Genomic DNA, 55,105 nt, shown 5'->3' with positions numbered 1-55,105 from the left:
GGGCGAGGAAGACGACCACGCCACCGAGAAGAATAAATACAAGCCCGTTGAGGCGATCGTCGAAGTACAAGGCAAAGCTCCATTGGCAGAGAAGCCATTCTGAACAAGGAGCGTGCGCTCCTTGTATTTAGGAATCGCCGTTGGCTAATCCCAGGGTTTTAATAACGTCGCGAACAGAGCTTTGCTGATCCAACATGAACTCGTTGAAGGCCTCTGAATCTCGCCACTGAACGCCAAAACCACGATCCTGCATTTGCTGACGCCAATCATCGTCGTGGACTATCTCGTCCATGGCATTTTCAAGCTCTGCGACAATATCGTCTGGAAGGCCCGCAGGTGCGATCAACCCGCGCCAAGCTCCCAGTTCAAGCTCCATATCAGTGGTTTCCTGCAGGGTAGGTACATCAGGAAAGGCTTCCAGTCGCTCTTTGCCCATCACAGCAAGCGCTTTGATGCGTCCGGAATCGATCAGCGGCCCTGCTTCAGGAAGAGAGGATGGCACAACGTCAACACCGCCTGCTGCCAGATCCTGCAGTGCAGCGGCTGCGCCTTGACCGGAGATGAAACGGACCTGAGAGACATCAATTCCGTACTCATTCATCATCGTAGCAGCAGCCATCGGCCACGATCCTCCACAGCCGCCGCCGCAAGCAATCACATAGTCGCCAGGAGCATCTTTGATAGCATCCAGCGCCTGGTCGATGTTTTCCCACTCGCTGTCACTGCGCACCTGGAATCCGGCTGGATCAAAGTTGTACTGGGCGATCGGAGTGAAATCTTCAACATTAACGTCGGACTGCCCCATAGCAGCGTAATGAGCAAAGTTGAATATGACGCCCAACGTATAACCATCGGGGTTAGCATTTTTGATGGATGAAATGCCAACCACTCCGCCGCCCTGGCCTTGATTAACCACGTTGAACGGCTGGCCAAAACGAGCCTGTAGCCGTTCAGCGAGCATGCGACCAGTTTGGTCGGTTCCCCCACCAGCACCGGATGGCACTACGATGTTGACGGGCCTTTCCGGCCATTCGGCCATAGCACTGAGGGGCGTAATACCTATTACAGCGGTAACCAGGAAGGCCTTAGCAATTTGGTGTCGCATTGTTTTCTCCTGTGATATATCACAATGTATAAGAGATCTTTATACGATTACTGTCAAAATTTTGAGCATCAACTTTAGTTTTTTAGACTTTAGGATAAAACTTATAAGCAACTGTTTTATATATAATTTAAAAAAATAAAAGCTTTATTGCCACCCACATATCTAATAAAAATTAGAATTAAATAAAGCCAAGAACCAGTCCTTTTAAATGAGAAGTGGATTAGCAAACACATAAACAGACGCTTCGTAGCTCAAGTCACGATCAATGCTGCTTGGGCGGCTACCCTTTGTGGCCCTTATTCCTCACCCATCCTTTCAAGCGAGCATGCTACGCTTAACGTCATTCCCCTTTGATTACAGGATTTTCACCATGCGTTTAAACCACTTGCTGTGCGCGCTGCTATGCGCGGTTGTGCTGCCTGCTCAGGCGCAGACATCGGATGAATGGGCGGGTTATGACGATGTGTTTGAGCGCGGAGCTAGCCAGGCCAACGTTTGGCAGTGGGGTTGGACGGGCATTTATGGCGCAAGTCTTGCGGTTAACGCTTACCAGTCCAGTGAAGCGAGCGATAGCGATGACCGGTTTGATGCGCGGGTGGGCGTGGTGAAGTCGGCGCTGGCATTGGGCGGAATGCTGATGGATAGCCAGCCGCATCAGGCGGCGTTAGTAGAGTATGAGCGCCTAAAAGCGCGCGGTGAGCTCAGCGGCGTGCAGGCGTTGGGACTGGAGCTTGCTCAAGCCGAGCGGGAGCGCCGCGGCTTTGGTGCACGGGTTGGGTCGCTGATCGTCAACGGGATCGCGGGCGGCGTGATTGCGGCGGATGGCCGTGAGCGCGATGGCGCGGTGAACTTTGCAACCGGCATGCTGGTCAATGAGCTGCAAATTTGGACCCAGCCGAACCAGGCATCTTCGGCGATTAACCGCTTTCAACCGGCACGCGTTTCGTTGGGGCCCGTTAGTCTTGAGGGCGAGTACGCGCTAATGGTGTCTCCGCAGCAAATTGGCGCCACCTGGCGCTATTAACACCTTATTGCATGTATCAATTGCTAAATTAGTAAGCGCGCTTATCATTGTCACATTCATGGAAGCGCGTAAAATATTCGGCAATTTTTTGGTTCTGCCTAATGTTATGTTATAACTTATTCTATTGTTAAGAGGATATTCAGTGAGTCATCGCACGCACCGTCATAACCGAGAAGGGCCTTGCCACTTCTCTTTAATGTCATTGTCAGCCACTAAACGGTTGGTGTTTGTGGCTGTGCCGTTAGTGCTGCTGTGGGCGCTGGTGGTGTGGGCAGGCGGGTGGCCGCCATGAGCCAACATGCTTTATCGCACCTGACGCTTAGGAACTTACACCTGGCTCAGGGGCGTCGCACGGTATTGGAGCACCTTGATGGGGAGTTCAAGCCGGGGGCGATTACCGCCTTGATTGGTGCCAATGGGGCGGGTAAGAGCACGCTTATTCAGGCCATTATGGGCGAGCTAAGACCTATTAGCGGAACAGTATCGTGCACTATCGCATCCGAACGGCGTGCCTGGTTGCCGCAGCAGCTGGCGCTCGATTTGACGTTTCCGATGAGTGTGGAAGAACTGGTAATGACCGGCACCTGGCCAAGCCACGGGGCGCTTAAGGGTTACTGTGCGGCGCATTATCGTCGCGGCCGCGACATCATGGCGCGCTTGGGTATTTCGCATTTGGCCCACCGCCCGCTGGGTGAGCTTTCTGGCGGTCAGCGCCAGCGGGCGTTAATCGGGCGTACGTTAATGCAGGAAGCCGAGCTGCTGCTACTTGATGAACCCTTCGCCAACGTTGACAGCGATACGGTGGATATCCTGATTCGCATATTGCGCCAAATGGCAGATAACGGCGTCACGATCATTATTGTGCTGCACGATATGGACCATTTACGGCGGCTGGCTGATGAGGTGTTGATGCTAAACGGTGGCCACGGCCGCTGGGTGGCGCCCAGCGCGCTGGCGCACTCACAGGCGCCAGCTCAGGTCGTGCCGTTTACCTTAGGGGGCCAGCATGTTGGAACTGCTTAACGCGTGGTTTATCGCCCCTTTTGACTACGGCTTTATGCGCCGTGCGGTGGTGGGTGGTTTAGCGCTTTCGCTTGCCGCCCCGCCGCTGGGCGTATTTCTGGTATTACGCGGGATGAGCCTGATTGGCGATGCCATGGCCCATGCCATTTTACCGGGCGTGGCGATTGGCTTTTTACTCGCCGGGTTTTCGCTGCCCATTATGAGCATCGGCGGTGTGATGTTCGGGCTTTTGGTGGCGTTACTGGCGGGCGCTGTCTCCAAGATGGGCGGTCAGCGTGAAGATGCCGCGATGGCGAGTTTTTTTATTATCTCGCTGGCTGCAGGCGTCATGTTGATTTCCCTTGGCGGGAGCAGCGTTGATTTAACCCATGTGCTGTTTGGGTCGATTTTAGCGGTTAACTCCACCGCTCTGGTGCTTATCGCCGGTATTAGCACACTGATTGTGGTCATCCTGGCGGTCGTTTTTCGCGCGCTGGTGGTGGAGTGTCTGGACCCGCTGTTCCTGCGTGGGCAAAGCCGGCGTAACGGCTGGGTGCATAGCGTGTTTCTAGGCCTGTTAGTGCTCAATCTGACCGCGGGCTTTCAAACACTGGGCACACTGATGGCAGTGGGCCTGATGATGCTGCCAGCCACAGCGGCTCGCTTTTGGAGCAAGCGGCTGGAAGGGTTGATAGGCATTGCCGTTGTATTGGCCATGGTGGCGAGCACGGGTGGCTTATTGCTCTCGTTTCATCTGGATATTCCCTCGGGGCCAAGCATTATTTTGCTGGCTGGCGCGGGTTATTTTTTCTCGGCGCTGTTTGGTCGCTATCACAGTTTGGCAGCCAAGCTCAGACGCAAGACTGCACCGCTGAGTGCCGAGGCATCTACGTAAATCATTAAACAGGAGTAGGTATGTCTTTACGGTTATCTTCACGCTTGCTGGTCGGTGTATCCGCGATGCTAGCGCTGCCCGCCGCCATCGCAGCGGACCGCGTTCAGGTAGTCACGAGCTTCTCGATTCTTGGCGATATCGTCGAGAATGTGGGCGGCGAGCATGTGGACGTTACATCACTGGTTGGCGCCGATGGTGATTCGCATGTCTACTCTCCCCGTCCGGGTGATGCACGTGCGCTGGCGGAAGCTGATTTGGTAGTGTTCAACGGCCTGCTGTTTGAAGGCTGGATGGAACGGCTAATTGAATCAAGCGATTACAAAGGCCCCCGGGTCACGGCGACGGACGGTATTGAAAAGCTATCCTACGCAGGACACAGCCAAGATCATGGGCATGATCACGATCACGGACACGACCACGACCACGACCACGGGCATGATCACGAACATGGCGACGATCATGGACACGATCATGATCATGACCACGGCGAATTTGATCCTCACGCCTGGCAGGATATGGAGCAAGCGCGGGTATACATCACCAACATCCGCGATGGCCTGATTAAAGCCGATGAAGCGAATGCCGATGAGTACCGGGCTAACGCCGATAGCTACTTAGCCGAAATGGCAGAAGTTGACGCTGAAATCCGCGAACTGATCAGTGAGATTCCGTCGTCCACCAGCGTCATCACCGGCCACGATTCGTTTGGCTACTTCTCCAACGCTTACGGCATTCACTTTTTATCGCCGGTTGGCCTGTCTACCGAAGTAGAGCCCAGCGGCGCCAGCATGGCGGAACTGGTGGATGTGATTAACGACCAGAACGTCCAAGCGCTGTTTCATGAAAACATGACCAATCCTGCGGTCATTCAACAGCTCTCGGAAGAGACGGGTCTGCCTATTGCCGGAACGCTTTACGCGGATGCCCTGGCTTCTGAGGGTGACGCCAGCACGTACCTGGGCATGATGCGCCACAATGCCCAGACGCTGCACGACTCGCTGGCAGAACCGGGTCATGATGACCATGAGGCTGACGAAGGACACGATCACGATCACGATCACGATCACGATCACGATCACGATCACAGCGAGCATAGCCACTAAACAGGCGCTGCAAGCATCGCGTAAACTTTTTGGCTGGTAACGCTCGCCCGATAACCAGCGCCGTTCAGGCGCTGGTTACGACACTTAACATACTACGCTCAACCACTCCCTAAAAGATGCCATGGCATGGGTTTCTTCGCGTGACTGCAGACGAGTAAGCCAGTACCCACCCAGGCTAACGGCCGTCGAAAATGGCTGTACCAACGCACCACTATTCAACTGCCTTGAAAACATCAACGGGGGCGCCAAAGCCACTCCGATACCCTGCTGTGCGGCATCCACCATGGCGATAGATGAATCAAATACGATGCTTTTAGGTAGCGGGAGATTAACCGGCCCTTCGGCCGCGAGCAGCCACTCTGTCCATTCGTCAGCGCGATAGGAGCGTAGCAGCGTCTCATTTAATACATCAGCTGGCGTTTTAAGCCGTGCGGCGATTATCGGTGTGCACATCGCGGATAAGGATGCCGGCAATAAGGGTTGCGCGGCAATACCGTGCCAGGCGCCGGTGCCAAAGCGAATGGCAAAATCAAGCCCTTCGGCGGCCATGTCCGTACGGTTGTTGTGCGTGGAAAGGCGTAGATCAATAAAGGGGTGCTTTTCCTGAAAATCGGCCAGCCGGGGCAACAGCCAACCCACCGCAAACGTACCCACTGCGCCTACGTTTAACACTTCACGGTAATTACTCTCGCCTAGTTGCTCTAGCGTGTGCGTGATCTGATCAAACGCCTCTCTCAATACCGGCAACAGCCCCTCGCCCTCCTGGGTCAGCATTAACCCTCGGGGCAAGCGGGTAAATAGCGGAACCTTGAGCTGGCTTTCCAGCAGCTTAACCTGATGGCTAACGGCGGCCTGGGTTACGCAGAGCTCCTCCGCGGCGCGGGTAAAGCTCAAATGGCGAGCCGATACCTCAAAGGCACGCAGCGCTTTTAGTGGCAAATAAGGACGCACTCTTTTACCCCCTAATTTTTCTAATGGCGCGTACAAAATATCGCTGTTTGTCAGGCAGCGCCATTAACCGTAACTTACTCGCCATCCAGACCATTAAAACGCCATTCATCACTAACCTCTGACTACTAGGTTTTTTATATGAACAGGATATTTGCAGCGAAAACAGGTCTTATTATTGCAGGTTCGCTCTTTATCGGCTCATTTTCCTGGGCATCTGATGAGCAGAATAATCCTCAGATAGATGCGCTGGTCAACGACACCATAACGGCGCTAATGGCGGAACATCGTATTCCGGGTATGGCCGTGGCGCTGAGTGTTGATGGCAAGCGGTATTACTTTAACTATGGTGTCGCCGATCAAGCGGCGAATACCCCGGTTACAGCCGACACCCTGTTTGAGTTGGGTTCGGTCAGTAAGACCTTTACCACAGCGCTGGGCGCTTACGCGCAGGCGAGCGGTGCACTGTCGTTAAACGATTCTGCCAGCCAATACCTGCTGGCACTTGAAGGCAGCGTTTTTGATGACGTAAGCCTTGTGGAACTTGCCACCTACACGGCGGGCGGGCTGCCTTTGCAGTTTCCCGATGACGTGCAAGATGAAGACGAAATGCTCGACTACTATCGCCACTGGCAACCGGACTATCCCCCCGGTACTCACCGACAGTATTCCAACCCAAGCATTGGTTTGTTTGGCTATTTGACGGCGCAGCGGCTTGGCGAACCCTATGCGGCGTTAATGGAAGAGCATGTGTTCTCACCGCTTGGGCTTGAGCACAGCTACTTGGAAGTACCGGAAGAACAGCAGCCACACTATGCCTATGGCTACTCGAAAGACGATGAGGCAGTTCGGGTAAACCCAGGCGTGCTGGATGCCCAGGCCTACGGCGTGAAGACCAATACGGCAGACATGCTGACGTTCATTGAAGCCCACATGGATAGTTCAACACTGGACGAGACACTGCGTGAAGCGTTAGAGACAACGCAAATGGGCTATTTCAGTATGGGTGATATGACCCAGGCCCTGGGCTGGGAGCGATATGCCTATCCGGTAACGCTTGATCAGCTACGCGCCGGAAATTCGCTTGAGATGGCTTTAGAAGCCAACGAAGCGAGGCGCTTGCAGCCGCCACTACCGGCTACTCAGGACGTGTGGTTCAACAAGACCGGCTCAACCGGCGGTTTTGGTGCCTATGTGGCTTTTGTACCCAGCCAGCAGATGGGAATCGTTATGCTGGCGAATCGCAATTACCCTAACCAGGCCCGCATTGAGGCCGCCTATCATATCCTGACCGCGCTGATGGACACTCCTTAAAGAGTGATATGCCCTGGCTATGCAAATAGTCAGGGCTTTGTTTAGTAATAGCTGGTTGCAATTGCCGGGTGATCTATCGAGACTGTGCAGATTCATCCGCTACCGAGCTAACATCATGCACTTGAATGCCGATTTTTCTCAGTTTGTCAGCGTGACCCCGGAGCAGTACCGGTGGGTAGACGCCCCCAGTGCGGGCGTTGAACGCATGATGCTGGACCGGGTCGGCGACGAAGTAGCCCGTGCCACCAGCTTGGTGCGCTATGCGCCCAATAGTCAATTTGCCCCTCACGCCCATGGCGGTGGTGAAGAAATATTGGTGCTGGAAGGCGTTTTCGCCGATGAACACGGCCGTTACCCGGCGGGAAGCTACCTGCGCAATCCGATCGGTACCGCCCATACGCCGCAGATTGGCGATGAAGGCGCGCTGATTTTCGTCAAACTGCATCAGTTTGACCCCAACGATACGCTGCAGCTGGCCGTACCGGCCCACCGGCTACCCTGGCAGCCCGACCGTCGACCGCGCATTGCTTACAAGATGCTCCACACGTTCAAGCAGGAACGTATTAGCCTGGAACATTGGGCGGCGGGTACTTCAATTGCCTACCCCACGCTTAAAGGCGGGCTTGAACTGTTTATTCTGGAAGGCACGCTAAGCGATAGCACACACCACTACACGGCTGGCACCTGGTGCCGCTACCCGACGGGTGCAACGCCTGCGTTAACTGCCGGCAGCGAGGGCGTCAGGATGTACCTTAAACGCGGCCACCTGACAGCGGCTTAACGGCAAAGGCGCTAACCGCGCAGTAAGCCTAAAAAAGGGCCTACCGTAAGGGCCACAATCAGCCCCACCGCGATGAGCACTAACGCGACTTGCACGGGGTGCTCGAGGAGCCGTCGCCAAAGCGTTGGCGCGTTTCCTTGCGCTTGGGCCTCGTGTAATTCGCGCTGAGCATGCTGAAAGCGCGCTACCTGATAGGCGGCCAGGGCTGTTTCGGCCGCTTCACGCTGGCGTTCATCGCGTAGCCAAATAGCATCGACCCCCAAGCGGAAAAACCCCGCCTGGGTTTCGTATACATCAAAGCGATGCTCGGCGAGTAAGGCGCGAATTTCCATGGCTTCTTCATCGGTGACGTGCCGCAGCCGAAACAGCAAATGTGCCATATTAGTCGCCCGACGCCGCCATTAGGTCGGCCTGGACGACTTCAATCCAGTAGCCGTCTGGGTCTTTGACGAACACGACGTCTTTCATTTTGCCTTGATCGGCCCGCTTTACGAACGTTACATCGTGCTCGTCAAACCACGCCTGGGCGGCTGATAAATCCGGTACGCTAAAGCAGATATGCCCAAACCCCTGAGGCTCGGCATTGCCATCGTGGTAGGCAAAGTCTTCCTGGCTCTCAGTGCCCCAGTTATGGGTAAGCTCTAAAAGGCCCTTCTGGCCGAAGGTCCAGGCGGTACGCGCCTGAGTATCTTCCGGCACCTGATCGCTGGCTTCCAGATTGGCTAAGAAGTAGAGCGAAAACTGCATCTCTTCGAAATCCAGCCGACGCAGTACCTGCATACCAAATACCTGCGAGTAAAAAGCCAGCGACCGTTCAGGGTCTTTCGCCCGCAGCATTGTATGGTTTAAACGGAAACCTTGGGTCTGCGGAGCAACGGGTGCAACGCCTGGATACTGCTCGCCTTCAAAACTCATCTTAGGATCCTTACGAATTTTGCTGCTAAATGATTCGATTTAGCAGTTATCTTTGACAAAACTGACACCGTGTACAAGCCTATAGTTAAACGCAACCATCGCTTGATGAAACTGTGGTTACACACCATGTGGGCAGGATACCGATTATTCTAGCCCTGACACTCTGGAGGCGACATGTCGCGTGATCTAAATGTGCTGGGCGAACCCCTGACGCCTTGCTGCCATTCACCCAAAACGGGCTTTTACCGCGATGGTTTTTGCCGTGTGGGTCCTGAAGATGTAGGGATCCATGCCATCTGCGCGATTATGACAGAGGAGTTCCTTGCCTACTCTCTGGCGCAGGGCAATGATTTAAGCACGCCTAAACCCCAGTTTGGTTTTCCCGGCCTATCACCCGGTGATCGCTGGTGTTTATGCGCCAGCCGTTGGCAGCAGGCGGCTAACGTGGGGGTGGCGCCGCCGGTCATTTTATCCGGAACGCATGAGAAAGCGCTTGAAGTAACCACCCTGAACATTCTGCGCCAACACGCCCTGGATTTGGTTTATTAGTGCCTTGCGGCTGTCGAGAATAACCGTAGTAAATGACTGTCGTGAAGAACTGTTGTGAAGAACTGTTTTGAAGAACTGCATGAACGACGGCAACTGCTTTAGACGTCACTGATGCTTTACACCTCCTCCCCAGGCTAGGATAGTAGCCCTACCGACAGGGGCGCTTGAGATCATCGAGCTGAGACGCACCCTTTGAACCTGAACCGGATAATACCGGCGTAGGAAGTCGCGGTGTCGTTTCGCACCCGATCTACGCTGTGAGGTGGCTATGACATCACTCCCGCTTGGCGAGGCTCTCTTCGCCGTGCAACGCACGACACCGCTGGTGCACTGTATTACCAATTTTGTGGCAATGAACAGCACCGCTAACTGCCTGTTAGCGGTGGGCGCCTCCCCCGCCATGCTGCATGCCGTCGAGGAAGTTGCCGAATTTACCCGCTTGGCCGGGGCGCTCTCGATCAATATTGGCACGCCTTCGCCAACCTGGGCCGAGGGCATGCAGCAGGCGACGAAGGCAGCGCAGGAAAATAACACCCCGTGGGTATTTGATCCGGTTGCCGTGGGCGCTACACGCTACCGGCAAACTCTTTCCCAGCAGTTGCTGGCGTTTTCACCCAGCGTGATTCGGGGCAACGCTTCAGAAATTATCGCGCTGACGGGCCTGACCCACCAGGGTCGAGGCGTCGATGCCACGGCTTCAATCGACGAGGCGCGTGACGCCGCTATTATCCTGGCTAACCGGCAAGGCTGTATTGTCGCCATGACCGGCGAGCATGACTTCGTGACCGATGGCACCCAGCACTGGCGGCTAACCGGCGGGCATTCGTTAATGCCACGTGTAACTACTCTTGGCTGTGCATTGAGCGCCACCGTAGCGGCATTTATCGCCACCCGGCCTGAAACACCGTTAGTGGCGACCGTGGCGGCACTGGCAAGCTTTGGCGTGGCAGGCGAGCGCGCAGGAGCGCTGGCAACCGGCCCCGGCAGCTTCCAAGTGGCGCTTCTGGATGCGCTTTATCAACTGACGCCAAGCGATCTTGATACGTTCACCGGCCTGGAGAAAGGTTAAATGCACTTTGATCTTTCGCTCTATCTGGTGACGGATGCCCGCTTATGCCAACCCTATGGCCTTGAGCGCACGGTCGTTGAAGCCGTCGAGGGTGGCGTAAGCTTTGTTCAGCTGCGTGATAAGCAGGCAAGCGATGCCGATATGATTAAGCAGGCTAAACGCCTCAAGGCCGCCCTGGCCGGTAGCAGTGTGCCGCTGGTGATTAATGACCGCTTGGTGGTCGCGCTGGAAAGCGGTGCGGATGGGCTACACGTCGGGCAAAGCGATACCGCCGCTCAACAGGCGCGCACCGCAATGGGGCCAGACGCTATTATCGGGCTTTCCATTAACACGCTTGCGCAGCTTCAAGCGGCCCCGGTAGAGCTTTTAGACTATGTGGGACTGGGCCCGGTGTTTGCCACGCAGAGCAAACGTGACCATGCGCTCCCTATCGGGTTTGAGGGCCTTGCGCAGCTGGCAGCTGCCTCACCGCTGCCCAGCGTTGCCATCGGTGGGTTAAAGGCCGACCATAGCGAGCAGGTCTTCCGTGCCGGTACAAATGGGCTGGCGGTTATTTCAGCTATTTGCGGCCAGCCCGCCCCTTATCAGGCCGCTCGCCTTTTTACCCGGCCCAGCCTTTAAGTGACGTGATTTTATGCATCAGCTTGAGCCGATAGTCGCCTTTATGCGAGTTGCCGAACTGGGCAGCTACACGCGCGCCGCCGAGGCATTAAATCTTTCCCGTACGCGGGTTTCGCGCTTGGTCATGGCGCTTGAGGAAACGCTGGGAGTGCGGCTCATTCAGCGCACCACGCGGCGCCTGCATTTAACGGCGGAGGGCGAGCGCTATCTGGCTCATGCACAGACAATTGTGCAAGCGCTTGATGAAGCCGCCGCCGATGTCGGCAGCGGCGTTTCTGAGATGCGCGGCCGATTACGCATCAATGGGCCCATGAGCTTTGGCGTAGGCCACCTTTCTCCTCTGGTCGCAAGCTTTATGGCCCAGCATCCTGGCTTGGATGTACGCCTGGACTTGAACGACCGCCGGGTGGATCTTCTCGAAGAGGGCTACGACGTTGCAATCCGCATCGGCAGCCTGCCGGACTCAAGCCTGGTGGCGCGCCGCCTGACACGCTGCCGAATGCTGTTTTGCGCCTCGCCTGACTATCTTGCCAAACACGGCGTCCCTGCCAATATAGAAGCTTTAAAGCAGCACCAGTGCCTGCACTATCGTAGCGGCCCGACCCCTGGCGACTGGCGTTTTGGCAATATCACGCTGTCCACCCACGGCCCGCTTGAAAGCAACAACGGTGATGTATTAACCCACGTTGCCGAAGCGGGGCTGGGTATCGCTCATCAGCCGAGCTTTTTGGTGACTGAAAGCATTATTGAAGGGCGTTTAATCCCGGTTTTAACCGAACTAGCGCCAAAAATATTGGATATTCATGCGCTTTACCCAGCCCGGCGCTTTCTACCTGCCAAAGTAGAGCGCTTCATCGACCATTTGGCGGCTGCCTGGGGCGACCCACCCTACTGGGAGCGTGACATGGGATTGTCGCCTATTACCCAACAGTGATGTTCGTTAAACGTCGATTATCTCTCAGTCATAGCCACGTAAAGTGTCTTCATTGAAACATCGTTCCCCAATGGAGATATCCTCATGAATGCACCCTCTTCCGCGATGACTGCGCCTGCGAATATTCAACCCCACGCCATCGCACTACTTCGCGTTTCGCTTGGCGTAATGGCACTGGCCCACGGCCTGCTTAAGGTCTTCGTATTTACACTGCCGGGGACGGTGGGTTACTTCGAATCGTTAGGCTTACCCGGCTTTCTGGCTTACCTGACCATTCTGGGAGAGCTGGGCGGCGGCTTAGCGCTAATACTGGGCATTTACACCCGCTGGGTTAGTCTTGCCATGATACCGCTCCTGCTGGGCGCCACGTCGATCCACCTGGGCAACGGCTGGATGTTCTCTAATGAAGGCGGCGGCTGGGAATTCCCGCTGTTCTGGACCGTTGCGCTACTGGTTCAAGCAGGATTAGGTAGCGGCAGCTTCAACCTGGGTCGTTTTTTCCGCTAGTTTGAAAGCTCCATTTTTGAAAGCCCTATTCTTTGCCTTGGCGCTCAGCCCGAGCGTCGGGGCTACCGTTAGGAGATGTCATCATGTTACCTAGCCTGTTTATATCCCACGGCTCCCCGATGCTGGCGCTCACCCCGACCCCAGCACATCAGTTTCTGCGCGAGCTGGGCAAAACGCTGGCACCCAAGGCAGTCGTTGTCGTTTCTGCTCATTGGGAGAGCCTTGCGCTCAAGGTAAGCAACACGGCCTGGCCGGAAACCATTCACGACTTTGGTGGTTTTCCGCAGGCGCTGTTCGAGTGCCAGTACCCTGCGCCGGGTGAGCCTGAACTGGCTGAGCGTCTGGCGGCACTGCTCGGTGCCCAGAGTGTCGAGCGTGGGCTTGATCACGGTGCCTGGGTACCGCTTTCGCTTATGTTTCCCAAAGCAGATATCCCGGTGGTGTCTGTCTCACTGCCCATACGCTGGTCCAATCAGGAGCTTGCCGAGCTAGGTAGTAAGCTTGCCACGCTGCGCGACGAGGGTATTTTAGTTATTGGTTCGGGCAGCTTGACCCACAATCTGTACGAGACAATGCCCATGGGCAGCGCTATGCCAGACTGGGTGGGCGAGTTCGCAGATTGGGTCGATAGCAAACTGGCTAGTAATGACCGCGACGCATTACTTGACTGGCAGGATGCTCCCGAAGCTCGCAGAAACCATCCAACCCCCGAGCATTTTCAACCGTTGCTGGTGGCGATGGGCGCAGGAGGCGATGCCAAGCAGCTGCACCATAGTGTCGAGCATGGAGTGCTGGCGATGGATGTATATGCGTTTGCCTGAAGCAGTCCGCTTTATCACCTTCATGCAGAGGGGCGGCGTTTCAAGGTTGTTCGGCGATCATGGTAGGCAATCGCCAGGCCGCTGCTGATAATCAGCACGCTTCCTACCCATACCCAGCTATCCGGCGTTTCGTCCCAAAACCACCAGCCAAGCGCCACGGCCCATAGCATGGCGGTGTAATCAAACGGCGCGGCAATGGCCGCCGCCGTATAGCGAAACGCTAATGTTAAAAACGCCGTCGCGCTCACGCCTAATACGCCCGAAGCCAAAAACCCCAGCCAGTGGTGCGGTTCAGGCGTTTGCCATACCCAGGGCAAACACAGTCCGGTGATCACACACGGCACGAGCATCATATAAAATACCATGGCCCATAGATGCTCCTGGCTTCCATAGCGCCGTGCGGTGATCATCATCAACGCATAGAACAGCGCCGCGGCCAGCATGATCAGCGCGCCTAGATGAAACGCATCGCCGCCCGGTCTGACGACTACCAGTACGCCCACAAACCCAATAAGTGAAAAGATGACGACAGGCCGGTCAATCCGCTCACCGAGCATGGGGACTGATAGCAGAGTGACAAATAACGGGGCAACAAAGGCAATCGCGGTAGCTTCTGCCAGAGGTAATAGCGTTAGGCCCATCACAAAACTCACCATCAACGCCGTGTAGATCAATCCACGTACTAAATGCACGACAGGACGCTTGGTGCGCAGTTTTTTCAGCCCGCCCGACGTGTAGGCCAATAATACAATCAGCGGCAGCGATACGAGGGCACGAAAGAAGATGATCTGCAGCGGGGAGTGCACTTCCCCCAACCACTTGGCAATGGCATCACCGAGGCACAAAAAAAGCACCCCTGCGCACATGAAAAGAATGCCTTTTAATGACGCTGTCACGCGCGCCCCCAGGTTGTTGGTACGGCTTAAAAACAAAAGCCCCCGCTAATCAACCAAGCGTTAGCGGGGGCTTTGCTCTGCTTTGTACATCACAGCTTTAAAGTGCATCACAGTTTTAAAGGCTGGCGTTAACCACCATGCACTCCATGCCCTGCAGCAGAAGCTCTCGGCAGGCTTCACGGGCATGGTGCTCATCCAAGGCGACCAAACGGGCACGGTAAACCGGCGTTTGGCCTTCAAGGGTATCCACCGCAATACGCCCGGATAAATTCTGGGTTAAGCGCTGAGCTGCCTGCTGGGCCAGCTGCTGCGCCTGAGCTTCTTGACTAAACGCACCTACCTGAATACCCCAGTGCCCGCTTGGCGGTGCTTCAATGATACGTTCGCGCTGAATAAAGTCCTGTAAAGGGTCGGAATTCGATGCCGCTGAGACTTCGCTCGGCCCTTCAACGGTCATCTTGGCCAGACGCTCATCCACCATCGCGCTTGGGCTAGGTGAAATGGTGGTGGTGTCCACACGGGCGAGCATTTGGCTAGGTTGGGAAACCGGTGCGGGACGCGAAGGGGCGATCGGCGGAGTAGCTGACGGGAAACTCATGTAATCCTGTGAAAAACTGGTATCCGCAAGCCAGCTGCGATGATCACGCAACTCCGCGCGCATAAAGCTTCTATCCAACAGATTGGCCATATGCGTATCGCGAGAGGAGGCGCTAAAACCGCCCATCACTACCGCGACCATACGCCGACCGTCATGTACGGCGGTGGTTGCCACGTTAAATCCAGAGGCGCGAATAAAGCCCGTTTTTAGCCCATCGGCACCGGGGTAGCTGCCCACCAAGCGGTTATGGCTGGTGTGGCGCGTGCCACGATAGGTGAATTCTTGTAGACCAAAATAATGATAATACTGAGGGAAATCTTGAATGACGCGCACCGAGAGAGTGAGCATGTCGCGGGCCGTGGTCATCTGCTGATCATCAGGCAAGCCGGAGGCGTTACGAAAGGTGGTCGCCGTCATGCCGAGATCGCGCGCCTTCTCGGTCATCATGCGGGCGAACTGTTGTTCACTACCGCCTAGCGATTCACTGAGCACAACGGCGACGTCATTGGCAGAACGTACCGCCAGGGCACGAATAGCGGTATCCACAGGGATGGTACTGCCCGCCGAAAGCCACAGTTTTGTGGCGGGCATGGCGGCGGCCTGAGCGGACACGGGTAGTGCCTGATTAAGGCCTAGATCGCCGTTTTCCAATGCTTCAAAGGTTAGATATAGCGTCATCATCTTGGTTAGCGACGCGGGGTAGCGTGGTGCATCGGCGTTTTCCGAGTACAGCACTTCGCCATTTTCAAGATCGACTACGATACCGGCATAACGCGGATTCGCCTGGGCGGCAGATGCCGTGATAGCCGTTAGAAATAGCAGGAATATCGCAAACCATGCCATTGCCCCTTTATTATATTTAACTCCCCTCGCCGCCATGTCCGCCCCTTGCTGATGTCATCTGCGCTGGAAATAAAACCCACACTCTCAAACCCACATTCTCTCAGCGTGTTCGCACGCAGCTTGCCCTGCGCATTGTTTACGCGCTGATCAAACACGTTGGAGATATCAATTCGATTATGTCTGCTGGTTCAAAACACTCTCTAGACTAGCACGCTCGACGGGTAATTTAACGCTTTGTGCAGAGTATATACGCAACAGATAAATACACGAGCTAGCGCAAGACGCCAGACACAAAAAAACCGACCCAGCTGGGTCGGTTTTCATTCTGCTTTAAAGAGGCTGCAGCTAAAGATTTACTCTTCAGCAGCGGCTTCTTCAGCAACCGGACGGTCTACTAGCTCAACATAAGCCATAGGCGCGTTGTCGCCGGTGCGGAAACCGCACTTGAGAATACGGATGTAACCACCCGGACGCTCGGCGTAACGCGGACCCAGCTCGTTAAACAGCTTGCCAACGGCTTCTTTGGAACGTGTGCGAGAGAACGCCAAACGACGGTTCGCAACGCTATCCTGCTTGGCTAAGGTGATCAGCGGCTCGATAACGCGACGCAGTTCCTTGGCCTTAGGCAGGGTTGTCTTGATGACTTCATGTTCGACCAGCGAGACAGACATGTTCTTGAACATGGCCTGACGATGCGAGCTGGTGCGATTCAGATGACGACCACTCTTACGATGACGCATGGTTGTAATTCCTTACCAAACTGGGACTCGAGTCGACACTCACGCGGAGGCCTTGTCGTCCTTCAGGCTAGCGGGCGGCCAATTTTCCAACCGCATGCCGAGGGACAAGCCGCGCGCCGCCAAAACGTCCTTGATTTCATTCAAGGATTTTTTACCGAGGTTCGGTGTCTTCAACAGCTCAACTTCAGTGCGCTGGATAAGATCACCGATATAGTAAATATTCTCGGCTTTTAGGCAGTTCGCGCTGCGAACGGTCAACTCAAGATCGTCTACGGGGCGCAATAGGATTGGATCAACATGATCCTCTTCCTCTTCGACTTCCTGCTCTTTATCAGCTTCCAGGTCGACGAAGGCGGCCAGCTGCTCTTGCAGAATGGTCGCACTGCGACGGATAGCCTCTTCCGGATCCAAAGTACCGTCGGTTTCCAGATCGATAATCAGCTTATCGAGATCGGTGCGCTGCTCAACACGAGCGGCTTCAACCGAATAGGAAACGCGGCGGACAGGGCTGAAGGTGGCATCCAGCTGCAGGCGGCCAATAGCACGGGTCTCTTCATCAGAGCCACGGGCGTCAGCCGGTTCGTAGCCACGACCCAGCGCTACCTTAAGCTGAATTTTCAGCTCGGCACCTTCATTGACGTGTGCAATGACGTGGTCCGGGTTGACGATTTCGACGCTATGATCAAGCGCAATGTCGCCAGCAGTGACGACGGCTGGGCCCTGCTTGTTCAGCGAGAGCACCGCCTCATCGCGGCTGTGCATCTTGATCGCAACATCTTTCAAGTTCAGGAGGATTTCGATGACATCTTCCTGCACCCCTTCGAGCGCACTGTACTCGTGCTCTACACCCGCAATTTCAGCCTCTACCACGGCAGCGCCGGGCATAGACGAAAGCAGAATGCGACGCAGTGCATTCCCCAGGGTGTGACCAAAACCACGCTCGAACGGTTCGAGAACGATCTTGGCATGATGTGCGCTGATTTCTTCTACCTTGATGTCGCGAGGACGAAGAAACTCTGTCACTGAACGCTGCATATGAACACCTTTCAGGCTGCCAAACGGATACTGTGTTCTTAAGAACAAGTACTCAAGAGCATCTGGGCGGTTAGCTTTGCTACCCCGCCCAGGCTTCAAGAAGCAGAGATTAATTAACGCCGCTTACTTGGAGTACAGCTCGACGATCAGGTTTTCGTTGATGTCGGCAGTCAGGTCACCGCGTTCAGGCAGAGCCTTGAAAGTGCCTTCCATCTTCTTGGCGTCGATTTCGATCCAAACGATATCGCCACGGTTTGCCGCAATGGACAACGCGCTTTGAATACGGGCTTGGTTCTTCGCCTTTTCGCGAATGGCTACAACGTCACCCGGCTTCACTTGGTAGGAAGCTACGTTAACGGTACGGCCGTTCACGGAAACTGCCTTATGGCTAACGAGCTGACGCGCTTCAGAGCGAGTCGAGCCGAAACCCATACGGTAGACGACGTTATCCAGTCGGGATTCGAGCAACTGCAACAATACTTCACCGGTCGCGCCTTTCAGGCGAGCAGCTTCTTTGTAGTAGTTACGGAACTGTTTTTCGAGTACGCCATACATGCGACGTACTTTTTGCTTCTCGCGAAGCTGCAAGCCGTAGTCTGAAAGACGCTGACGACGCTGGCCGTGTACACCCGGGATTTGCTCGGATTTACACTTTTTCTCGAAGGGAGTCACACCACTCTTCAAAAAGAGATCGGTGCCTTCACGACGAGACAGTTTGCACTTCGGTCCAATATAACGAGCCATGAATCTGTCTCCTTAAACGCGGCGTTTCTTAGGCGGACGGCAGCCATTATGGGGAATGGGCGTCGCGTCTACGATGCTTTGCACGCGGAAGCCTGCGGCATTCAATGCGCGCACGGCGGATTCACGACCGGGACCTGGGCCTTTAACCAGTACGTCTACGTTTTTCACACCATACTCGGCTGCAGCAGTTGCTGCACGTTCACTTGCTACTTGAGCAGCGAACGGGGTGCTCTTGCGAGAACCACGAAAACCCGAACCACCGGCAGTTGCCCAAGAAAGCGCATTGCCCTGGCGGTCTGTGATCGTCACGATCGTGTTGTTAAAAGAGGCATGGATATGCGCAACGGCGTCCACTACCTGCTTTTTAACCTTTTTACGGTTACTACGCGGGTTAGCCATGTTGATGTCTATTCCTGTCTTTACATAGGCTCTCTATGAAAGAGCCTGCGTGTTATTTGCGGATCGGCTTACGCGGGCCCTTACGGGTGCGCGCGTTAGTCTTAGTCCGCTGACCACGCAGCGGAAGACTACGACGATGACGCAGACCACGGTAGCAACCTAAGTCCATGAGACGCTTAATGTTCAGCGTAACATCACGACGAAGGTCGCCTTCTACGGTGTACTTACCAACTTCAGAACGCAGGGTATCCAGCTCTTCGCCAGATAGGTCCTGGATCTTGGTAGTCAGCGCGATACCGGCAGCAGCACAGATATGCTGTGCGCGAGTACGGCCAATCCCGAAGATATAGGTCAGCGAGATCGCCGCATGCTTGTTGTCCGGGATATTGACGCCTGCAATACGGGCCATCAGCTTACTCCGAAATTTGAGCGGCTTGCTCGTTTATTCATCTACAAAAGGCGCAACAGCATACCCCTTTAATTGCCCTAAGGCAAGGGGTATGCCGAACACCCACTTAAAGCAACGTAGGAATTAACCCTGACGCTGCTTGTGCCGCGGTTCGATGCAAATGACGCGGACAGCGCCATTGCGACGAATGATCTTGCAGTTACGGCACATTTTCTTTACGGAAGCTCGAACTTTCATCGTTCTTTCTCCAAAAACGGCTCGCGGCGCGCCAATCGTAAGGCGGCGCCTCAGCGCATGATGCCGCCGCTACCGTAGCCTTTCAGGTTGGACTTCTTCATCACCGAGTCATACTGATGCGACATGAGGTGTGACTGCACCTGGGCCATGAAGTCCATGATGACCACTACCACGATCAGAAGCGAGGTACCGCCAAAAAAGAATGGCACATTCCACGCAACAATCAGGAACTGGGGCATCAGGGAAACCGCAGTGATATACAGGGCACCGAATAAAGTTAGACGAGTCATAACCTTATCGATATAGCGAGCGGTCTGCTCGCCGGGACGAATGCCCGGCAGGAACGCACCTGACTTTTTCAGATTGTCAGCTACATCCTTGGGATTGAAGACCAGCGCTGTGTAAAAGAAGCAGAAGAATACCACTGCCGCCGCGAAAAGCAAGATGTAAAGCGGTTGCCCGGGGGCTAAAGCTTGTGATGCACGCTGCAACCACTCCATACCTTCACCAGCACCGACCCACTGACCAATAGAGGCCGGGAAGAGCAGAATACTGGATGCGAAGATCGCAGGAATAACACCTGCCATGTTCACTTTCAAAGGCAGGTAGCTGCTTTGACCTGCATACATCTTGTTGCCCACCTGGCGGCGCGGGTAGTTCACTTTCAAACGGCGTTGGCCGCGCTCAATGAACACCACAAACGCAACCGTGGCAATACCTAGCACTGACAGCGCTAACAGCGGGAGAACATTCCAGGCCCCTTCGTTACGAGCGAGCTCGAACGCTTGCCCCACGGCACTGGGCAGCCCAGCGACGATACCGGCGAAGATCAGCAGCGAAATACCGTTGCCGATCCCCTTTTCGGTAATCTGCTCACCTAGCCACATCATAAACACCGCGCCTGACACAAACGTAATCACGGCGGTGAAATAGAAGCTAAAGTCAGCGCTGTAAGCGATGCCTTGGCTAGCCAGGCCGACCGACATACCGGTAGCCTGGACAAGAGCCAGTATCACCGTGCCGTAGCGGGTGTACTGACTAATCTTGCGGCGGCCGGACTCACCTTCCTTCTTGAGCTGCTCAAGATGGGGTGAGACCGCAGTCATCAGCTGCATGATAATCGACGCTGAAATATAGGGCATGATACCCAAAGCGAGGACGCTCATGCGCTCCAGGGCGCCACCCGAGAACATGTTAAACATGCCCAGGATGGTGCCCTGTTGCTCCCTAAACAAGGCAGCAAGCTGGTCAGGATTGATACCGGGAACGGGAATATGGGCACCGATTCGGTACACCACGATGGCGAGGAGCACGAAGCGCAAGCGCGCCCACAGTTCACTCAGACCGTTGCCCATCGCCGGCATATTTCCTGACTTGGCCATTTAGTCCTCTACCTTGCCGCCAGCAGCTTCGATCGCTTCACGGGCACCTTTGGTGACCTTGATACCACGAACGGTAACTGCTTTTTTCAGTTCGCCAGAAAGGATGATCTTCGCGTGTAGCGTCGCATCCTTCAGCACGTTGGCTTGCTTCAGTGTTTCCATGGTGACTTCTTCACCGGAAACTTTGGCAAGCTCGGCCAGGCGTACTTCTTCAGACACCAGCGATTTAGCTGATGTGAAGCCGAACTTCGGTAGACGACGCTGTAACGGCATCTGACCGCCTTCGAAACCAGGCTTGACGCTACCGCCACTGCGTGATTTCTGACCTTTGTGGCCACGGCCGCCGGTCTTACCAAGACCGGAACCGATACCACGACCAACGCGCTTTTCAGCGTGTTTGGAGCCCGGTGCCGGACTCAGGGTATTGAGTTTCATGGATTACTCTCCCTCAACGCGCACAAGGTAGTTAACCTTGTGGATCATGCCGCGTACGGCAGGGGTGTCTTCCAGTTCAACCGTATGACCGATGCGACGCAGACCCAAGCCCTTCATAGTAGACTTGTGCTTGGGCAAAACGCCGATGGTGCTGCGGATCTGGGTAACCTTGATCGTTGCTGCCATGGTGCCTTACCCCGTGATCGCTTCGACAGACAGACCGCGCTTGGCGGCGATGTCTTCCGGTGCTTGCATGGAAGAGAGACCTTTAACAGTCGCTCGAACCACGTTAACCGGGTTGGTGGAACCGTAGCACTTGGCCAGTACATCGTGGACACCAGCAAGCTCTAGTACAGAGCGCATAGCACCACCGGCGATGATACCGGTACCTTCGGAAGCCGGCTGCATGTAAACCTTGGAAGCGCCGTGACGGGCTTTCACAGGATACTGCAGCGTGCTGCCTGCAAGGTTAACCTTGACCATGTTGCGACGAGCCTGATCCATTGCTTTCTGGATCGCAACCGGCACTTCACGCGCCTTGCCACGACCGAAACCAACACGACCTTTACCATCACCTACGACGGTCAGTGCGGTGAAGCCGAAAATACGACCACCCTTGACCACCTTGGCGACGCGGTTGACCTGCACTAACTTCTCTTGCAGATCACCGTTTTGCTGTTCGTTCTTCGCCATCGTAAAACCCTTTAGAATTCCAGGCCGCCTTCACGAGCGGCGTCGGCCAGAGCCTTGACGCGACCGTGATACTTAAAGCCAGCACGGTCGAAGGCCACCTGGGTGATGCCTGCTTCTTTAGCGCGTTCGGCAATCAGAGCACCGACCTTAGAGGCCGCTTCTGAGTTGCCGGTCGCACCCTCGCGCAGTGCTTTGTCCAGCGTTGAAGCGCTGGCCAACACTTTGCCACCATCCGGCGAGATAATCTGCGCATAGATGTGACGCGGGGTACGGTTGACGCACAGGCGATACACGCCCAGCTCGCGGATCTTGGCGCGAGCGCGGCGGGCACGACGGAGACGAGATTCTTTCTTCGCGTTCATAACCCTGCCTTACTTCTTCTTGGCTTCTTTGCGACGCACCTGCTCGTCGGCGTACCGAACACCCTTGCCTTTATACGGCTCAGGCGGACGGAAAGCGCGGATTTCCGCGGCGCACTGACCGAGCTTCTGCTTGTCCGCGCTTTTCAGCACGATAACGGTGTTTTTCGGCGTTTCCGCGACAACACCTTCAGGCAGAATGTAATCGACCGGGTGCGAGAAGCCCAGTGAAAGATTGAGCGTCTGGCCCTTAGCTTGGGCACGATAACCGACGCCAACAATTTCGAGAGTCTTTGTGAAACCCTCGGATACGCCCTGTACCAGGTTCTGAACCAAGGCGCGGGTAGTACCGGCCATTGCCCAGCTCTTGGCTGATTCGCTCGGGACGAAGGTCAGCTGGCCGTCTTCTTGACCAATCACCACGTCCTGGTGAATGGGCATAGACAGCGTGCCCTGGCCGCCTTTAGCAGTCAGCTGGCCAGCATCGATTTTAACATCGACGCCAGCAGGCACTTTAACCGGATATTTCGCTATGCGGGACATTCCAGCCTCCTAGAATACGGTGCAGATGACTTCGCCACCGACGCCAGCTTGGCGTGCGGCACGGTCGGTCATGACACCATTGGAAGTGGTGACAATCGCGATACCCAGACCATCGGCAACCTTAGGCAGGTTGTCCTTGCCTTTGTATTGACGCAAAGACGGCTTGGAAACCCGCTGAATGTGCTCAATAACCGCCTTGCCCTCAAAGTACTTGAGAGTCACGGTAAGCGTAGGTTTAACGCTTTCAGCCACCGTAAAGTCGGTAATGTAGCCTTCTTCCTTTAGCACGCGGGCCACTTCCACTTTCAACTTGGAAGACGGCATGGTAGCCGTCTCCTTGGTGGCCATCTGCGCATTGCGGATACGAGTAAACATATCCGCCAGAGTGTCTTGCATGCTCATTTAATGTGCGCTCCTGATGAATCTACGTGGCGTTACCAACTGGACTTTTTCAGACCAGGAACGTCGCCACGCATGGCGGCTTCACGCAGCTTGTTACGGCCAAGGCCGAACTTGTTGTAAAAACCGTGCGGACGACCCGTGATGCGGCAGCGGTTACGCTGACGCACCGGGCTTGAGTCGCGCGGCAGTTGCTGCAGCTTCAGCGTCGCCTCGAAGCGCTCTTCCTCAGACGTATTCACGTTTGAGATGATTGCCTTGAGCTCAGCACGCTTGGCCGCATACTTCTCGACCAGCTGCGTACGCTTGAGCTCACGCTCTATCATACTTTTCTTAGCCATGATCCAACCCTTATTTCTTGAACGGGAAGTTCAGTGCTGCAAGCAGCGCACGACCTTCCTCGTCGGTGTTGGCAGTAGTAGTGATAGTGACGTCCAACCCACGGATACGATCGATTTTATCATACTCGATCTCCGGGAAGATGATCTGCTCACGCACACCCATGGAGTAATTGCCGCGACCATCAAAAGACTTCGGGTTTAGACCACGGAAGTCACGCACACGAGGAATCGCGATGTTTACCAGACGGTCCAGGAAGTCCCACATACGCTCAGCGCGCAGTGTAACTTTGACACCGATAGGCCAACCTTCACGCACCTTGAAGCCCGCGATGGACTTACGTGCTTTGGTCACCAGCGGCTTTTGACCGGAGAGTTTCTCCAGGTCGCCGACGGCATTGTCGATCAGCTTTTTATCACTAACCGCTTCGCCGATACCCATGTTCAGAGTCACTTTAGTGACCCGGGGTACCTGCATAACGTTGGCGTAGCTGAACTGCTCTTTGAGTTGAGCTACCACCTCGTTTTGATAACGTTCTTTCAAGTTCGCCATTTTGCTACCCGACTCGCGTTAGGCGTCGATCTGCGTCTGCGTCGACTTGTAGATACGTACCTTGGTACCGTCTTCCTTAACTTGGAAGCCGACGCGATCCGCCTTACCGGTCTCCGAATTGAAGATGGCTACGTTGGACGCGTGAATCGGAGCCTCACGCTCGACGATACCGCCCTGATTTCCCGCCATGGGATTCGGCTTGGTGTGACGTTTAATCATGTTCACACCGGACACCACGAAGCGGCTTTCTAGTACCCGCTTAACAGTGCCACGTTTGCCTTTATCCTTCCCGGCGATGACGATGACTTCATCGTCACGTTTGATCTTTTGCATATCCGCCTCGCTCCTTACAGCACTTCAGGCGCTAGGGAAATGATCTTCATGAACTTCTCATTACGAAGCTCACGAGTAACCGGCCCGAAGATGCGCGTGCCGATCGGCTGTTCGTTGGTGTTATTCAACAAAACTGCCGCATTTCCATCGAAACGGATCAGCGAACCGTCACTACGACGGACGCCACTACGGGTGCGAACTACTACCGCTTTTAGCACTTGGCCTTTTTTGACCTTGCCACGCGGAATAGCTTCCTTCACCGTTACCTTAATGACGTCACCAACACGAGCGTAGCGACGGTGTGAACCGCCTAGCACCTTGATGCATTGCACCCGGCGCGCTCCGCTGTTGTCGGCGACATCCAGCATTGTCTGAGTCTGAATCATCGGTTTTCTCCAAACCTAATCTGACTGCACTGGTTGGACAAGCTAAGGGAATTAACCCTTGGCTTGCTCGACCACCTCGACCAGCGTCCAAGCTTTCTTCTTGGAAAGCGGACGGCACTCCTGAATGGAAACCGTATCGCCTGCCTTAGCTTGGTTCGCCTCATCATGGGCGTGCAGCTTGGTGGAGCGCTTAACGTATTTTCCGTAGATCGGGTGACGCTCACGACGCTCGATCATAACGACGATGGATTTATCCATCTTGTCGCTCACCACCTTGCCGGTGAGCGTACGGGTTTTTTTCTCTTCGGCCATCTCAATCACCTGCCTTCTCGTTGAGCATAGTCTTAACGCGGGCGATATCCCGACGGACCTGCTTGAGCAGATGAGTCTGGCTCAGTTGGCCAGTGGCCTTCTGCATGCGCAGGTTAAACTGCTCGCGGAGTAGCTCGAGGAGCTGCTCTTTGAGCTCTCCTGCGGACTTTTCACGAATTTCCTGTGCTTTCATCACATCACCGTCCGTTTCGCAAAGGTGGTGGACAAGGGCATCTTCTGTGCGGCCAGCTCAAAAGCTTCACGGGCCAGCTCTTCGGATACACCTTCAATTTCGTACAGGACCCGACCCGGTTGGATCTGGGCTACCCAGTACTCAACAGAACCTTTACCTTTACCCATACGAACTTCGAGCGGCTTCTTGGAAATCGGCTTGTCAGGGAAAACGCGGATCCAGATTTTACCGCCACGCTTAACGTGACGTGTGATCGCACGACGGCCGGCTTCGATCTGACGCGCAGTGATGCGGCCGCGACCAGTAGCTTTCAGACCGTATTCCCCGAAGCTGATCTTGCTTCCGCGATGCGCCAGGCCACGGTTGCGGCCTTTCATCATCTTGCGGAATTTCATACGCTTGGGCTGTAACATCGACTCGCTCTCCCCTTACCTGGAACCTTTCTTCTTGGGCGCGTTGCCGGCAGGCTGTTGTTGCTTAGCCTTGGCACGTACTTCCTCGATACCGCCGAGGATTTCGCCCTTGAAGATCCACACTTTAACGCCGATGACGCCATAGGTGGTGTGAGCTTCGTAAGTGGCGTAGTCAATGTCCGCACGCAGAGTGTGCAACGGAACACGACCTTCGCGGTACCATTCGGTACGTGCGATTTCAGCACCACCAAGACGACCTGACAGCTGAATCTTGATACCGCCAGCGCCAAGACGCATTGCGTTCTGTACCGCGCGCTTCATGGCACGACGGAACATTACGCGACGCTCAAGCTGACCCGCTACGTTAGCAGCGACTAGCTTGGCATCCAGCTCCGGCTTGCGAACTTCTTCAATGTTCACATGAACCGGGACACCCATCATCTCGGTGAGATCGCGACGCAGACGGTCGACATCTTCACCCTTTTTACCAATCACGATACCCGGACGGGCAGTGTGAATGGTGATGCGAGCATTATTAGCCGGACGCTCGATGTGAATGCGGCTTACGGAGGCGTTTTTAAGACGCTCTTCCAGGAAGCTGCGCACTTCGAGATCGTTATTGAGCTTATCGGCATAGGCGCCGCGCTCGGCATACCAGACAGAAGCATGGTCTTTGACGATGCCCAGTCGAATGCCTGTTGGATTGACTTTCTGACCCATCTGGTCGACTCCTACTTCTCGGCTACCTTGACGGTGATGTGGCAGGTGCGCTTCAAGATACGATCCGCACGGCCTTTGGCGCGCGGCTTGATACGCTTGAGCGTCATGCCCTCATCGACGCAGATGGTCGAGACACGCAGCTCGTCGATGTCCATGCCGTTGTTTTCTTCCGCATTCGCGATGGCGGACTGAAGCACTTTCTTAACCAGCTTGGCAGCCTTCTTCGGTGAGAAGGTCAGCAGGTCAATAGCTTCGGCGACCGGTTTACCGCGCACCTGGTCAGCCACCAAACGGGCCTTCTGTGCGGATAAAGCAGCGCCACTCAGCTTAGCTGTGACTTCCATCTCTTAATCCTCTCTGGCTTACCGTTTGGCTTTCTTGTCCGCCGCGTGCCCACGATATGTGCGGGTAGCAGCGAATTCGCCAAGTTTATGACCCACCATTTCCTCGGAGACGTGCACCGGGACATGCTGGCGTCCGTTATGGACCGCAATAGTCAGACCTACCATGTTGGGTAGGATCATCGAACGACGCGACCAAGTCTTGATTGGTTTGCGATCGTTCTTCTCCACTGCAGCCTCTACCTTCTTCAAAAGATGAAGGTCAATGAAGGGACCTTTCTTTAGTGAACGTGGCACAGCCGTTACCTCTTAAGTTCTTGGCAATTTCGATTAACGCGTCTTGTTACGACGACGGATAATCAGCTTGTCGGTGCGCTTGTTCTTACGCGTCTTGTGACCCTTAGTCGGTACGCCCCACGGGGATACCGGGTGACGACCACCGCTGGTGCGGCCTTCACCACCACCGTGCGGGTGATCCACCGGGTTCATCGCGACACCACGAACAGTCGGGCGCACGCCTCTCCAGCGCTTCGCACCGGCCTTGCCAAGTTGACGCAGGCTGTGCTCGGAGTTGCTCACTTCACCCAAGGTTGCGCGGCACTCAGCCAGAATCTTACGCATTTCGCCAGAGCGAAGACGTAAAGTGGCGTAGTTACCTTCACGCGCAACCAACTGGGCGCTAGTACCGGCACTGCGAGCAATCTGCGCGCCTTTACCCGGCTTCAGTTCGATACCGTGAACGGTAGAACCGAGCGGGATGTTGCGCAGCGGCAAAGCATTGCCTTTCTTGATGGGCGCGTTTACACCAGATTCCAGCACGTCACCCGCGCTGACACCTTTCGGTGCAATGATGTAACGACGCTCACCATCTGCATATTTCAGTAAAGCAATATGCGCACTACGGTTCGGATCGTGTTCCAGACGCTCAACGGTGGCTGGAATGCCATCTTTGGTGCGCTTGAAGTCGATCAAACGGTAGTGTTGACGATGACCACCGCCCACGTGACGGGTGGTGATGCGACCGTAGTTATTACGTCCACCGGACTTGGACTGTTTTTCCAAAAGCGGTGCATAAGCACGGCCTTTGTACAGTTCCTCACCAACGATCTTAACGACGTGGCGACGACCGGCGGATGTGGGTTTGGTCTTGACGATTGCCATTATCCGTACTCCTGCCCTTATTCGGCGCCAGAGAAGTCTTCGAGCGTTTCGCCCGCAGCCAGGGTCACATACGCTTTGCGGTAACCCTTACGCAGACCAACGCCGTGTGCAGTACGTTTGGTTTTACCCTTCACGTTCAGCACTTGAACGCTGCCGACCTTCTTGCCGAACAGTGCTTCAACGGCTTTCTTGATCTCGGGCTTGGTAGCATCAGACGCCACCTTGAAAACGTACTGGTTGCGCTCTGCAGCCATCGCGGCCTTTTCGGTCACGTGCGGTCCAAGCAGAACCTTGAATACGCGTTCCTGGTTCATGCCAGCTTCTCCTCGAATTTACGCAGGGCGGAGACGGTAACCAGGACCTTATCAAAGGCAACCAGGCTAACCGGGTCAGCTGCCGCGACATCCACCACGTCAACGTGGGGAAGGTTGCGTGCGGCTAGATAGAGCGTTTCATCAAGTTCTTCGGTGATGATCAACACTTTCTCAAGGTTGAGCTCTTTCAGCTTGGCAGCTACCTGCTTGGTCTTGGGCGCTTCGACGCTGAACTCTTCAATCGCGACTAAACGCTCTTGACGTACCAGCTCAGACAAGATGGAGCGCATCGCCGCGCGGTACATTTTGCGGTTAACCTTCTGGGTGTAGTCTTGCGGACGTGCCGCGAAGGTTACGCCGCCACTGCGCCACAGCGGAGAACGGATGGTTCCGGCACGTGCACGACCGGTACCTTTCTGACGCCACGGTTTTTTACCACCACCGCGAACATCGGAACGGCTCTTTTGAGCGCGAGTACCTTGACGGCCACCAGCCAAATAGGCGGTAACAACCTGGTGAACTAGCGCTTCGTTGAATTCTTTGCCAAAAGTGGCGTCGGCTACTTCAACGGTACCCGTGCCTGCAGCAAGATTCAGATTCATTGGTAATTATCCCCTTCAGCCAGCTTTCACGGCGCTGCGAACGATAACGTCGCTGCCGGGTGCTCCCGGTACGGCGCCCTTGATCAGCAGCAGGTTACGCTCGGCGTCAACACGGACGATCTCAAGGCTCTGTACGGTGCAGCGGGCGTTACCCATCTGACCGGCCATTTTTTTGCCTTTAAATACGCGACCTGGTGTTTGACACATGCCGATAGAACCCGGTGCGCGATGCGACAGGGAGTTACCGTGGCTGTTGTCTTGGGTACGGAAGTTCCAGCGCTTAACAGCACCCTGGAAGCCTTTACCCTTAGAGGTGCCGGTCACATCGATCATTTGACCAGCTTCAAAGAGGGATACGGTGATTTCGCCACCCACTTCAGGAGCTTCCTCACCTTCTGCAAGGCGGAATTCCATCAGCGAACGACCAGCCTCAACGCCCGCCTTGGCAAATTGACCTGCCTGGGCTTTGGTGAGGTGTTTGGCTTTACGAGAACCTGTAGTGACCTGAACCGCTGCGTAACCGTCAGACTCGACAGTCTTAACGCGTGTAACACGGTTAGGATCAACTTCAATAACGGTTACGGGCACGGATGCGCCATCTTCGGTAAAGACACGGGTCATCCCGGCCTTTTTACCGACTAAACCGATAGTCATACTCAGTCTCCTATAGTGTACGGGGCTATCACCCGCTATGGCTGCCCTTTCCAGAGCATTCCACTAGCACATTGTATGGCGCCTCACGGCGCGGCGGCTGCTGTTCATGCGGTAAAAGTGATGAACGCTGGGCCGCAAGTGTCTAGTGTAATTAGTTGAGCTTGATTTGCACGTCTACGCCAGCAGCGAGATCGAGCTTCATCAGCGCGTCAACAGTTTTTTCAGTCGGCTCAACGATGTCGAGCACACGCTTGTGCGTGCGAATCTCATACTGGTCACGCGCATCTTTGTTGACGTGCGGTGAAATCAGAATGGTATAGCGCTCGCGGTTGGTCGGCAGCGGAATCGGTCCACGAACCTGAGCACCAGTACGCTTAGCGGTTTCAACAATCTCCGCTGTGGACTGATCGATCAGGCGATGGTCGAACGCTTTCAACCGAATGCGAATCTTTTGGTTCTGCATTTGCCCTAAACTCCAATGGATGTCGACGGCGCGAGCCGTCTACCCACGCATTCAAAGGATGCGCATTATAGGCACGCCAAAAGCCCATGTCAAACATTTGCTATTGGTGCGCAGAAAAGGGGGCTCGCGAGAGCCCCCTTCATCGATCAAGTAAAATGATTACTGAACGATTTTTGCCACAACGCCAGCACCAACGGTACGACCACCTTCGCGAATTGCGAAGCGCAGACCGTCGTCCATAGCGATCGGAGCAATCAGAGTAACAACCATCTGAACGTTGTCACCCGGCATTACCATTTCAACACCTTCCGGCAGTTCACAAGTACCCGTTACATCGGTGGTACGGAAGTAGAACTGGGGACGGTAGCCCTTGAAGAAAGGCGTGTGACGACCACCTTCTTCTTTGGACAGTACGTAAACTTCTGCTTCGAAGGTAGTGTGCGGCTTGATGGTGCCCGGCTTGGCCAGAACCTGACCACGCTCAACGTCATCACGCTTAGTACCACGCAGCAGGGCGCCAACGTTCTCACCTGCACGACCTTCGTCGAGCAGCTTACGGAACATTTCAACACCGGTAACGATGGTCTTGGTGGTCTCGCGGATACCCACGATCTCAACTTCGTTACCCGGATTGACAATACCGCGCTCTACACGACCGGTAACAACAGTACCACGGCCAGAGATAGAGAATACGTCTTCGATCGGCATCAGGAACGGCTGGTCGATAGCACGCTCCGGCTCAGGAATGTAGTCATCCAGAGCTTTGATCAGATTAGCAACGGCAGTAGTACCCATACCGTTCTCATCTTCACCGTTCAGAGCCATCAGCGCAGAACCAGTGATGATCGGCGTGTCGTCGCCCGGGAAGTCGTACTGGTCGAGGAGTTCGCGAACTTCCATCTCTACCAGTTCGAGCAGCTCTTCGTCATCGACCATGTCTGCCTTGTTCAGGAACACAACGATGAACGGTACGCCAACCTGGCGAGACAGCAGGATGTGTTCGCGAGTCTGCGGCATCGGGCCGTCAGCGGCAGAACATACCAGGATCGCGCCGTCCATCTGCGCTGCACCGGTGATCATGTTCTTGACGTAGTCAGCGTGTCCTGGGCAGTCAACGTGCGCGTAGTGACGCACTTCAGACTGATATTCCACGTGCGAAGTCGCGATAGTGATACCACGCTCACGCTCTTCAGGAGCGTTATCGATAGTATCGAATTCACGCCAGTCGCCGCCGAAAACCTCAGCAGAAACGCGGGTCAGGGCCGCAGTCAGGGTCGTTTTACCGTGGTCGACGTGACCGATGGTGCCGACGTTGACGTGCGGTTTGGAACGTTCGAATTTTTCCTTAGCCACTGCTATAACCTCTTTACGTTAGCTAACGGTTAACCGTTTTGATTGATGACGGCTTCAACGACGCTGGAGGGCGCCTCGTCGTACTTCGAGAACTCCATAGAGTAGCTCGCACGGCCCTGGGTTTGTGAGCGCAGGTCGGTTGCGTAACCGAACATCTCACCCAGCGGCACCGTTGCACGAATGACTTTACCAGCAGAAGAGTCATCCATGCCCTGCACCAGACCGCGACGACGGCTCAGGTCGCCCATGACGTCACCCATAAATTCTTCGGGAGTCACGATTTCGACCTTCATCACCGGCTCCAGCAGCACGGCCTTGGCCTTCCTGGCACCTTCCTTCACTGCCATAGAAGAAGCAATCTTGAACGCAGTCTCGTTAGAGTCTACGTCATGGAAAGAGCCATCGAACAGCGACACTTTAACGTCGATCATCGGGTAACCCGCGATGACACCGTTTTTAAGCTGCTCGTAAGCACCTTTCTCAACCGCGGGGACGTATTCCTTGGGAACCGTGCCACCTACGATTTCAGAGTTGAATTTGAAGAAAATCTCAGCTTCGCCTTCACCCTTCTCTTCAGCAGTCAGCGGCTCGATACGTAGCCAAACGTGACCGTACTGACCACGACCACCAGACTGACGTACAAACTTACCTTCCTGCTCAACGCTGCCACGAATAGTTTCGCGGTACGCTACCTGCGGCTTACCGATATTAGCTTCAACCTTGAACTCGCGACGCATACGGTCAACGATAATGTCCAGGTGGAGCTCGCCCATACCAGAGATGATGGTCTGGCCGGTTTCTTCGTCGGTTTTAACCTGGAAAGAGGGATCTTCCTGGGCCAACTTGCCCAGTGCAATACCCATTTTTTCCTGGTCGGACTTGGTCTTCGGCTCAACGGCTACCGAGATAACCGGATCCGGGAACTCCATGCGCTCGAGAACAATTTTGTTATCGATATCGCACAGTGTGTCACCCGTGGTGACGTCTTTCAGGCCGATACACGCTGCAATATCGCCCGCCAGGATCTCTTTGATCTCTTCACGCGAGTTGGCGTGCATCTGAACGATACGACCCACACGCTCTTTCTTCTGCTTAACGGAGTTATATACACCGTCACCAGACTTCAGAACGCCCGAGTAGACGCGGATAAAGGTCAGCGTACCAACGAAGGGGTCGGTCGCGATCTTGAATGCCAACGCCGCAAACGGAGCATCATCATCGGCCACACGAGTAGCGATGGTGCCGTCTTTATCGTCCAGCTCACCTTCGATCGCCTTAACTTCAGTCGGCGAAGGCATGTATTCGATAATGCCGTCCAGCACTGCCTGAACGCCTTTGTTCTTAAAGGCAGAACCACAGGTAACCAGAACAATGTCGTTAGCCAGAGTACGTGCACGAAGGCCAGCCTTGATCTCTTCGATCGAAAGCTCACCACCTTCCAGGTACTTCTCCATCAGCTCGTCAGAGCCTTCGGCAGCCGCTTCAACCATTTGCTCGCGATATTTCTCGGCAGTTTCTTGCAGCTCAGCCGGAATATCCACGAGGTCAAAATTCATACCCAGGCTAGCCTCATCCCACAGAATAGCCTTCATCTGAATTAGGTCGACAACACCTTTAAAGTCTTCTTCCGTACCCCAGTTAATCTGGATCGGCACGGCATTCGCACCCAGACGCTCTTTCAACTGGTCTACAACCATGAAGAAATCAGCGCCGGTACGGTCCATCTTGTTGACGAAGACCATACGCGGTACTTCGTACTTATTGGCCTGACGCCATACGGTTTCGGTCTGCGGCTGAACGCCGGAAGAACCGCACAGTACAACGACCGCGCCATCAAGAACACGCAGCGAACGCTCAACTTCGATAGTGAAGTCAACGTGCCCAGGTGTATCGATGATGTTGATACGGTGCTCGTCGAACTGCTTGGCCATACCCTGCCAGAAGGTAGTTACAGCAGCTGAGGTGATAGTAATACCACGCTCCTGCTCCTGCTCCATCCAGTCAGTCGTCGCCGCACCGTCGTGCACTTCGCCCACTTTGTGAGAAAGGCCGGTGTAGAACAGTACACGCTCGGTCGTCGTGGTTTTACCCGCGTCGACGTGCGCTACGATACCAATATTGCGATAACGCTTAAGTGGTGTCTTGCGTGCCACGGTGAAACTCCCGTTAGTTGGCGATGCTCGTTAATTTAGCAGCGGCAAAAGTGAGCCTTACGCTACCGCCGCTATCACAAAATGATAACGGCGGGGTGTTGCAACAAAGCGACTCGACTTAACACTTTCAATGACGCCCTGCTGAAACAACGTGCATATATAAACGCGAACTCTACAAACACTGCGCTTACAAACGCCGTACGTCGAATCGTCTTTCTTAGAAACGACGCTCTTAGAAACGACGCTCTTAGAAACGATAGTGCGAGAAAGCTTTGTTGGCTTCGGCCATACGATGCACGTCTTCGCGCTTCTTAACGGCTGAACCTTTCCCTTCTGCCGCATCCAGCATTTCGCCTGCCAGACGCTGTACCATCGTTTTCTCACCGCGACGACGCGCCGCGTCCACCAGCCAGCGCATAGCGAGCGCTTGACGGCGAGACGGACGAACTTCAACCGGCACCTGATAGGTCGCACCACCTACGCGGCGCGACTTCACTTCGACCATCGGCTGGATGGTTTCCAGCGCTTTGTCGAAGATTTCCAGCGGCTCTTCACTACTACGCTCGGCAACCTTGTCCAACGCACCATAAACGATGCGCTCAGCTATGGACTTCTTGCCGCTGACCATCAGGTGGTTCATGAACTTCGCCAGACGCTCACTTCCGAACTTAGGATCCGGCAGGATTTCGCGTTTAGCTACAACTCTTCTTCTAGGCATGATAAGCCCTCAATTAAGGATCCTTCAGGTAAACCCGGAACTCGCGCTAGGCTTTCGGCGCTTAGCGCCGCCCGACCTTACTCTTATCAGACCGTCATATATTCGTGTTAAAGATAACAGACGGAAATACAGCACCGTCTCAAGCAGCCTTGACGCCCAGAACTTAGGACTTCGGCTTCTTGGTACCGTACTTGGAACGACCCTGCTTACGGTTCTGTACGCCAGAGGTGTCCAGGGCGCCACGAACGGTGTGATAACGCACACCTGGCAAATCCTTGACACGACCGCCGCGAATCAGAACAACAGAGTGCTCTTGCAGGTTGTGACCTTCACCACCGATGTAAGAAGAAACTTCGAAACCGTTGGTCAGGCGCACACGGCAAACCTTACGCAGGGCCGAGTTCGGCTTCTTAGGGGTAGTAGTGTATACACGCGTACATACGCCGCGTTTTTGCGGACAAGCTTGCAGCGCGGGCACGTCACTTTTAGTAACGGGGCGCTTGCGCGGCTTGCGCACTAGCTGATTAATCGTTGCCATGGTGTTTAGCTGACTCCAATGGTTGCCTAGCCTTCAACAAATACGGGCAGCGGATGCGGGCGCACCCACCCCACTGTTAAAGGCTGCGCATTCTAAAGGCTGATCCTAGGCGCCGTCAAGTCTTGCCGGCGGTTTAACCGGCAAGTTAACGGCTCTAGGATCAGATACTCATTTTTTACTACTCGGTTTTAGAGCTCGTCGTCAGAATCAAGCGCTGTCAACTGTGCTCCAAGCTCCTGCTCTACCTCAGTCGCTGAGGGATTGAACAGGCGCTCAACGTCTTCGCGTTTGCGGCGACGTTCAGCGTGGTGAGTCAGACCGGTACCTGCCGGAATCAGACGCCCAACTACCACGTTTTCTTTCAGGCCGCGCAGATAATCGCGCTTGCCGGTGACTGCCGCTTCGGTCAGTACACGGGTTGTCTCCTGGAAGGAGGCCGCAGAGATGAACGACTCGGTCGCCAGACTGGCCTTGGTAATACCCAGCAGCAGACGCTGATACTTAGCCGGGAACTTACCTTCTTTCTCGAGACGGGCATTTTGCTCCAACACACGCACAAGCTCAGCCTGGTCGCCAGTGATGAAGTCAGAATCGCCCGAATCGGCAATTTCTACTTTGCGCAGCATCTGACGCACAATAACTTCAATGTGCTTATCGTTGATGCCAACACCCTGCAGACGGTAAACGTCCTGCACTTCGGCCGTAATATACTTGGCAAGTTCCGCGACACCCAGCAGACGCAGGATATCGTGCGGGTTGCTCGGGCCATCGGAGATGACTTCACCCTTCTCAACCGCTTCACCTTCGAACACGGCGATTTGACGCCATTTCGGGATCAGCGCTTCAAACGGATCGCCAGACTCCGGCGTAATCGTCAAACGACGCTTACCTTTGGTCTCTTTACCGAAGCTGATAACACCGCTGATTTCAGCCAGGATCGCTGATTCTTTCGGCTTACGCGCTTCGAACAGGTCGGCAACGCGCGGCAGACCACCGGTGATATCTTTGTTACCTGATGCCTCAACCGGAATACGGGCAACTACCTCACCCACACCGATAGTCGAGCCATCATCTACAGAGATAATGGAATTACCCGGCAACAGGTATTGCACTGGCGTATTCGAGCCGGAAACCGACACGTACTCACCGGCGGCGTCCTGCAGCATTACCATCGGACGCTTGTCGCGGCCAGCCATCGGGCGGGCGGCGGACTCAATAACCTCGATAGAAGAAAGACCGGTCATCTCGTCGACTGAGCGGTGCATGGTGACACCTTCGTCGAGATCGATGAACTGCGCTTTACCCTCTACTTCTGCAATGATCGGGTGGGTGTGCGGATCCCACTTAGCGACCATCGCACCGGCATCAACCACGTCGCCGTCACGTACGGAAAGCTCGGCGCCATAAGGCAGCTTGTAGTACTCACGCTCACGGCCGTGATCATCGGCGACCGCCAGGGCGCTGGAACGCGATACGACGACCAGTTTGCCGTCAGCACGCTCTACGTGCTTGATGTTGTGCAGACGCACCTTACCGCCGTGCTTGACCTGTACACTATCCACGGCTGATGAACGCGATGCCGCGCCACCGATGTGGAACGTACGCATGGTCAGCTGGGTACCCGGCTCACCGATTGACTGAGCGGCGATAACACCGACAGACTCACCGATGTTGACCTGGTGGCCGCGGGCAAGATCACGTCCATAACAGGACGAACACACGCCGTGTGGCGTATCACAGGTAATGGTTGAGCGTACGATAATCTCATCCACACCCATGGTGTCGAGCTCAGCACACCATTTCTCGTCAAGCAGCGTACCGCGCGGAATCAAGATCTCCTCGGTACCCGGATCAACAACGTCCAGTGCCACCACACGACCCAGTACACGCTGTGACAGCGGTACGATGATGTCGCCACCCTCGATGATCGGGTGCAGGGTCAGACCGTTTTCAGTACCACAGTCGACCTCGGTGATGACCAGATCCTGGGCCACGTCGACCAGACGACGGGTCAGGTAACCGGAGTTAGCCGTTTTCAGGGCCGTATCCGCCAGACCTTTACGCGCGCCGTGGGTCGAGATGAAGTACTGAAGTACGTTCAGACCTTCACGGAAGTTGGCCACGATCGGCGTTTCGATGATCGAGCCATCCGGCTTGGCCATCAGACCACGCATACCGGCAAGCTGACGGATCTGAGCGGCACTACCCCGGGCACCGGAGTCGGCCATGATGAAGACGCTGTTGAACGAATCCTGCTCAACCTCGTTACCATCGCGATCGATAACGGTCTCTTTCGAGATGCCGACCATCATCGCCTTGGCGACTTTATCGTTGGCCTTGGACCAGATATCGATAACCTTGTTGTACTTCTCACCCGCTGTTACTAGGCCAGAAGAGAACTGGTCTTCGATCTCTTTAACTTCGGCTTCGGCCGCATCGACGATTTCGGTCTTGGCATCCGGGATAACGAAGTCGTTAACACCGATGGAGGCGCCCGACCAGGTTGCCAGGCGGAAACCGGTATACATCAGCTGGTCAGCGAAGATAACCGTCGGCTTGAGGCCTGAGCGGCGATACACCTCGTTGATCAGGCCGGAAATAGCCTTTTTCTTCATCGGCTGGTCGATCAGCGGGAACGGCACGCCTTCCGGCAGAATGCGGAACAGCATGGCGCGACCCACCGTCGTTTTATACAGGCGACGATGGTAAGACTTGGCACCGGTCTCTTCTTCGATATCCACTTCGTCCAGACGCACGGTAATGCGGGCATGAAGCGATACAGACTGAGTTCCGAAGGCGCGCTCAACCTCATTGAGGTCGGAGAACACCATGCCTTCGCCTTTGGCGTTGATCTTTTCGCGGGTCATGTAGTAAAGACCCAGAACAACGTCCTGCGACGGTACGATGATCGGCTCGCCGTTAGCGGGCGACAGCACGTTGTTGGTCGCCATCATCAGCGCACGGGCTTCAAGCTGGGCTTCCAGGGTCAGCGGTACGTGTACCGCCATCTGGTCACCGTCGAAGTCGGCGTTGTAGGCCGCACACACCAGCGGGTGCAGCTGGATCGCTTTACCTTCGATCAGCAGCGGCTCAAACGCCTGGATACCCAGACGGTGAAGCGTCGGTGCACGGTTAAGCAGTACCGGGTGCTCGCGGATAACATCAGCAAGGATGTCCCACACTTCCGGAAGCTCGCGCTCAACCATTTTCTTCGCGGCTTTAATCGTTGAGGCGAAGCCCAGCGACTGAAGCTTGGAGTAGATAAACGGCTTGAACAGCTCCAGCGCCATTTTCTTCGGCAGACCACACTGGTGCAGGCGCAGGGTCGGACCCACGGTAATTACTGAACGGCCCGAGTAATCGACGCGCTTACCCAACAAGTTCTGACGGAAACGACCCTGCTTACCTTTGATCATGTCGGCGAGCGATTTCAGCGGACGCTTGTTGGAGCCCGTGATCGCGCGGCCACGACGACCGTTGTCAAGCAGTGCATCGACCGCTTCCTGAAGCATACGCTTCTCGTTGCGCACGATGATATCCGGCGCATTAAGGTCGAGCAGACGCTTCAGGCGGTTGTTACGGTTGATCACACGACGGTAAAGGTCGTTAAGATCGGAGGTCGCGAAGCGGCCGCCGTCTAGAGGTACCAGCGGACGTAAATCCGGCGGCAGGACAGGCAGCACTTCCATGACCATCCACGCCGGCGCATTGCCGGAGTGGTAAAACGCTTCAAGCAGCTTTAAGCGCTTCGAAAGCTTCTTGATCTTGGTTTCAGAGTTGGTCTGCGGAATTTCTTCACGCAGGGTATTAATCTCTTCTTCAAGATCGATATCTTTGAGCAGTTCCTGCACCGCTTCGGCGCCCATGCGGGCATCAAAGTCATCGCCGAACTCTTCAAGAGCTTCAAAGTACTGCTCATCGTTTAAGAGCTGACCACGCTCAAGCGTGGTCATGCCTGGATCGATAACCACGAAGCTCTCAAAGTACAGCACGCGCTCGATATCACGCAGCGTCATATCGAGGAACATACCGATACGCGACGGCAATGATTTCAGAAACCAGATGTGGGCAACTGGGGATGCCAGCTCAATGTGACCCATGCGCTCACGGCGCACGGCAGCCTTGGTGACTTCAACGCCACACTTTTCACAAATGATGCCGCGGTGCTTCATGCGCTTGTACTTACCGCACAAGCACTCGTAATCCTTTACCGGGCCAAAAATCTTGGCGCAGAACAGACCGTCCCGCTCCGGTTTAAAGGTACGGTAGTTGATGGTCTCAGGCTTCTTCACCTCGCCAAACGACCAGGAGCGAATCATGTCCGGCGACGCCAGAGTAATCTTGATCGCGTCAAACTCTTCGGACTGAGATTGCGATTTGAGTACTTTCACCAAATCTTTCATAGCACGGCTCCTAGCTCTCTAACTCGATATCGATGCCCAGCGAGCGGATTTCCTTCACGAGTACATTGAAGGATTCCGGCATGCCTGCCTGCATGGTGTGGTCGCCATCCACGATGTTTTTGTACATCTTGGTGCGGCCTTCGACGTCGTCCGATTTGACGGTGAGCATCTCTTGCAGGGTGTAGGCCGCGCCATAGGCTTCCAGCGCCCACACTTCCATCTCACCAAAGCGCTGACCACCGAACTGTGCTTTACCACCCAAGGGCTGCTGGGTAACCAGCGAGTAAGAGCCGGTAGAACGAGCGTGCATCTTGTCGTCTACCAGGTGGTTCAGTTTCAGCATGTACATGTAGCCGACGGTTACCGGGCGATCAAACGCATCACCGGTACGGCCATCGTGCAGTTTCATCTGACCTGACTCAGGGATGTCCGCAAGCTTCAGCAGGTGTTTGATTTCGTGCTCTTTGGCACCATCAAATACCGGCGTGGCCATGGGCACACCGCCTTTAAGGTTCTTGGCCAGCGCAATGACTTCTTCATCACTGAGCGAGTCCAGATCTTCAGCGCGAGCACCCGGCGTGTTGTACACCTGCCCCAGGAAGTCACGAATCTCGGCAACCTGCTGGCCACGCGCATCGCGGAGCATAGCGTCAATCTTGACACCCAGCCCACGTGCCGCCATACCCAGGTGGGTTTCCAGAATCTGACCCACGTTCATACGTGACGGTACACCCAGCGGGTTAAGTACCACGTCGACCGGTTCGCCCTTCTCGTCGAATGGCATGTCTTCGATCGGCATGATCGCGGAGATAACACCTTTGTTACCGTGACGACCGGCCATCTTGTCGCCTGGCTGGATGCGACGCTTGACCGCCATGTAAACCTTGACGATTTTGAGAACGCCAGGCGCCAGATCATCGCCCTGGGTCAACTTGCGTTTCTTATCTTCGAAACGCTCATCCATCTCTTTACGACGGTTTTCCAGCTGCTCGTCGGCCTGGGCCAGAAGCTCATTGTAGGACTCATCCTGCATGCGCAGTTTGAACCACTGCTGACGCGGCAGCTCGTCGAGGTAAGCCTCGTCCAGCACGTCGCCTTTCTTGAGGTTCGGGCCGCCGTTAACGGCTTGGCCATCCAGCGTACGCTGCAGACGCTCAAACGTTGCATCTTCAGCAATACGGTAGGTTTCCTGCAGGTCCTTACGCACTTCATCCAGCTGCATTTGCTCGATGGAGAGCGCACGTGAATCTTTTTCCACGCCGTCGCGAGTGAACACCTGAACGTCGATAACCGTACCTTTCATGCCCGTAGGAGCACGCAGGGAGGTATCTTTAACATCAGACGCCTTCTCACCGAAGATCGCACGCAGCAGCTTCTCTTCTGGCGTCAGCTGGGTTTCGCCCTTCGGCGTTACCTTACCGACCAGAATGTCGCCCGGGCCAACTTCAGCACCGATGTAAACAACGCCCGCCTCGTCCAATTTGCCCAGTGCGGATTCACCGACATTGGGAATATCAGAGGTGATCTCTTCCGGCCCCAGCTTGGTGTCGCGAGACACACAGGTCAGTTCCTGAATATGGATCGTGGTGAAACGGTCTTCTTGAACCACCCGCTCAGATAGCAGGATGGAGTCCTCGAAGTTGTAGCCGTTCCAGGGCATGAACGCGATACGCATGTTCTGACCGAGTGCCAGATCACCCATATCGACAGACGGGCCGTCGGCGAGAATATCGCCGCGCGCAACGCTGTCACCAGGACGCACGATGGGGCGCTGGTTCATACAGGTGTTCTGGTTCGAACGGGTGTACTTGGTCAGGTTGTAGATATCAACGCCGGCTTCACCGCCGATGATCTCATCTTCGCTAACCCGTACCACCACACGACGTGCATCTACCGAGTCGATAACACCGCCACGACGCGCCACGGCACATACGCCGGAGTCACGTGCCACGAAACGCTCCATGCCGGTTCCCACAAGCGGCTTGTCAGCACGCAGAGTAGGAACGGCCTGACGCTGCATGTTCGCACCCATCAAGGCGCGGTTAGCATCATCGTGCTCCAGGAACGGAATCAGGGCAGCCGCCACCGATACAACCTGACGCGGAGAAACGTCCATCAGCGTCACTTGCTCAGGACGCATGAAGGTGGTTTCACCACGGTGACGTACCTGAACCAGGTCGTCAGAAAGCTTGTTGGACTCATCCACAGCAGCAGATGCCTGGGCGATAACAAAGTCGCCCTCTTCGATCGCTGACAGGTGAACGATATCGTCAGTTACCTGACCGGCATTAACCTTACGGTACGGCGTTTCAAGGAAGCCGTAGCTGTTGGTGTGGCTGTAAGTGGCCAGCGAGTTGATCAGACCGATGTTCGGGCCTTCAGGTGTCTCGATGGGGCACAGACGACCGTAGTGCGTGGCGTGTACGTCGCGCACCTCAAAGCCAGCGCGCTCACGGGTCAAACCACCCGGGCCGAGTGCAGACACGCGACGCTTGTGGGTAACTTCCGAAAGCGGGTTGTTCTGGTCCATAAACTGGGACAGCTGGCTTGAACCGAAGAACTCTTTCACCGCCGCTGCAACCGGTTTGGCGTTGATCAGATCCTGCGGCATTAGGCCTTCGCTTTCCGCCATGGAAAGACGCTCTTTGACCGCACGCTCAACACGCACCAGACCTACACGGAATTGGTTTTCGGCCATTTCGCCTACGCAGCGAATACGACGGTTACCCAGGTGATCGATATCGTCGACGTCACCGAAGCCGTTACGAATATTGATCAGCTCGCGCAGTACGTCGAGAATGTCTTTGCGGTCCAGCACGCCGGAACCCGTGTCGGCTTCGCGACGCAGACGACGGTTAAACTTCATGCGGCCCACACCTGAAAGATCGTAGCGATCTTCAGTAAAGAACAGGTTGTGGAACAGCGTTTCAGCCGACTCTTTAGTGGGCGGCTCGCCGGGACGCATCATGCGGTAAATTTCAACCAGCGCTTCCAACGCCGATCCGGTCGTATCCAACTTCAGGGTGTCGGAAATGAACGAGCCGCAATCCAGGTCGTTGGTGTAAAGCGTTTCAATGCGCGTGATACCGCCCTGAGCCATACGCTCAAGCACTTCAGGGGTAATTTCAGTATTACACGGGCAGATCAGCTCGCCGGTCTTGGTATCCACTTGATCGTGGGCCAGCGTTTTGCCGAACAGGTACTCCATCGGCACGTCCAGACGCTCAAGGCCGGCTTTTTCAAGCTGACGAATGTGCTTCTGAGTGATCCGACGACCTTCTTCAACAATCAGCTCGCCGCTGCCATCTTTAATGTCAAAGGTGGCGGTTTCACCGCGCAGGCGCGACGGCACCAGCTCCACAGAGAAACCGGATTTCTCAATGTGGAATACGCTAGTTTCGAAGAATTCACTAAGAATTTCTTCAGTGCTCATGCCGAGCGCACGCATTAGTACCGAAGCCGGCAGTTTACGGCGACGGTCAATACGCACGAACACGTTGTCTTTCGGGTCGAACTCAAAGTCCAACCAAGAGCCACGGTAAGGAATTACGCGGGCAGAGTAGAGCAACTTGCCTGAGGAGTGGCTCTTACCTTTGTCGTGATCGAAGAACACACCGGGCGAGCGGTGGAGCTGGGAAACGATAACCCGCTCAGTACCGTTGATCACAAAGGTACCGTTCTCAGTCATCAGGGGGATTTCCCCCATGTAGACTTCTTGCTCTTTAATATCCTTGATTGCCTTGTTCGAGGAATCGCGATCATAAATGATCAAGCGAACCTTGACGCGCAGCGGGGCGGAATACGTCACGCCGCGCAGCTGACACTCCTTAACATCGAACGCCGGCGTGCCAAAACGGTAGCTAACGTACTCAAGTGCTGCGTTACCCGAGAAACTCTCGATCGGAAACACGGACTTGAACGCCGCATGCAGGCCAACTTCGTGACGCTCGTCAGGCGAACGATCTTGCTGGAGAAAGTCGTAATAGGAATCAAGCTGGATGGCCAGCAAGTAAGGCACATCCATCACTTGGGGCAGTTTGCCGAAATCCTTGCGGATGCGTTTTTTCTCAGTATATGAGTAAGCCATCTGTATTCCCCAGCTTGTTCACCATGGGTGACCGATGCGTGGTCATCGCTGCCCTGCGCGGGCGTGTCAGACGCAGACAGCAAGCTCCTAAATCGGTAGCTCGCCGTCGAAAATCTTGATCGATAACAGTATTACAACAACGGTATTACTGTGTTTCTGTAACAACCTATAAGTTGCAACAGAAAAAGGCCGGCAGCGGGAAAACCCGCCGCCAGCCGTGGAAGCTTACGCAGCGCGTAAAGCCGTCAGCACAAGAATTACTTGAGCTCGACGCTTGCGCCCGCTTCTTCCAACTTCGCTTTTGCTGCTTCTGCGTCGTCTTTGGACATGGCTTCTTTGATAGTTGCCGGAGCGCCGTCAACAGCGCCTTTAGCTTCTTTCAGGCCAAGACCAGTGATTTCACGAACGGCTTTGATGACGTTAACTTTCTTGTCACCAGCAGCGGTCAGAACCAGGTCAAACTCGGTTTGCTCTTCTGCAGCAGCTTCGCCGCCAGCAGCCGGGCCAGCCATAACAGCTGCAGCAGCTGATACGCCGAACTTCTCTTCCATTGCTTCGATCAGCTCAACAACTTCCATTACGGACATGTCGGCTACAGCATTGATGATATCGTCTTTAGACAGTGCCATTTTTCATTCCTAACTTTGCGGGAGTCTCGGTCGGCCGAGGACTCAGGATTCATTGCTCGGTTCAGGCAACGCAATCGGCATAGCGTTCACGCCGCCTGCAAAAAGGTCTGCTTACGCAGCTTCTTCTTGCTTCTGATCGCGCAGGGCGGCCAGGGTACGAACCAGCTTGCCAGCGGAGGCTTCTTTCATTACCGACATCAACTTGGCAATTGCTTCGTTGTAAGTCGGCAGGGTTGCCAGACGGTCGATGTCAGCAGCCGGGATCAGTTCGCCTTCGTAGGCCAACGCCTTCACTTCGAAGTTCTGCTCAGTTTTAGCAAAATCTTTGAACAAGCGAGCGGCAGCGCCCGGATGATCAGTAGAGAAAGCCAACAGAGTCGGACCAACAAAGCTCTCGTTCAGACACTCCCACTGAGTGCCCTCGAGGGCGCGGCGAGCCAGCGTGTTGCGAACAACGCGCAGCTCTACACCATTCTCACGTGCCTGCTTACGCAGATCGGTCATTTTACCGACCGTTACACCGCGAGAATCGGCAACTACGACGGAGAGTGCGCCCTTGGCCGCTTCACTGACCTCGGCAACAATCGCTTTCTTGCCTTCAAGTGCTAGTGGCACAGTGATCACTCCTTCGTGCCGAAACCTTTTCAAGGCTTCGGAGGTTACCATCTCTTCCAGGCCTGATATAACCAGCGCTGGAAGCCTTAGGGGATGGTGCTCACCAGAAAGCGAAGTCGCTAAAAAGCTACAACCAACTGGCGGCCACACCATCTGCGCAGGCGCTTTAGGCAATTAAGCCGCGTTGAGATGAGACATCCAGCGCGGCACCTGCGGTCTTTGACGGTGCTCCGGCAGGTTTACCTAACCAGAGGACCGCAAAGTTCTTGCTCGGTTCTTACTTAAAACCTGTCGACGACCTGCTTATACCAGCGCAGAGTGGTCGATAGTCAGACCTGGGCCCATGGTAGTGGACAGGGTGACTTTCTTAAAGTAAATACCTTTAGAGGAGCTCGGCTTGAGCCTCTTAAGGTCAGCAACCAGTGCTTCAAGGTTGCCTTGAACAGAAGCCGCATCAAACGTCACTTTACCCAGCGTAGTGTGGATAATGCCGTTTTTGTCAGTACGGAAGCGTACCTGACCAGCTTTGGCGTTCTTGACAGCAGTCGCAACGTCAGGCGTTACGGTGCCGACTTTCGGGTTGGGCATCAGGCCACGCGGACCCAGAATCTGGCCCAGCTGACCGACAACGCGCATAGCATCCGGAGAAGCGATAACGACGTCAAAGTCCATTACGCCCTTCTTCACTTGCTCAGCCAGATCTTCCATACCCACAATGTCAGCGCCTGCTTCTTTAGCAGCATCGGCGTTAGCACCTTGAGTAAAGACCGCTACGCGTACGTCTTTACCGGTGCCGTTAGGCATAACGGTAGCGCCACGTACAACCTGGTCAGATTTACGCGGATCAACACCCAGGTTGATCGCAACGTCAACAGACTCGTTGAACTTAACGGTAGACAGCTCAGCAAGCAGTGCAACCGCTTCTTCCAGAGAGTAAGCCTTGTTGGCATCTACTTTCTCGCGAATTACCTTCGCGCGCTTAGACAGTTTAGCCATGATCAGAGACCCTCCACGTTAAGGCCCATGCTACGAGCGCTGCCTGCGATAGTACGTACGGCGGCATCGAGATCAGAAGCCGTCAGATCCGGCTCTTTAGTCTTGGCGATCTCTTCAAGCTGCTCGCGAGTCACGGTGCCGACCTTCTTCTTGTTCGGCTCGCCAGAACCCGACTTGATACCAGCGGCTTTTTTCAGCAGCACGGCAGCAGGCGGCGTTTTGGTAACGAACGTGAAGCTACGGTCAGAGTAGACAGTGATCACGACAGGCGTCGGCAGGCCCGGCTCAATTTCTTGAGTCGCGGCGTTAAACGCCTTACAGAATTCCATGATGTTCACGCCGTGCTGACCCAGCGCGGGGCCTACGGGCGGACTTGGATTGGCTTTACCTGCAGCTACCTGCAGTTTGATATAAGCCTGGACTTTCTTGGCCATGGTAAATACTCCAATTGGGTAATAGCGCCTTGCGGCTCCCCGGGACTAACGAGACAGCCACAGGCTGCCTCTTACGAATATATGGCGCTATTAGCGCCCTACTCTTAACGTGCGAGCTTACTCTTTTTCAACCTGAGAAAACTCTAGCTCGACAGGCGTGGCACGCCCAAAAATCAATACACTGACCTGCAAACGGCTCTTATCGTAGTTGACTTCCTCAACCACACCGTTGAAGTCAGCGAACGGACCATCGATAACACGCACCGACTGACCCGGCTCAAACATTGTTTTGGGCCGCGGCTTGTCGGTTCCGTCTTTAACGCGGCGCAAAATAGCGTCCGCTTCACGGGTCGTGATCGCAGCCGGTTTTTCTTTCGTTCCGCCAATGAAGCCCATTACACGCGGGGTTTCATTAACGAGGTGCCATGTTTCGTCGACCATTTCCATCTCGACCAGTACATAGCCGGGATAGAATTTACGCTCACTCTTGCGGCGCTTACCGTCGCGCATCTCAACGACTTCTTCCGTCGGCACCAGAATCTCGCCAAAACGATCTTCCATACCGTGCATTTTCACACGCTCGATCAGCGAGCGCATAACATGCTTTTCAAAACCGGAATAGGCGTGGACGACGTACCAACGTTTGGACATGAAAACTCCTAACCAATGACGCCGGACATTGCCCAGCCAAGAAGAGTATCGATCAACCACAGCATCAAACCCACCACAACAACCGCCACCAAGACAATCGCGGTGGTTTGAATTGTTTCGGGGCGGGTCGGCCATACAACGCGCTGAATCTCTTTCTTGGCGCTAACGGCAAGCTCTGTCAGGTCGCGACCTTTGGCGGTGGTAAGTGCGATCAAGCCAGCAAGCGCACATAAAACCACTACACCCAACACGCGGTAGAGCAGACCAGTATCGGCGAAATAGGTATTACCAACGACAGCAACGACAAGCAGCGCTATAACCGCCGCCCACTTGAGCCCGTCATGGCGCGCCTGTTGCACCTCGGTACCGTGCTTTACAGAACCAGGCTTCATAAAACGAGACTCCTTAGGGTGCGGCTACAATAAAGGAATTCTGGAAAATCACATGCCAACCTGGGGAAGGTTGGCAGGCCAGGAGGGACTCGAACCCCCAACCTGCGGTTTTGGAGACCGCTGCTCTGCCAATTGAGCCACTGGCCTGTATCATCCTGCGCATAGGCACTCACTACCACCTACACAACAGCGGGCGCCATGGTAGCGGAAATAAACCCACCTGACAACCCTTTCCTCCACATCAAGCCCGAAGACATATATGCAGAGACAAAAAAAGCGAGCTTCGCTCGCCTTTCTCGCAATATGGAGCTCATGGACGGAATTGAACCGTCGACCTCACCCTTACCAAGGGTGTGCTCTACCCCTGAGCTACATGAGCCAAAACACATCAACTGGAGCGGGCGGCGGGAATCGAACCCGCACCATCAGCTTGGAAGGCTGAGGTTCTACCGTTGAACTACGCCCGCGTAACTGCTGCCAGGATTACAAGCCGCCGCACGCCGAACGATAGACAATGCCCACTACCGGCTTTCATCCCACAACACCGACCAAAGTCGCCGCTGTTTAAATCTGGTGGAGAGAGAAGGATTCGAACCTTCGAAGCTTACGCGGCAGATTTACAGTCTGCTCCCTTTGGCCACTCGGGAATCTCTCCAGCTTTGGCGGCACATTATGCCAGCCTCCAAAACACTGTCAAGCTAGATATTACTTAATTTATCGTAGCTTGCGATGCTTGCGCATCTGTTTGCTGCCTTGGAACGCGCTGCATTCTGTCAAAGCAGCATTGAGAATGCAAGTCCCGCGCGAATTTTTTCTAATGATACCGGCTCGGGGACTTTCGGCGCCCCAGACATTTTGCCTGCGCGCTCGGCAAACGTTAGCGGGTAACAGGCTTCAAGCCCGCCATACACCATATCGGGCCACACAGCGTGTGGCACCTGCACGCCTCGCGACACCACTCGAGCGTCCCCCCCGGTAAGCAGCATGGGCAGCGAGATGCCCTGCTGGTCGCACACTTCGCTGTAAATACGGTTGATGGCGCTGACGGCTGCCATATAAATACCGTGATTGACTGCGTCCACCGTTCGCCGCCCAGGCTCCAGCAAAGCATCTGCCTCGCTTTCCGGGTCAATGGCTACGTTGCGCGTGCCCAACTTCAAGCTTTCTTTCATCAGGCGCAGCCCAGGGATAATAAAGCCCCCCAAATGTATACCACCGGGCAATACGAAATCGATAGTGATTGCACTGCCGCAATCTACCGCACAGCAGCCACCGGCTAATTGGTACCCGGCCAACGCGCCCATCCAACGATCCACCCCTAGACGACCGGGCTCGTCGTACCCGTTAACCACGCCCAGTGCTTCCGGTAGCGAGCGGGCCACAAACACGTGGCGCACCTGACGGCGCAGCAAGGTGACCGTTTCATCGAGCACCCCAGCGCGGGCAACGCTTGATATACGCACTGCCTCGACAACATCGAGATCAGGAATATCCGCCCCAGGACGCCACTCCTCGCGGGTCCACACTGCCCCCCGCGAGCGTATTTCACTACTTTCGGCATCCTTGAGTCGCCATTTCGACAAGGTGTTACCGATATCCAAATCCAGAATCATAAGCGCCTGCGTACGCTGATCTCACCGCCTGCCAAGCGCCGCGAGTGACCATTTTCAGTAACCCATAAGTTACCGCTCTCATCTACGTCGCCTGCGATCGCATCGCTTGCGCGCTCCCCTTGAATAATACGTACCGGCATTCCCGCATAGGCGTGCCGCTTGTTCCACTCATCACGCCAGGCGCCAAAACCAATCTGCTCGAAGTCTGCCAGCATGCTTAAAAGCCCCGCGACGACGTCCGAAGCTAGCTGGTTGCGCGAGAGCCCCGCGTGCATATCAAACAGTGCAGCTACCGGCTGGTCAATGGCTGCGCGCTGGGATTCAGAAAGCGAGAGGTTCATTCCCATGCCAATGACCACTTCGCAAGGGCCTGCGGCATCACCGGTCACTTCGATCAAAATGCCCGCCAGCTTACCCAGCTCATCACCTTTTTCAGCCAGCAAAATATCGTTGGGCCACTTAAGCTTTGGCGCACTGCCCAGCTGCTCAAGCACTTGGGATACCACCACACCGACCGCGAGACTTAGCCCTTCCAGAGACGCCACGCCTGCGTCGAAGCGCCACCCCAGCGAGAGCATCAGGCTTTGTCCCCAGGGCGTTGTCCATACTCGCCCTCGCCGTCCGCGCCCGGCGGTTTGCAACTCAACCAAGCACACTTCACCGTGACCCGCGCCCTGATTAAACCGCTGCCGCAGATACTCATTGCTTGAGGGTAGCTGGTCCTCAACAAACAGCCGCGTCAGCAAATGGCGCGCCTGAGCGGGCAGCCGCTCGACGATTTTGGCGCCCTCCAGCGGCTCCAGCCGAGTGGCCAAGCGGTAGCCCTTGCCCTTCACTGCCACTACGTCCACGCCAAGTGCATCCAATTTTTTCAGCTGTTTCCACACGGCAGCCCGTGAAACGCCTAGCGCTTCACCTAATTGCTCACCAGAGTGAACGTTGCCATCGCTCAACAAACGCATCAGGTTACCGATGGTCATGTGCCTGCCCCAACTGGGAAAACGCCTATCTTAACGGATGCATCGCAGAGGCGAAAACTGCCGCGTTTGGGTTATTGACTTAACGCTTTATTTGAGACAAGGCTGGTAGTCGACCACACCGAGACCCTATAATGCCGCCCTATTTTCCCAGCAGGATCGCGTCGTGATCGAGAATCTTCGTAACATTGCCATCATCGCCCACGTTGACCACGGCAAAACTACCTTGGTAGACAAGCTGTTAAGTCAATCAGGCACACTAGACCGCAAGGCCGAAGGCCAAGAGCGGATTATGGACTCTAATGACCAGGAGAAAGAGCGCGGTATTACTATCCTGGCCAAAAACACGGCCATTCAGTGGCAAGATGGCAATGGTACGGGCTACCACATCAATATCGTTGACACCCCTGGGCACGCTGACTTCGGTGGTGAAGTTGAGCGCGTAATGTCCATGGTCGATTCGGTTCTGCTGCTGGTCGATGCGGTTGACGGCCCGATGCCGCAAACCCGCTTTGTTACCCAGAAAGCCTTCTCCCAGGGCCTTAAGCCGATCGTCGTCGTTAACAAGATCGACCGCCCCGGCGCACGTCCTGACTGGGTTATCGACCAGATTTTTGATCTGTTTGACAACCTGGGCGCCACCGACGAGCAGCTTGATTTCCCGATCATCTACTGCTCAGCGCTCAACGGCATTGCCGGCATGGACCCTGAAGAGCTTGCCGACAACATGGACCCGATGTTCCAGGCCATCGTTGATATCGTTGAGCCGCCGAAAGTCGAAATCGATGGTCCTTTCCAGATGCAGATTTCCGCACTGGACTACAACAGCTACGTAGGTGTTATCGGTCTTGGCCGTATCAAACGCGGTAGCGTTAAGCCGGGCCAGCAGATCAGCGTTATCACTAAAGAAGGTGAGACGCGCAAGGGCAAGATCGGCCAGGTCATGACTCACATGGGCCTGGAGCGCGTACAGACCAACGAAGCCACTGCAGGCGACATCGTTTGCGTTACTGGCATCGATAAACTGGCGATCTCCGACACGCTGTGCGACGTCAATACGGTTGAGGCACTGCCGCCGCTGTCCGTTGACGAACCGACCGTTTCGATGACGTTCCAGGTCAATGACTCACCGTTCGCCGGTAAAGACGGCAAGTACGTTACCAGTCGGAACATCAAGGACCGTCTGGAGCAAGAGCTGATCCACAACGTTGCACTGCGCGTTGAAGAAGGCGAAACGCCGGAGAAATTCAAGGTTTCTGGGCGTGGCGAGCTTCACCTGTCGGTACTGATTGAAACCATGCGTCGTGAAGGCTTTGAGCTGGCCGTTGGTCGCCCCGAAGTTATCATCAAAGAGATTGACGGTGAGAAGCAGGAGCCCTACGAAGAAGTCATCATCGACTGTGAAGAGCAGCATCAGGGCTCGATCATGGAAGAGCTTGGCTATCGTAAGGGTGAGCTTTCTAACATGAACCCGGATGGTAAAGGCCGTGTTCGTCTGGACTTCATTATTCCTGCGCGTGGCTTGATCGGCTTCCGTGGTCAGTTCCTGACCCTGACGTCCGGCACCGGTATCCTGACCAGCCGCTTTGATCACTACGGCCCGCTGAAACCCGATGCGTCTATCGAGCGTCGTAACGGCGTACTGGTCTCCATGGTTGGCGGCAAGGCCCTGGCCTATGCCCTGTACGCTCTGCAGGAGCGCGGCAAGCTGATCATCGATCACGCCACCGAAGTCTACGAAGGCATGCTGATCGGTATTAACAACCGTGCCAACGACATGGTAGTTAACCCGACCAAGGGTAAAAAACTCGATAACATGCGCTCAACCGGTAACGATGAAAACATCGTTCTGACGCCACCCATCAAGTTCACCCTGGAACAGGCGATCGAATTCCTGGATTCCGATGAGCTGGTTGAAGTGACGCCGAGCCATATCCGCCTGCGTAAGAAGCATTTGACCGAGAACGAGCGCAAGCGCGCTGGCAAGAAGTAAGCTTTTGAGACTGGCTCTTAAAGTCTAAAGCCAGTTCTTGAAGCTAGTTCTTGAAGCTAGTTCTTAAAGACAGTTCTTAAAGACAGCTCTTAAGCAAGCCCCTAAAGCCCGCCTCGTGCGGGCTTTATTGTGAGTGAGCCATGCGCTTTTGGATTCTCTTGTGTGTTATCCCGCTCATTTTGTCTTAGCCCTGCCCTTCACTTGGTTTTCATAGCGCCGCCAAGTGCTTCGATAAACGCAGCCTAAACGCTAGCATACTGGAAAGCCGACGCGTTCTATCGCAAAGTAGTATTAATCTCGGCGCGGCCACGGCCTACTGGCAGCCTACAATTCATACAGGTGTTTGGATATTTACCCCCGTCCAGTCACCCGCATAGGGACACTCTTACATGAGCGGTCACAACGTATGGACACATAAGGGCACTTTTTTACTAGCAGCGGTAGGCTCTGCGGTGGGTTTGGGCAATCTTTGGCGCTTTCCCTACTTGGTGGGTGAATACGGCGGCGGGGCATTTATCCTGGTCTATGCGCTGACCATCTTTGCGGTAGGCATTCCGATTTTAATTGCCGAAATCATGTTGGGCCGCACCAGCCGTCAGAGCCCGATTATGGGCATGCGGCATTTGACCAAGACTCACCATACATCGCGCACCTGGGAATCGATTGGCTGGCTAGGCGCTCTAGCCGCCTTTTTAATCCTAAGCTTCTATTCGGTGATTGCTGGCTGGGCGATTCATTACACCTGGCTAATGTTGACCGGCTCACTGGTGGGCGCCGATGCGCAAACCATCAGCGACGGCTTTGCACTGCTGTTAAGTTCGCCGGGCTTGATGACGGTCTATCACACGCTATTTATCGCAGGCTCAGGGCTAATTGTAGCCCTGGGTATTCACACCGGCATTGAGTCGGCGCTGCGCATTATGATGCCTGCTCTGTTTATTATTTTATTGATCGTGCTGGCTTATAGCGTGATTCACGGTGATATTGCGGCAGCCGCAGATTTTTTGCTTACCTTCAATCTTGCCAGCTTAAGTATCGAAGGCTGGCTGCAGGCCATGGGCCAATCGTTTTTTACGCTTAGCCTGGGTATGGGCGCCATCATGGCTTACGGCGCGTATATGACCAGCGAGGTATCACTCACCCGCACGGCGATTGCCATTGCGATTATCGACACCCTAGTGGCCATGGTGGCCGGGCTTGCGATCTTTGCTCTCGTGTTTGGCGCAGGCCTGGATATCGCTCAAGGGCCGGGGTTGATGTTTGTCACGCTGCCGTTGGCTTTTGCCGAGATGCCTATGGGCGCACTGGTAGGCGGGGTGTTTTTTATTCTGGTTTTAGGCGCTGCGATCAGCTCGTCGATATCGCTGATTGAGCCGGTGGCCGCTTATCTTGTTGAGCGCTTTGATATGACCCGGCCACAGGCCGTAGCCGTCATAGTGATAGCAGCCTGGGCCGTGGGTCTGCTAACCGTGGTGAGCTTTAATATCTGGGCGGAAGGCACGTTCTTCCACGCAATCTGGGGACGCAGCGCGTTTGAGCTTATTGAGCTTTTGACCAATGTCCTTATGCCCTTGAGTGGGCTTATGATTGCTCTCTTTGCTGGCTGGGCGCTCACCCAAACGGAAGTTAAAAAGGAACTCGACACCACCGCGATGTGGTTCGCCATGTGGCGGTTTCTGGTGCGCTTTATTAGCCCGGCGGCGGTAGCGTATGTGCTATTGCGCAGCCTTCCCTTTATGGATGGCTACCTGCTCCCGGCGGTCGGCGCACTGCTGTTCGTCGGCCTGTTTGCCGCAAACCAGCGATGGAAAGCCAAGCGTCGCCCACTCACATAACAACAGATAAGCCTTGGCAGTATCAGCTGCCTTTAGCGCGAGGATGCGATGACACCCCTTATTGAAGTTCAACACGTCAATAAAGCCTTTGGTGGCCTGCACGTTATCAACGACTGCTCGATTAGCGTCGAAAAAGGCTCAATCACCGGCATGATTGGCCCCAACGGTGCGGGAAAATCCACACTTTTTAACCTCATTGCCGGCGCACTGATGCCGGATAGTGGTCGCGTTCTGCTCGACGGTGAAGATATTACGCCGCTGAGTGCCGATCAACGATTCCACAAAGGGCTTTTGCGCACCTTCCAGATCGCGCATGAATTCAGCCAGATGAGCGCGCTGGAAAATCTGATGATGGTGCCACCCCGCCAGGCGGGCGAAAGTCTTTTCAACACGTGGCTCAAGCCAGGCCAGGTCCGTGAACAGGAAGCCGAGGTGCGAAAGCGCGCCCTTGAGGTGATCGAATTCGTCGGTCTTCACCATGTGCGCAATGAGCTTGCCGGCAATCTTTCCGGCGGCCAGAAAAAGCTTTTAGAGCTTGGCCGCACCATGATGACCGAAGCCAAAGTGGTTCTTCTGGATGAAATTGCCGCAGGTGTTAACCGCACCCTGCTGGGCGACTTGATTGGCAATATCGAGCGTTTGAATCGGGAAATGGGCTACACCTTTCTGGTTATCGAACACGATATGGAAATGATCGCGCGGCTATGCGACCCCGTCATTGTGTTGGCCCAGGGCAGTGTGATGGTAGAAGGCCATATTGAGGATATTCAAAATAACCCCGAGGTAATCGAAGCCTACTTTGGCACCGATGCCGCCTAAGCGGCGCCTTGCACAAAAACTACGACAATACGCCGTTTAAAAGCGGCACTGCGAGACACTTTTTTATGCCATTAGCTACATCAACAACGCCCCTGCTCGAAGCACGCGACGTGCACGGCGGTTATGGCAGCATGAACATTCTTAACGGGGTGAACATGACGCTTAACGCCAATGAAGTGGGTGTGATCGTCGGCCCTAACGGCGCCGGCAAGTCCACCATGCTAAAAGCCGTGTTTGGATTGCTGCATGTCAATCAGGGCGAGATCCTGCTTAACGGCCAACCGATCCATAACCTGCCGCCCAACAAGCTGGTGGAACGGGGCATGGGCTTTGTACCCCAGGAAAAAAACGTCTTCCCAAGCCTTACGGTAAAAGAAAACCTAGAAATGGGTGCCTATCTCAAGCCCCAAAACGTCAAGCGCATGCTTGAGCAGGTGTACGCCTTTTTCCCACCGTTGGTGGAAAAGCGCCATCAGCCAGCGGGCGAGCTCTCCGGCGGCCAGCGTCAAATGGTGGCCATGGGCCGGGCGCTAATGGCCGAGCCAAGCCTTTTGCTGCTGGATGAGCCTACCGCCGGGCTATCGCCGCTTTACATGAACGAGATTTTTGATCGTGTTAAGCAAATCAATGCCGCAGGGGTGGGGATTTTAATGGTCGAGCAGAACGCCAAACAGGCGCTGGCCATTGCCGATAAAGGCTTTGTACTGGCCGCGGGCCAAAACCGCTTCACTGATACGGGGGCAGCGCTGCTTGCCGACCCCGATGTCGCCAAAAGCTTTTTGGGCGGCTAGCCCGGGGGAAAACATGAACGAACTG

Annotated in this window: 66 protein-coding genes, 4 tRNA genes and 1 riboswitch (1 of these 71 cut by a window edge); of the genes, 17 read left to right on the top strand and 53 right to left on the bottom strand. The window is 55.1% G+C overall.

What is annotated here, in order from left to right:
• Both ACT3R7_RS11100 and ACT3R7_RS11095 read right to left on the bottom strand, forming a co-directional pair.
• A protein-coding gene (locus ACT3R7_RS11100) for a tripartite tricarboxylate transporter TctB family protein (RefSeq protein ID WP_192536514.1) crosses the window boundary here: on the bottom strand, positions 1 to 70 show its start. Its footprint begins 419 nt before the window's first position; only the first 70 of its 489 coding nucleotides appear in the window; its start codon is at positions 68 to 70; its stop codon lies beyond the left edge, outside the window.
• A 57-nt stretch (positions 71 to 127) separates the two neighbouring features.
• On the bottom strand, positions 128 to 1,105 hold the full coding sequence (locus ACT3R7_RS11095) for a Bug family tripartite tricarboxylate transporter substrate binding protein (RefSeq protein WP_192536513.1): 978 nt from the start codon (positions 1,103 to 1,105) through the stop codon (positions 128 to 130).
• 370 nt (positions 1,106 to 1,475) lie between these two features.
• Here ACT3R7_RS11095 and ACT3R7_RS11090 point away from each other — a divergent pair, with 370 nt between their 5' ends.
• From ACT3R7_RS11090 to ACT3R7_RS11070, 5 genes are all read left to right on the top strand, one after another.
• The gene (locus tag ACT3R7_RS11090) at positions 1,476 to 2,129 is read left to right on the top strand and encodes a hypothetical protein (RefSeq protein WP_192536512.1); all 654 of its coding nucleotides are present in this window, start codon (positions 1,476 to 1,478) and stop codon (positions 2,127 to 2,129) included.
• Between the two features lie 142 nt (positions 2,130 to 2,271).
• Positions 2,272 to 2,421, top strand: a complete 150-nt coding sequence (locus tag ACT3R7_RS11085; RefSeq protein ID WP_192536511.1) for a hypothetical protein — start codon at positions 2,272 to 2,274, stop codon at positions 2,419 to 2,421.
• Entirely contained in the window at positions 2,418 to 3,152 is a 735-nt protein-coding gene (locus ACT3R7_RS11080) for a metal ABC transporter ATP-binding protein (RefSeq protein WP_193092759.1), read from the top strand. The genes ACT3R7_RS11085 and ACT3R7_RS11080 overlap by 4 nt, the downstream gene beginning before the upstream one ends.
• On the top strand, positions 3,136 to 4,026 hold the full coding sequence (locus tag ACT3R7_RS11075; RefSeq protein ID WP_192536509.1) for a metal ABC transporter permease: 891 nt from the start codon (positions 3,136 to 3,138) through the stop codon (positions 4,024 to 4,026). The genes ACT3R7_RS11080 and ACT3R7_RS11075 overlap by 17 nt, the downstream gene beginning before the upstream one ends.
• A gap of 20 nt (positions 4,027 to 4,046) precedes the next feature.
• Positions 4,047 to 5,129: a metal ABC transporter solute-binding protein, Zn/Mn family gene (locus ACT3R7_RS11070; RefSeq protein ID WP_496199096.1), complete on the top strand. Its 1,083-nt coding sequence runs from the start codon at positions 4,047 to 4,049 to the stop codon at positions 5,127 to 5,129.
• 84 nt (positions 5,130 to 5,213) lie between these two features.
• Here the strand turns inward: ACT3R7_RS11070 and ACT3R7_RS11065 are convergent, their stop codons facing one another.
• Complete coding sequence (locus ACT3R7_RS11065; RefSeq protein ID WP_193092757.1) at positions 5,214 to 6,080, bottom strand: LysR family transcriptional regulator; 867 nt, start codon at positions 6,078 to 6,080, stop codon at positions 5,214 to 5,216.
• 138 nt (positions 6,081 to 6,218) lie between these two features.
• Between ACT3R7_RS11065 and ampC the strand changes: the two genes are divergently transcribed.
• Together ampC and ACT3R7_RS11055 are read left to right on the top strand one after the other, a co-directional pair.
• On the top strand, positions 6,219 to 7,391 hold the full coding sequence (ampC, locus tag ACT3R7_RS11060; RefSeq protein ID WP_417421368.1) for a class C beta-lactamase: 1,173 nt from the start codon (positions 6,219 to 6,221) through the stop codon (positions 7,389 to 7,391).
• Between the two features lie 115 nt (positions 7,392 to 7,506).
• Positions 7,507 to 8,172 (top strand): cupin domain-containing protein, encoded by a 666-nt coding sequence (locus tag ACT3R7_RS11055; RefSeq protein ID WP_192536505.1) that lies wholly within the window; start codon positions 7,507 to 7,509, stop codon positions 8,170 to 8,172.
• Positions 8,173 to 8,183: 11 nt separating this feature from the next.
• On the opposite strand, the gene ACT3R7_RS11050 is transcribed toward ACT3R7_RS11055, so the two are convergent.
• Positions 8,184 to 8,552 (bottom strand): DUF6164 family protein, encoded by a 369-nt coding sequence (locus tag ACT3R7_RS11050; RefSeq protein ID WP_193092755.1) that lies wholly within the window; start codon positions 8,550 to 8,552, stop codon positions 8,184 to 8,186.
• A 1-nt stretch (position 8,553) separates the two neighbouring features.
• Positions 8,554 to 9,087 (bottom strand): lactoylglutathione lyase, encoded by a 534-nt coding sequence (gene gloA, locus ACT3R7_RS11045; RefSeq protein WP_193092754.1) that lies wholly within the window; start codon positions 9,085 to 9,087, stop codon positions 8,554 to 8,556.
• Positions 9,088 to 9,261: 174 nt separating this feature from the next.
• Between gloA and ACT3R7_RS11040 the strand changes: the two genes are divergently transcribed.
• From ACT3R7_RS11040 to ACT3R7_RS11015, 6 genes are all read left to right on the top strand, one after another.
• Positions 9,262 to 9,636, top strand: coding sequence for a DUF2237 family protein (locus tag ACT3R7_RS11040; protein ID WP_018917709.1), 375 nt, complete (start codon positions 9,262 to 9,264; stop codon positions 9,634 to 9,636).
• A gap of 146 nt (positions 9,637 to 9,782) precedes the next feature.
• A riboswitch (TPP riboswitch) is annotated at positions 9,783 to 9,878 on the top strand.
• A 26-nt stretch (positions 9,879 to 9,904) separates the two neighbouring features.
• A complete protein-coding gene (gene thiM / locus ACT3R7_RS11035) occupies positions 9,905 to 10,705 on the top strand; it encodes a hydroxyethylthiazole kinase (protein WP_193091509.1) in 801 nt (266 codons plus the stop codon).
• A complete protein-coding gene (gene thiE, locus ACT3R7_RS11030) occupies positions 10,706 to 11,326 on the top strand; it encodes a thiamine phosphate synthase (protein WP_193091508.1) in 621 nt (206 codons plus the stop codon).
• Between the two features lie 13 nt (positions 11,327 to 11,339).
• Positions 11,340 to 12,260: a LysR family transcriptional regulator gene (locus ACT3R7_RS11025; RefSeq protein ID WP_193091507.1), complete on the top strand. Its 921-nt coding sequence runs from the start codon at positions 11,340 to 11,342 to the stop codon at positions 12,258 to 12,260.
• Positions 12,261 to 12,344: 84 nt separating this feature from the next.
• Positions 12,345 to 12,767, top strand: coding sequence for a DoxX family protein (locus ACT3R7_RS11020; protein ID WP_496199095.1), 423 nt, complete (start codon positions 12,345 to 12,347; stop codon positions 12,765 to 12,767).
• Between the two features lie 83 nt (positions 12,768 to 12,850).
• The gene (locus ACT3R7_RS11015) at positions 12,851 to 13,588 is read left to right on the top strand and encodes a dioxygenase family protein (protein ID WP_192536498.1); all 738 of its coding nucleotides are present in this window, start codon (positions 12,851 to 12,853) and stop codon (positions 13,586 to 13,588) included.
• Positions 13,589 to 13,608: 20 nt separating this feature from the next.
• Here the strand turns inward: ACT3R7_RS11015 and ACT3R7_RS11010 are convergent, their stop codons facing one another.
• The 48 genes from ACT3R7_RS11010 to ACT3R7_RS10775 form a co-directional block, all read right to left on the bottom strand.
• Complete coding sequence (locus tag ACT3R7_RS11010; protein ID WP_318782725.1) at positions 13,609 to 14,484, bottom strand: DMT family transporter; 876 nt, start codon at positions 14,482 to 14,484, stop codon at positions 13,609 to 13,611.
• Positions 14,485 to 14,599: 115 nt separating this feature from the next.
• Complete coding sequence (locus ACT3R7_RS11005) at positions 14,600 to 15,925, bottom strand: D-alanyl-D-alanine carboxypeptidase family protein (RefSeq protein WP_193091505.1); 1,326 nt, start codon at positions 15,923 to 15,925, stop codon at positions 14,600 to 14,602.
• Between the two features lie 353 nt (positions 15,926 to 16,278).
• Positions 16,279 to 16,665 (bottom strand): 50S ribosomal protein L17, encoded by a 387-nt coding sequence (rplQ, locus tag ACT3R7_RS11000; RefSeq protein ID WP_018917717.1) that lies wholly within the window; start codon positions 16,663 to 16,665, stop codon positions 16,279 to 16,281.
• Positions 16,666 to 16,704: 39 nt separating this feature from the next.
• Positions 16,705 to 17,700: a DNA-directed RNA polymerase subunit alpha gene (locus ACT3R7_RS10995; RefSeq protein ID WP_016915790.1), complete on the bottom strand. Its 996-nt coding sequence runs from the start codon at positions 17,698 to 17,700 to the stop codon at positions 16,705 to 16,707.
• A 123-nt stretch (positions 17,701 to 17,823) separates the two neighbouring features.
• Positions 17,824 to 18,444, bottom strand: a complete 621-nt coding sequence (rpsD, locus tag ACT3R7_RS10990; protein ID WP_018917718.1) for a 30S ribosomal protein S4 — start codon at positions 18,442 to 18,444, stop codon at positions 17,824 to 17,826.
• A 12-nt stretch (positions 18,445 to 18,456) separates the two neighbouring features.
• Positions 18,457 to 18,843: a 30S ribosomal protein S11 gene (gene rpsK, locus ACT3R7_RS10985; protein WP_009099028.1), complete on the bottom strand. Its 387-nt coding sequence runs from the start codon at positions 18,841 to 18,843 to the stop codon at positions 18,457 to 18,459.
• Between the two features lie 52 nt (positions 18,844 to 18,895).
• Positions 18,896 to 19,252 carry a 30S ribosomal protein S13 gene (gene rpsM, locus ACT3R7_RS10980; protein WP_192536496.1) on the bottom strand — a complete coding sequence of 119 codons (357 nt, stop codon included), beginning with the start codon at positions 19,250 to 19,252 and terminating at the stop codon, positions 18,896 to 18,898.
• 123 nt (positions 19,253 to 19,375) lie between these two features.
• Positions 19,376 to 19,489 carry a 50S ribosomal protein L36 gene (gene rpmJ / locus ACT3R7_RS10975; RefSeq protein ID WP_009099023.1) on the bottom strand — a complete coding sequence of 38 codons (114 nt, stop codon included), beginning with the start codon at positions 19,487 to 19,489 and terminating at the stop codon, positions 19,376 to 19,378.
• Between the two features lie 50 nt (positions 19,490 to 19,539).
• A complete protein-coding gene (gene secY, locus ACT3R7_RS10970) occupies positions 19,540 to 20,871 on the bottom strand; it encodes a preprotein translocase subunit SecY (RefSeq protein ID WP_018917720.1) in 1,332 nt (443 codons plus the stop codon).
• Positions 20,872 to 21,306 carry a 50S ribosomal protein L15 gene (gene rplO, locus ACT3R7_RS10965; RefSeq protein ID WP_018917721.1) on the bottom strand — a complete coding sequence of 145 codons (435 nt, stop codon included), beginning with the start codon at positions 21,304 to 21,306 and terminating at the stop codon, positions 20,872 to 20,874.
• A 3-nt stretch (positions 21,307 to 21,309) separates the two neighbouring features.
• The gene (gene rpmD / locus ACT3R7_RS10960) at positions 21,310 to 21,492 is read right to left on the bottom strand and encodes a 50S ribosomal protein L30 (RefSeq protein ID WP_018917722.1); all 183 of its coding nucleotides are present in this window, start codon (positions 21,490 to 21,492) and stop codon (positions 21,310 to 21,312) included.
• A gap of 6 nt (positions 21,493 to 21,498) precedes the next feature.
• Complete coding sequence (rpsE, locus tag ACT3R7_RS10955; protein WP_192536494.1) at positions 21,499 to 21,999, bottom strand: 30S ribosomal protein S5; 501 nt, start codon at positions 21,997 to 21,999, stop codon at positions 21,499 to 21,501.
• A gap of 11 nt (positions 22,000 to 22,010) precedes the next feature.
• Positions 22,011 to 22,361 carry a 50S ribosomal protein L18 gene (gene rplR, locus ACT3R7_RS10950; RefSeq protein ID WP_018917724.1) on the bottom strand — a complete coding sequence of 117 codons (351 nt, stop codon included), beginning with the start codon at positions 22,359 to 22,361 and terminating at the stop codon, positions 22,011 to 22,013.
• A 9-nt stretch (positions 22,362 to 22,370) separates the two neighbouring features.
• A complete protein-coding gene (gene rplF, locus ACT3R7_RS10945; RefSeq protein WP_018917725.1) occupies positions 22,371 to 22,901 on the bottom strand; it encodes a 50S ribosomal protein L6 in 531 nt (176 codons plus the stop codon).
• A gap of 9 nt (positions 22,902 to 22,910) precedes the next feature.
• Complete coding sequence (rpsH, locus tag ACT3R7_RS10940; RefSeq protein ID WP_193091504.1) at positions 22,911 to 23,303, bottom strand: 30S ribosomal protein S8; 393 nt, start codon at positions 23,301 to 23,303, stop codon at positions 22,911 to 22,913.
• Positions 23,304 to 23,335: 32 nt separating this feature from the next.
• Complete coding sequence (gene rpsN / locus ACT3R7_RS10935) at positions 23,336 to 23,641, bottom strand: 30S ribosomal protein S14 (RefSeq protein WP_192536492.1); 306 nt, start codon at positions 23,639 to 23,641, stop codon at positions 23,336 to 23,338.
• 10 nt (positions 23,642 to 23,651) lie between these two features.
• On the bottom strand, positions 23,652 to 24,191 hold the full coding sequence (gene rplE, locus ACT3R7_RS10930) for a 50S ribosomal protein L5 (protein WP_018917728.1): 540 nt from the start codon (positions 24,189 to 24,191) through the stop codon (positions 23,652 to 23,654).
• Positions 24,192 to 24,209: 18 nt separating this feature from the next.
• Positions 24,210 to 24,524 carry a 50S ribosomal protein L24 gene (rplX, locus tag ACT3R7_RS10925; RefSeq protein ID WP_018917729.1) on the bottom strand — a complete coding sequence of 105 codons (315 nt, stop codon included), beginning with the start codon at positions 24,522 to 24,524 and terminating at the stop codon, positions 24,210 to 24,212.
• Positions 24,525 to 24,538: 14 nt separating this feature from the next.
• Complete coding sequence (rplN, locus tag ACT3R7_RS10920) at positions 24,539 to 24,910, bottom strand: 50S ribosomal protein L14 (RefSeq protein WP_009723896.1); 372 nt, start codon at positions 24,908 to 24,910, stop codon at positions 24,539 to 24,541.
• 51 nt (positions 24,911 to 24,961) lie between these two features.
• On the bottom strand, positions 24,962 to 25,222 hold the full coding sequence (gene rpsQ, locus ACT3R7_RS10915) for a 30S ribosomal protein S17 (protein WP_009723897.1): 261 nt from the start codon (positions 25,220 to 25,222) through the stop codon (positions 24,962 to 24,964).
• Between the two features lies 1 nt (position 25,223).
• Positions 25,224 to 25,415: a 50S ribosomal protein L29 gene (rpmC, locus tag ACT3R7_RS10910; RefSeq protein WP_018917730.1), complete on the bottom strand. Its 192-nt coding sequence runs from the start codon at positions 25,413 to 25,415 to the stop codon at positions 25,224 to 25,226.
• Positions 25,415 to 25,828: a 50S ribosomal protein L16 gene (rplP, locus tag ACT3R7_RS10905; RefSeq protein WP_007112000.1), complete on the bottom strand. Its 414-nt coding sequence runs from the start codon at positions 25,826 to 25,828 to the stop codon at positions 25,415 to 25,417. Before rplP ends, rpmC begins: the two co-directional genes overlap by 1 nt.
• A 15-nt stretch (positions 25,829 to 25,843) precedes the next feature.
• Positions 25,844 to 26,548: a 30S ribosomal protein S3 gene (gene rpsC, locus ACT3R7_RS10900; RefSeq protein WP_018917731.1), complete on the bottom strand. Its 705-nt coding sequence runs from the start codon at positions 26,546 to 26,548 to the stop codon at positions 25,844 to 25,846.
• Positions 26,549 to 26,559: 11 nt separating this feature from the next.
• The gene (rplV, locus tag ACT3R7_RS10895) at positions 26,560 to 26,892 is read right to left on the bottom strand and encodes a 50S ribosomal protein L22 (RefSeq protein WP_009723900.1); all 333 of its coding nucleotides are present in this window, start codon (positions 26,890 to 26,892) and stop codon (positions 26,560 to 26,562) included.
• An 18-nt stretch (positions 26,893 to 26,910) separates the two neighbouring features.
• Positions 26,911 to 27,186 carry a 30S ribosomal protein S19 gene (gene rpsS / locus ACT3R7_RS10890; protein ID WP_009098993.1) on the bottom strand — a complete coding sequence of 92 codons (276 nt, stop codon included), beginning with the start codon at positions 27,184 to 27,186 and terminating at the stop codon, positions 26,911 to 26,913.
• Between the two features lie 33 nt (positions 27,187 to 27,219).
• The gene (rplB, locus tag ACT3R7_RS10885; protein ID WP_018917733.1) at positions 27,220 to 28,050 is read right to left on the bottom strand and encodes a 50S ribosomal protein L2; all 831 of its coding nucleotides are present in this window, start codon (positions 28,048 to 28,050) and stop codon (positions 27,220 to 27,222) included.
• Positions 28,051 to 28,067: 17 nt separating this feature from the next.
• Positions 28,068 to 28,364 (bottom strand): 50S ribosomal protein L23, encoded by a 297-nt coding sequence (rplW, locus tag ACT3R7_RS10880; protein ID WP_009723902.1) that lies wholly within the window; start codon positions 28,362 to 28,364, stop codon positions 28,068 to 28,070.
• Positions 28,361 to 28,966, bottom strand: coding sequence for a 50S ribosomal protein L4 (rplD, locus tag ACT3R7_RS10875; protein WP_018917734.1), 606 nt, complete (start codon positions 28,964 to 28,966; stop codon positions 28,361 to 28,363). Before rplD ends, rplW begins: the two co-directional genes overlap by 4 nt.
• Positions 28,967 to 28,981: 15 nt before the next feature.
• Complete coding sequence (rplC, locus tag ACT3R7_RS10870; protein WP_192536491.1) at positions 28,982 to 29,620, bottom strand: 50S ribosomal protein L3; 639 nt, start codon at positions 29,618 to 29,620, stop codon at positions 28,982 to 28,984.
• Positions 29,621 to 29,771: 151 nt separating this feature from the next.
• Positions 29,772 to 30,083, bottom strand: a complete 312-nt coding sequence (gene rpsJ / locus ACT3R7_RS10865; RefSeq protein ID WP_007112007.1) for a 30S ribosomal protein S10 — start codon at positions 30,081 to 30,083, stop codon at positions 29,772 to 29,774.
• A 159-nt stretch (positions 30,084 to 30,242) separates the two neighbouring features.
• A complete protein-coding gene (tuf, locus tag ACT3R7_RS10860; protein ID WP_192536490.1) occupies positions 30,243 to 31,436 on the bottom strand; it encodes an elongation factor Tu in 1,194 nt (397 codons plus the stop codon).
• Positions 31,437 to 31,465: 29 nt separating this feature from the next.
• Entirely contained in the window at positions 31,466 to 33,589 is a 2,124-nt protein-coding gene (gene fusA / locus ACT3R7_RS10855; protein WP_193091503.1) for an elongation factor G, read from the bottom strand.
• 247 nt (positions 33,590 to 33,836) lie between these two features.
• Positions 33,837 to 34,307 (bottom strand): 30S ribosomal protein S7, encoded by a 471-nt coding sequence (gene rpsG / locus ACT3R7_RS10850; protein WP_018917738.1) that lies wholly within the window; start codon positions 34,305 to 34,307, stop codon positions 33,837 to 33,839.
• A gap of 163 nt (positions 34,308 to 34,470) precedes the next feature.
• Positions 34,471 to 34,845, bottom strand: a complete 375-nt coding sequence (gene rpsL / locus ACT3R7_RS10845; protein ID WP_106374972.1) for a 30S ribosomal protein S12 — start codon at positions 34,843 to 34,845, stop codon at positions 34,471 to 34,473.
• Between the two features lie 188 nt (positions 34,846 to 35,033).
• The gene (gene rpoC, locus ACT3R7_RS10840; RefSeq protein WP_193091502.1) at positions 35,034 to 39,248 is read right to left on the bottom strand and encodes a DNA-directed RNA polymerase subunit beta'; all 4,215 of its coding nucleotides are present in this window, start codon (positions 39,246 to 39,248) and stop codon (positions 35,034 to 35,036) included.
• 10 nt (positions 39,249 to 39,258) lie between these two features.
• Complete coding sequence (rpoB, locus tag ACT3R7_RS10835; protein WP_193091501.1) at positions 39,259 to 43,335, bottom strand: DNA-directed RNA polymerase subunit beta; 4,077 nt, start codon at positions 43,333 to 43,335, stop codon at positions 39,259 to 39,261.
• Positions 43,336 to 43,592: 257 nt separating this feature from the next.
• Positions 43,593 to 43,964 (bottom strand): 50S ribosomal protein L7/L12, encoded by a 372-nt coding sequence (gene rplL / locus ACT3R7_RS10830; protein WP_087108966.1) that lies wholly within the window; start codon positions 43,962 to 43,964, stop codon positions 43,593 to 43,595.
• Between the two features lie 111 nt (positions 43,965 to 44,075).
• Positions 44,076 to 44,579 carry a 50S ribosomal protein L10 gene (gene rplJ, locus ACT3R7_RS10825; protein ID WP_106374976.1) on the bottom strand — a complete coding sequence of 168 codons (504 nt, stop codon included), beginning with the start codon at positions 44,577 to 44,579 and terminating at the stop codon, positions 44,076 to 44,078.
• A gap of 303 nt (positions 44,580 to 44,882) precedes the next feature.
• The gene (gene rplA, locus ACT3R7_RS10820) at positions 44,883 to 45,575 is read right to left on the bottom strand and encodes a 50S ribosomal protein L1 (protein ID WP_192536486.1); all 693 of its coding nucleotides are present in this window, start codon (positions 45,573 to 45,575) and stop codon (positions 44,883 to 44,885) included.
• Between the two features lie 2 nt (positions 45,576 to 45,577).
• Entirely contained in the window at positions 45,578 to 46,009 is a 432-nt protein-coding gene (rplK, locus tag ACT3R7_RS10815; protein ID WP_018917744.1) for a 50S ribosomal protein L11, read from the bottom strand.
• A 117-nt stretch (positions 46,010 to 46,126) separates the two neighbouring features.
• Positions 46,127 to 46,660, bottom strand: a complete 534-nt coding sequence (gene nusG, locus ACT3R7_RS10810; protein ID WP_018917745.1) for a transcription termination/antitermination protein NusG — start codon at positions 46,658 to 46,660, stop codon at positions 46,127 to 46,129.
• A gap of 8 nt (positions 46,661 to 46,668) precedes the next feature.
• Positions 46,669 to 47,052, bottom strand: a complete 384-nt coding sequence (gene secE, locus ACT3R7_RS10805; RefSeq protein ID WP_018917746.1) for a preprotein translocase subunit SecE — start codon at positions 47,050 to 47,052, stop codon at positions 46,669 to 46,671.
• 71 nt (positions 47,053 to 47,123) lie between these two features.
• A tRNA-Trp gene (locus ACT3R7_RS10800) sits at positions 47,124 to 47,199 on the bottom strand.
• Positions 47,200 to 47,356: 157 nt separating this feature from the next.
• A tRNA-Thr gene (locus ACT3R7_RS10795) sits at positions 47,357 to 47,431 on the bottom strand.
• Between the two features lie 14 nt (positions 47,432 to 47,445).
• Positions 47,446 to 47,519 (bottom strand) — tRNA-Gly (locus tag ACT3R7_RS10790).
• 104 nt (positions 47,520 to 47,623) lie between these two features.
• Positions 47,624 to 47,707: transfer RNA gene (locus tag ACT3R7_RS10785), tRNA-Tyr, on the bottom strand.
• Positions 47,708 to 47,825: 118 nt separating this feature from the next.
• Positions 47,826 to 48,665, bottom strand: a complete 840-nt coding sequence (locus ACT3R7_RS10780; RefSeq protein WP_192536485.1) for a type III pantothenate kinase — start codon at positions 48,663 to 48,665, stop codon at positions 47,826 to 47,828.
• Positions 48,662 to 49,645, bottom strand: coding sequence for a biotin--[acetyl-CoA-carboxylase] ligase (locus ACT3R7_RS10775; protein WP_192536484.1), 984 nt, complete (start codon positions 49,643 to 49,645; stop codon positions 48,662 to 48,664). Before ACT3R7_RS10775 ends, ACT3R7_RS10780 begins: the two co-directional genes overlap by 4 nt.
• 163 nt (positions 49,646 to 49,808) lie before the next feature.
• On the opposite strand from ACT3R7_RS10775, the gene typA reads away from it, so the two are divergent.
• The 4 genes from typA to ACT3R7_RS10755 all read left to right on the top strand — a co-directional run bounded on the left by typA (position 49,809) and on the right by ACT3R7_RS10755 (position 55,080).
• Complete coding sequence (gene typA, locus ACT3R7_RS10770) at positions 49,809 to 51,635, top strand: translational GTPase TypA (protein WP_018917749.1); 1,827 nt, start codon at positions 49,809 to 49,811, stop codon at positions 51,633 to 51,635.
• A gap of 389 nt (positions 51,636 to 52,024) precedes the next feature.
• Positions 52,025 to 53,470, top strand: a complete 1,446-nt coding sequence (locus ACT3R7_RS10765; protein ID WP_496199094.1) for a sodium-dependent transporter — start codon at positions 52,025 to 52,027, stop codon at positions 53,468 to 53,470.
• A gap of 48 nt (positions 53,471 to 53,518) precedes the next feature.
• The gene (locus ACT3R7_RS10760; protein ID WP_193091500.1) at positions 53,519 to 54,289 is read left to right on the top strand and encodes an ABC transporter ATP-binding protein; all 771 of its coding nucleotides are present in this window, start codon (positions 53,519 to 53,521) and stop codon (positions 54,287 to 54,289) included.
• Positions 54,290 to 54,354: 65 nt separating this feature from the next.
• Positions 54,355 to 55,080, top strand: a complete 726-nt coding sequence (locus tag ACT3R7_RS10755) for an ABC transporter ATP-binding protein (RefSeq protein WP_193091499.1) — start codon at positions 54,355 to 54,357, stop codon at positions 55,078 to 55,080.
• Positions 55,081 to 55,105: the final 25 nt, after the last annotated feature.

This window comes from Halomonas sp. AOP43-A1-21, assembly GCF_052376775.1.
In the GTDB taxonomy this organism is placed as follows: Bacteria; Pseudomonadota; Gammaproteobacteria; order Pseudomonadales; family Halomonadaceae; genus Vreelandella; species Vreelandella colorata.
This window is presented reverse-complemented; position numbering and strand designations above follow the sequence as displayed.

Coding starts and splice junctions, on each gene's coding strand:
- rpmD (WP_018917722.1), bottom strand. CDS start 21,492: ATGGCAGCAACGATCAAGGTTACCCAGATCCGCAGCACCATCGGCGTT.
- rplF (WP_018917725.1), bottom strand. CDS start 22,901: ATGTCCCGCATAGCGAAATATCCGGTTAAAGTGCCTGCTGGCGTCGAT.
- rpsQ (WP_009723897.1), bottom strand. CDS start 25,222: ATGGCCGAAGAGAAAAAAACCCGTACGCTCACCGGCAAGGTGGTGAGC.
- gloA (WP_193092754.1), bottom strand. CDS start 9,087: ATGAGTTTTGAAGGCGAGCAGTATCCAGGCGTTGCACCCGTTGCTCCG.
- ACT3R7_RS11080 (WP_193092759.1), top strand. CDS start 2,418: ATGAGCCAACATGCTTTATCGCACCTGACGCTTAGGAACTTACACCTG.
- nusG (WP_018917745.1), bottom strand. CDS start 46,660: ATGTCCAAACGTTGGTACGTCGTCCACGCCTATTCCGGTTTTGAAAAG.
- thiM (WP_193091509.1), top strand. CDS start 9,905: ATGACATCACTCCCGCTTGGCGAGGCTCTCTTCGCCGTGCAACGCACG.
- ACT3R7_RS11050 (WP_193092755.1), bottom strand. CDS start 8,552: ATGGCACATTTGCTGTTTCGGCTGCGGCACGTCACCGATGAAGAAGCC.
- rplL (WP_087108966.1), bottom strand. CDS start 43,964: ATGGCACTGTCTAAAGACGATATCATCAATGCTGTAGCCGACATGTCC.
- rplK (WP_018917744.1), bottom strand. CDS start 46,009: ATGGCCAAGAAAGTCCAGGCTTATATCAAACTGCAGGTAGCTGCAGGT.
- ACT3R7_RS10755 (WP_193091499.1), top strand. CDS start 54,355: ATGCCATTAGCTACATCAACAACGCCCCTGCTCGAAGCACGCGACGTG.
- rplP (WP_007112000.1), bottom strand. CDS start 25,828: ATGTTACAGCCCAAGCGTATGAAATTCCGCAAGATGATGAAAGGCCGC.
- rplD (WP_018917734.1), bottom strand. CDS start 28,966: ATGAATCTGAATCTTGCTGCAGGCACGGGTACCGTTGAAGTAGCCGAC.
- ampC (WP_417421368.1), top strand. CDS start 6,219: ATGAACAGGATATTTGCAGCGAAAACAGGTCTTATTATTGCAGGTTCG.
- thiE (WP_193091508.1), top strand. CDS start 10,706: ATGCACTTTGATCTTTCGCTCTATCTGGTGACGGATGCCCGCTTATGC.
- rpsK (WP_009099028.1), bottom strand. CDS start 18,843: ATGGCTAACCCGCGTAGTAACCGTAAAAAGGTTAAAAAGCAGGTAGTG.
- ACT3R7_RS11015 (WP_192536498.1), top strand. CDS start 12,851: ATGTTACCTAGCCTGTTTATATCCCACGGCTCCCCGATGCTGGCGCTC.
- rplE (WP_018917728.1), bottom strand. CDS start 24,191: ATGGCGAACTTGAAAGAACGTTATCAAAACGAGGTGGTAGCTCAACTC.
- rpsL (WP_106374972.1), bottom strand. CDS start 34,845: ATGGCAACGATTAATCAGCTAGTGCGCAAGCCGCGCAAGCGCCCCGTT.
- rplX (WP_018917729.1), bottom strand. CDS start 24,524: ATGCAAAAGATCAAACGTGACGATGAAGTCATCGTCATCGCCGGGAAG.
- rpoB (WP_193091501.1), bottom strand. CDS start 43,335: ATGGCTTACTCATATACTGAGAAAAAACGCATCCGCAAGGATTTCGGC.
- rplC (WP_192536491.1), bottom strand. CDS start 29,620: ATGACTATCGGTTTAGTCGGTAAAAAGGCCGGGATGACCCGTGTCTTT.
- ACT3R7_RS11005 (WP_193091505.1), bottom strand. CDS start 15,925: ATGGCATGGTTTGCGATATTCCTGCTATTTCTAACGGCTATCACGGCA.
- ACT3R7_RS11025 (WP_193091507.1), top strand. CDS start 11,340: ATGCATCAGCTTGAGCCGATAGTCGCCTTTATGCGAGTTGCCGAACTG.
- rpsH (WP_193091504.1), bottom strand. CDS start 23,303: ATGAGCATGCAAGACACTCTGGCGGATATGTTTACTCGTATCCGCAAT.
- secE (WP_018917746.1), bottom strand. CDS start 47,052: ATGAAGCCTGGTTCTGTAAAGCACGGTACCGAGGTGCAACAGGCGCGC.
- ACT3R7_RS10780 (WP_192536485.1), bottom strand. CDS start 48,665: ATGATTCTGGATTTGGATATCGGTAACACCTTGTCGAAATGGCGACTC.
- ACT3R7_RS11040 (WP_018917709.1), top strand. CDS start 9,262: ATGTCGCGTGATCTAAATGTGCTGGGCGAACCCCTGACGCCTTGCTGC.
- ACT3R7_RS11070 (WP_496199096.1), top strand. CDS start 4,047: ATGTCTTTACGGTTATCTTCACGCTTGCTGGTCGGTGTATCCGCGATG.
- ACT3R7_RS10775 (WP_192536484.1), bottom strand. CDS start 49,645: ATGACCATCGGTAACCTGATGCGTTTGTTGAGCGATGGCAACGTTCAC.
- rplV (WP_009723900.1), bottom strand. CDS start 26,892: ATGGAAGTCACAGCTAAGCTGAGTGGCGCTGCTTTATCCGCACAGAAG.
- rplQ (WP_018917717.1), bottom strand. CDS start 16,665: ATGCGTCATCGTAAGAGTGGTCGTCATCTGAATCGCACCAGCTCGCAT.
- ACT3R7_RS11090 (WP_192536512.1), top strand. CDS start 1,476: ATGCGTTTAAACCACTTGCTGTGCGCGCTGCTATGCGCGGTTGTGCTG.
- ACT3R7_RS10760 (WP_193091500.1), top strand. CDS start 53,519: ATGACACCCCTTATTGAAGTTCAACACGTCAATAAAGCCTTTGGTGGC.
- ACT3R7_RS11095 (WP_192536513.1), bottom strand. CDS start 1,105: ATGCGACACCAAATTGCTAAGGCCTTCCTGGTTACCGCTGTAATAGGT.
- rpsE (WP_192536494.1), bottom strand. CDS start 21,999: ATGGCGAAGAACGAACAGCAAAACGGTGATCTGCAAGAGAAGTTAGTG.
- rplA (WP_192536486.1), bottom strand. CDS start 45,575: ATGGCTAAACTGTCTAAGCGCGCGAAGGTAATTCGCGAGAAAGTAGAT.
- rpmC (WP_018917730.1), bottom strand. CDS start 25,415: ATGAAAGCACAGGAAATTCGTGAAAAGTCCGCAGGAGAGCTCAAAGAG.
- rpsJ (WP_007112007.1), bottom strand. CDS start 30,083: ATGCAGAACCAAAAGATTCGCATTCGGTTGAAAGCGTTCGACCATCGC.
- ACT3R7_RS11020 (WP_496199095.1), top strand. CDS start 12,345: ATGAATGCACCCTCTTCCGCGATGACTGCGCCTGCGAATATTCAACCC.
- rpmJ (WP_009099023.1), bottom strand. CDS start 19,489: ATGAAAGTTCGAGCTTCCGTAAAGAAAATGTGCCGTAACTGCAAGATC.
- rplB (WP_018917733.1), bottom strand. CDS start 28,050: ATGGCAATCGTCAAGACCAAACCCACATCCGCCGGTCGTCGCCACGTC.
- rplN (WP_009723896.1), bottom strand. CDS start 24,910: ATGATTCAGACTCAGACAATGCTGGATGTCGCCGACAACAGCGGAGCG.
- rplO (WP_018917721.1), bottom strand. CDS start 21,306: ATGAAACTCAATACCCTGAGTCCGGCACCGGGCTCCAAACACGCTGAA.
- ACT3R7_RS11075 (WP_192536509.1), top strand. CDS start 3,136: ATGTTGGAACTGCTTAACGCGTGGTTTATCGCCCCTTTTGACTACGGC.
- rpsD (WP_018917718.1), bottom strand. CDS start 18,444: ATGGCTCGTTATATTGGACCGAAGTGCAAACTGTCTCGTCGTGAAGGC.
- rpsG (WP_018917738.1), bottom strand. CDS start 34,307: ATGCCTAGAAGAAGAGTTGTAGCTAAACGCGAAATCCTGCCGGATCCT.
- rpsN (WP_192536492.1), bottom strand. CDS start 23,641: ATGGCTAAGAAAAGTATGATAGAGCGTGAGCTCAAGCGTACGCAGCTG.
- ACT3R7_RS10765 (WP_496199094.1), top strand. CDS start 52,025: ATGAGCGGTCACAACGTATGGACACATAAGGGCACTTTTTTACTAGCA.
- rpsC (WP_018917731.1), bottom strand. CDS start 26,548: ATGGGTCAGAAAGTCAATCCAACAGGCATTCGACTGGGCATCGTCAAA.
- rplW (WP_009723902.1), bottom strand. CDS start 28,364: ATGAACCAGGAACGCGTATTCAAGGTTCTGCTTGGACCGCACGTGACC.
- ACT3R7_RS11055 (WP_192536505.1), top strand. CDS start 7,507: ATGCACTTGAATGCCGATTTTTCTCAGTTTGTCAGCGTGACCCCGGAG.
- rpsM (WP_192536496.1), bottom strand. CDS start 19,252: ATGGCCCGTATTGCAGGCGTCAATATCCCGGACAACAAGCATGCGGCG.
- secY (WP_018917720.1), bottom strand. CDS start 20,871: ATGGCCAAGTCAGGAAATATGCCGGCGATGGGCAACGGTCTGAGTGAA.
- rplR (WP_018917724.1), bottom strand. CDS start 22,361: ATGAACGCGAAGAAAGAATCTCGTCTCCGTCGTGCCCGCCGCGCTCGC.
- rpoC (WP_193091502.1), bottom strand. CDS start 39,248: ATGAAAGATTTGGTGAAAGTACTCAAATCGCAATCTCAGTCCGAAGAG.
- ACT3R7_RS10995 (WP_016915790.1), bottom strand. CDS start 17,700: ATGCAGCGTTCAGTGACAGAGTTTCTTCGTCCTCGCGACATCAAGGTA.